General features: G+C 34.8%; 57 protein-coding genes and 1 pseudogene (1 of these 58 running past the window's edge). 25 read left to right on the forward strand and 33 right to left on the reverse strand.

Features of this window, described 5'->3' with window-relative positions; all coding sequences use genetic code 11:
- Positions 1 to 638: 638 nt before the first annotated feature.
- On the forward strand, positions 639 to 839 hold the full coding sequence (locus tag U8521_RS10605) for a hypothetical protein (protein WP_334352704.1): 201 nt from the start codon (positions 639 to 641) through the stop codon (positions 837 to 839).
- A gap of 361 nt (positions 840 to 1,200) precedes the next feature.
- A pseudogene (locus U8521_RS12775) lies at positions 1,201 to 1,506 on the forward strand (transposase); the annotation flags it as partial.
- Positions 1,507 to 2,094: 588 nt separating this feature from the next.
- Here U8521_RS12775 and U8521_RS10615 read toward each other — a convergent pair.
- On the reverse strand, positions 2,095 to 2,277 hold the full coding sequence (locus tag U8521_RS10615; protein ID WP_334352705.1) for a bacteriocin immunity family protein: 183 nt from the start codon (positions 2,275 to 2,277) through the stop codon (positions 2,095 to 2,097).
- A 171-nt stretch (positions 2,278 to 2,448) separates the two neighbouring features.
- Between U8521_RS10615 and U8521_RS10620 the strand changes: the two genes are divergently transcribed.
- Positions 2,449 to 2,688: a hypothetical protein gene (locus tag U8521_RS10620; protein ID WP_135374190.1), complete on the forward strand. Its 240-nt coding sequence runs from the start codon at positions 2,449 to 2,451 to the stop codon at positions 2,686 to 2,688.
- A 28-nt stretch (positions 2,689 to 2,716) separates the two neighbouring features.
- Here U8521_RS10620 and U8521_RS10625 read toward each other — a convergent pair whose 3' ends face one another.
- Together U8521_RS10625 and U8521_RS10630 are read right to left on the reverse strand one after the other, a co-directional pair.
- Entirely contained in the window at positions 2,717 to 3,274 is a 558-nt protein-coding gene (locus U8521_RS10625) for a CPBP family intramembrane glutamic endopeptidase (protein ID WP_334352706.1), read from the reverse strand.
- 146 nt (positions 3,275 to 3,420) lie between these two features.
- Positions 3,421 to 3,567, reverse strand: coding sequence for a hypothetical protein (locus U8521_RS10630; protein ID WP_334352707.1), 147 nt, complete (start codon positions 3,565 to 3,567; stop codon positions 3,421 to 3,423).
- An 887-nt stretch (positions 3,568 to 4,454) separates the two neighbouring features.
- Between U8521_RS10630 and U8521_RS10635 the strand changes: the two genes are divergently transcribed.
- The 4 genes from U8521_RS10635 to U8521_RS10650 all read left to right on the forward strand — a co-directional run bounded on the left by U8521_RS10635 (position 4,455) and on the right by U8521_RS10650 (position 5,585).
- Positions 4,455 to 4,628: a hypothetical protein gene (locus U8521_RS10635; RefSeq protein ID WP_334352708.1), complete on the forward strand. Its 174-nt coding sequence runs from the start codon at positions 4,455 to 4,457 to the stop codon at positions 4,626 to 4,628.
- 18 nt (positions 4,629 to 4,646) lie between these two features.
- Positions 4,647 to 4,808: a hypothetical protein gene (locus tag U8521_RS10640; protein ID WP_334352709.1), complete on the forward strand. Its 162-nt coding sequence runs from the start codon at positions 4,647 to 4,649 to the stop codon at positions 4,806 to 4,808.
- Between the two features lie 293 nt (positions 4,809 to 5,101).
- Positions 5,102 to 5,302 (forward strand): lactococcin family bacteriocin, encoded by a 201-nt coding sequence (locus U8521_RS10645; protein WP_334352710.1) that lies wholly within the window; start codon positions 5,102 to 5,104, stop codon positions 5,300 to 5,302.
- Positions 5,303 to 5,318: 16 nt separating this feature from the next.
- A complete protein-coding gene (locus U8521_RS10650; protein WP_334352711.1) occupies positions 5,319 to 5,585 on the forward strand; it encodes a bacteriocin immunity family protein in 267 nt (88 codons plus the stop codon).
- A 103-nt stretch (positions 5,586 to 5,688) separates the two neighbouring features.
- Here the strand turns inward: U8521_RS10650 and U8521_RS10655 are convergent, their stop codons facing one another.
- Positions 5,689 to 6,156: a hypothetical protein gene (locus U8521_RS10655; RefSeq protein WP_135374192.1), complete on the reverse strand. Its 468-nt coding sequence runs from the start codon at positions 6,154 to 6,156 to the stop codon at positions 5,689 to 5,691.
- A 316-nt stretch (positions 6,157 to 6,472) separates the two neighbouring features.
- Between U8521_RS10655 and U8521_RS10660 the strand changes: the two genes are divergently transcribed.
- Entirely contained in the window at positions 6,473 to 7,837 is a 1,365-nt protein-coding gene (locus U8521_RS10660) for an Nramp family divalent metal transporter (RefSeq protein WP_334331930.1), read from the forward strand.
- Positions 7,838 to 8,037: 200 nt separating this feature from the next.
- Positions 8,038 to 8,802 carry a TerC family protein gene (locus tag U8521_RS10665; protein WP_334352746.1) on the forward strand — a complete coding sequence of 255 codons (765 nt, stop codon included), beginning with the start codon at positions 8,038 to 8,040 and terminating at the stop codon, positions 8,800 to 8,802.
- Positions 8,803 to 9,032: 230 nt separating this feature from the next.
- On the opposite strand, the gene U8521_RS10670 is transcribed toward U8521_RS10665, so the two are convergent.
- The 3 genes from U8521_RS10670 to U8521_RS10680 form a co-directional block, all read right to left on the reverse strand.
- Positions 9,033 to 10,439, reverse strand: coding sequence for an APC family permease (locus U8521_RS10670; RefSeq protein WP_334331931.1), 1,407 nt, complete (start codon positions 10,437 to 10,439; stop codon positions 9,033 to 9,035).
- A 116-nt stretch (positions 10,440 to 10,555) separates the two neighbouring features.
- Entirely contained in the window at positions 10,556 to 11,398 is an 843-nt protein-coding gene (locus U8521_RS10675) for a helix-turn-helix transcriptional regulator (RefSeq protein WP_334331932.1), read from the reverse strand.
- Positions 11,399 to 11,432: 34 nt separating this feature from the next.
- On the reverse strand, positions 11,433 to 11,792 hold the full coding sequence (locus tag U8521_RS10680; RefSeq protein ID WP_334331933.1) for a DUF488 domain-containing protein: 360 nt from the start codon (positions 11,790 to 11,792) through the stop codon (positions 11,433 to 11,435).
- Between the two features lie 169 nt (positions 11,793 to 11,961).
- Between U8521_RS10680 and U8521_RS10685 the strand changes: the two genes are divergently transcribed.
- A complete protein-coding gene (locus tag U8521_RS10685) occupies positions 11,962 to 12,396 on the forward strand; it encodes an Hsp20/alpha crystallin family protein (RefSeq protein ID WP_334331934.1) in 435 nt (144 codons plus the stop codon).
- A gap of 90 nt (positions 12,397 to 12,486) precedes the next feature.
- Entirely contained in the window at positions 12,487 to 12,921 is a 435-nt protein-coding gene (locus U8521_RS10690; RefSeq protein WP_334331935.1) for an Hsp20/alpha crystallin family protein, read from the forward strand.
- A gap of 541 nt (positions 12,922 to 13,462) precedes the next feature.
- Here U8521_RS10690 and U8521_RS10695 read toward each other — a convergent pair.
- From U8521_RS10695 to U8521_RS10705, 3 genes are all read right to left on the reverse strand, one after another.
- Positions 13,463 to 14,413 (reverse strand): LacI family DNA-binding transcriptional regulator, encoded by a 951-nt coding sequence (locus U8521_RS10695; RefSeq protein ID WP_334352712.1) that lies wholly within the window; start codon positions 14,411 to 14,413, stop codon positions 13,463 to 13,465.
- Positions 14,414 to 14,639: 226 nt separating this feature from the next.
- Positions 14,640 to 15,350, reverse strand: coding sequence for a bifunctional demethylmenaquinone methyltransferase/2-methoxy-6-polyprenyl-1,4-benzoquinol methylase UbiE (ubiE, locus tag U8521_RS10700; protein WP_334352713.1), 711 nt, complete (start codon positions 15,348 to 15,350; stop codon positions 14,640 to 14,642).
- 10 nt (positions 15,351 to 15,360) lie between these two features.
- Positions 15,361 to 15,969 (reverse strand): histidine phosphatase family protein, encoded by a 609-nt coding sequence (locus U8521_RS10705; protein WP_334352714.1) that lies wholly within the window; start codon positions 15,967 to 15,969, stop codon positions 15,361 to 15,363.
- Between the two features lie 208 nt (positions 15,970 to 16,177).
- Between U8521_RS10705 and U8521_RS10710 the strand changes: the two genes are divergently transcribed.
- The gene (locus U8521_RS10710) at positions 16,178 to 17,506 is read left to right on the forward strand and encodes a uracil-xanthine permease family protein (protein ID WP_334331939.1); all 1,329 of its coding nucleotides are present in this window, start codon (positions 16,178 to 16,180) and stop codon (positions 17,504 to 17,506) included.
- Positions 17,507 to 17,693: 187 nt separating this feature from the next.
- On the opposite strand, the gene U8521_RS10715 is transcribed toward U8521_RS10710, so the two are convergent.
- Positions 17,694 to 19,604 carry a fructose-bisphosphatase class III gene (locus U8521_RS10715; RefSeq protein ID WP_334352715.1) on the reverse strand — a complete coding sequence of 637 codons (1,911 nt, stop codon included), beginning with the start codon at positions 19,602 to 19,604 and terminating at the stop codon, positions 17,694 to 17,696.
- A 136-nt stretch (positions 19,605 to 19,740) separates the two neighbouring features.
- Between U8521_RS10715 and U8521_RS10720 the strand changes: the two genes are divergently transcribed.
- A complete protein-coding gene (locus U8521_RS10720) occupies positions 19,741 to 20,625 on the forward strand; it encodes an aldo/keto reductase (protein WP_334331941.1) in 885 nt (294 codons plus the stop codon).
- Between the two features lie 46 nt (positions 20,626 to 20,671).
- Here the strand turns inward: U8521_RS10720 and U8521_RS10725 are convergent, their stop codons facing one another.
- The 10 genes from U8521_RS10725 to U8521_RS10770 form a co-directional block, all read right to left on the reverse strand.
- Positions 20,672 to 21,250 (reverse strand): hypothetical protein, encoded by a 579-nt coding sequence (locus U8521_RS10725; RefSeq protein WP_334352716.1) that lies wholly within the window; start codon positions 21,248 to 21,250, stop codon positions 20,672 to 20,674.
- An 18-nt stretch (positions 21,251 to 21,268) separates the two neighbouring features.
- Complete coding sequence (gene dgoD / locus U8521_RS10730) at positions 21,269 to 22,414, reverse strand: galactonate dehydratase (RefSeq protein ID WP_334352717.1); 1,146 nt, start codon at positions 22,412 to 22,414, stop codon at positions 21,269 to 21,271.
- A gap of 23 nt (positions 22,415 to 22,437) precedes the next feature.
- On the reverse strand, positions 22,438 to 23,808 hold the full coding sequence (locus tag U8521_RS10735; RefSeq protein WP_334352718.1) for a PTS galactitol transporter subunit IIC: 1,371 nt from the start codon (positions 23,806 to 23,808) through the stop codon (positions 22,438 to 22,440).
- A gap of 20 nt (positions 23,809 to 23,828) precedes the next feature.
- The gene (locus U8521_RS10740) at positions 23,829 to 24,122 is read right to left on the reverse strand and encodes a PTS sugar transporter subunit IIB (RefSeq protein ID WP_334352719.1); all 294 of its coding nucleotides are present in this window, start codon (positions 24,120 to 24,122) and stop codon (positions 23,829 to 23,831) included.
- Between the two features lie 16 nt (positions 24,123 to 24,138).
- The gene (locus U8521_RS10745) at positions 24,139 to 24,615 is read right to left on the reverse strand and encodes a PTS sugar transporter subunit IIA (protein WP_334352720.1); all 477 of its coding nucleotides are present in this window, start codon (positions 24,613 to 24,615) and stop codon (positions 24,139 to 24,141) included.
- Positions 24,612 to 25,250 (reverse strand): bifunctional 4-hydroxy-2-oxoglutarate aldolase/2-dehydro-3-deoxy-phosphogluconate aldolase, encoded by a 639-nt coding sequence (locus U8521_RS10750; RefSeq protein ID WP_334352721.1) that lies wholly within the window; start codon positions 25,248 to 25,250, stop codon positions 24,612 to 24,614. Before U8521_RS10750 ends, U8521_RS10745 begins: the two co-directional genes overlap by 4 nt.
- A gap of 4 nt (positions 25,251 to 25,254) precedes the next feature.
- The gene (locus U8521_RS10755; RefSeq protein ID WP_334352722.1) at positions 25,255 to 27,282 is read right to left on the reverse strand and encodes a BglG family transcription antiterminator; all 2,028 of its coding nucleotides are present in this window, start codon (positions 27,280 to 27,282) and stop codon (positions 25,255 to 25,257) included.
- 225 nt (positions 27,283 to 27,507) lie between these two features.
- A complete protein-coding gene (locus U8521_RS10760; RefSeq protein WP_334352723.1) occupies positions 27,508 to 28,299 on the reverse strand; it encodes a hypothetical protein in 792 nt (263 codons plus the stop codon).
- Positions 28,300 to 28,408: 109 nt separating this feature from the next.
- A complete protein-coding gene (locus tag U8521_RS10765) occupies positions 28,409 to 29,188 on the reverse strand; it encodes an FAD:protein FMN transferase (RefSeq protein WP_334331943.1) in 780 nt (259 codons plus the stop codon).
- 100 nt (positions 29,189 to 29,288) lie between these two features.
- Positions 29,289 to 30,575 carry a nucleobase:cation symporter-2 family protein gene (locus U8521_RS10770; RefSeq protein ID WP_334331944.1) on the reverse strand — a complete coding sequence of 429 codons (1,287 nt, stop codon included), beginning with the start codon at positions 30,573 to 30,575 and terminating at the stop codon, positions 29,289 to 29,291.
- A gap of 128 nt (positions 30,576 to 30,703) precedes the next feature.
- On the opposite strand from U8521_RS10770, the gene U8521_RS10775 reads away from it, so the two are divergent.
- The 5 genes from U8521_RS10775 (at position 30,704) to U8521_RS10795 (ending at position 38,086) form a co-directional block, all read left to right on the forward strand.
- Positions 30,704 to 32,140: a C69 family dipeptidase gene (locus U8521_RS10775; RefSeq protein ID WP_334352724.1), complete on the forward strand. Its 1,437-nt coding sequence runs from the start codon at positions 30,704 to 30,706 to the stop codon at positions 32,138 to 32,140.
- 53 nt (positions 32,141 to 32,193) lie between these two features.
- Positions 32,194 to 32,667, forward strand: a complete 474-nt coding sequence (gene greA / locus U8521_RS10780) for a transcription elongation factor GreA (RefSeq protein ID WP_334352725.1) — start codon at positions 32,194 to 32,196, stop codon at positions 32,665 to 32,667.
- Between the two features lie 192 nt (positions 32,668 to 32,859).
- Complete coding sequence (locus U8521_RS10785) at positions 32,860 to 33,777, forward strand: DMT family transporter (RefSeq protein ID WP_334331947.1); 918 nt, start codon at positions 32,860 to 32,862, stop codon at positions 33,775 to 33,777.
- Positions 33,778 to 34,250: 473 nt separating this feature from the next.
- Positions 34,251 to 35,255, forward strand: a complete 1,005-nt coding sequence (locus U8521_RS10790) for a D-2-hydroxyacid dehydrogenase (RefSeq protein ID WP_334331948.1) — start codon at positions 34,251 to 34,253, stop codon at positions 35,253 to 35,255.
- Positions 35,256 to 35,587: 332 nt separating this feature from the next.
- A complete protein-coding gene (locus U8521_RS10795) occupies positions 35,588 to 38,086 on the forward strand; it encodes a hypothetical protein (protein WP_334352726.1) in 2,499 nt (832 codons plus the stop codon).
- Here the strand turns inward: U8521_RS10795 and U8521_RS10800 are convergent.
- The gene (locus U8521_RS10800) at positions 38,083 to 38,424 is read right to left on the reverse strand and encodes a hypothetical protein (protein WP_334352727.1); all 342 of its coding nucleotides are present in this window, start codon (positions 38,422 to 38,424) and stop codon (positions 38,083 to 38,085) included. The genes U8521_RS10795 and U8521_RS10800 overlap by 4 nt on opposite strands.
- 567 nt (positions 38,425 to 38,991) lie before the next feature.
- Here U8521_RS10800 and U8521_RS10805 point away from each other — a divergent pair.
- The 5 genes from U8521_RS10805 to U8521_RS10825 all read left to right on the forward strand — a co-directional run bounded on the left by U8521_RS10805 (position 38,992) and on the right by U8521_RS10825 (position 43,848).
- The gene (locus U8521_RS10805) at positions 38,992 to 40,113 is read left to right on the forward strand and encodes a 5-methyltetrahydropteroyltriglutamate--homocysteine S-methyltransferase (RefSeq protein WP_334352728.1); all 1,122 of its coding nucleotides are present in this window, start codon (positions 38,992 to 38,994) and stop codon (positions 40,111 to 40,113) included.
- 235 nt (positions 40,114 to 40,348) lie between these two features.
- The gene (locus U8521_RS10810; RefSeq protein WP_334352729.1) at positions 40,349 to 40,735 is read left to right on the forward strand and encodes a YxeA family protein; all 387 of its coding nucleotides are present in this window, start codon (positions 40,349 to 40,351) and stop codon (positions 40,733 to 40,735) included.
- 20 nt (positions 40,736 to 40,755) lie between these two features.
- Positions 40,756 to 41,136, forward strand: coding sequence for a YxeA family protein (locus U8521_RS10815; RefSeq protein WP_334352730.1), 381 nt, complete (start codon positions 40,756 to 40,758; stop codon positions 41,134 to 41,136).
- Positions 41,137 to 41,283: 147 nt separating this feature from the next.
- Complete coding sequence (locus tag U8521_RS10820) at positions 41,284 to 42,654, forward strand: DHA2 family efflux MFS transporter permease subunit (RefSeq protein WP_334352731.1); 1,371 nt, start codon at positions 41,284 to 41,286, stop codon at positions 42,652 to 42,654.
- Positions 42,655 to 42,717: 63 nt separating this feature from the next.
- Positions 42,718 to 43,848, forward strand: coding sequence for a GGDEF domain-containing protein (locus U8521_RS10825; protein ID WP_334352732.1), 1,131 nt, complete (start codon positions 42,718 to 42,720; stop codon positions 43,846 to 43,848).
- A gap of 48 nt (positions 43,849 to 43,896) precedes the next feature.
- On the opposite strand, the gene U8521_RS10830 is transcribed toward U8521_RS10825, so the two are convergent.
- The 11 genes from U8521_RS10830 to U8521_RS10880 form a co-directional block, all read right to left on the reverse strand.
- A complete protein-coding gene (locus U8521_RS10830; RefSeq protein ID WP_334331956.1) occupies positions 43,897 to 44,031 on the reverse strand; it encodes a hypothetical protein in 135 nt (44 codons plus the stop codon).
- A 320-nt stretch (positions 44,032 to 44,351) separates the two neighbouring features.
- Complete coding sequence (locus tag U8521_RS10835) at positions 44,352 to 45,821, reverse strand: MDR family MFS transporter (RefSeq protein ID WP_334331957.1); 1,470 nt, start codon at positions 45,819 to 45,821, stop codon at positions 44,352 to 44,354.
- Positions 45,822 to 46,065: 244 nt separating this feature from the next.
- Positions 46,066 to 48,027: a BglG family transcription antiterminator gene (locus U8521_RS10840; protein WP_334352733.1), complete on the reverse strand. Its 1,962-nt coding sequence runs from the start codon at positions 48,025 to 48,027 to the stop codon at positions 46,066 to 46,068.
- Between the two features lie 113 nt (positions 48,028 to 48,140).
- Entirely contained in the window at positions 48,141 to 50,810 is a 2,670-nt protein-coding gene (locus tag U8521_RS10845; RefSeq protein ID WP_334352734.1) for a glycoside hydrolase family 38 N-terminal domain-containing protein, read from the reverse strand.
- Between the two features lie 27 nt (positions 50,811 to 50,837).
- A complete protein-coding gene (locus U8521_RS10850) occupies positions 50,838 to 51,938 on the reverse strand; it encodes a PTS fructose transporter subunit IIC (RefSeq protein ID WP_334352735.1) in 1,101 nt (366 codons plus the stop codon).
- Between the two features lie 4 nt (positions 51,939 to 51,942).
- Positions 51,943 to 52,260 carry a PTS fructose transporter subunit IIB gene (locus tag U8521_RS10855; RefSeq protein WP_334352736.1) on the reverse strand — a complete coding sequence of 106 codons (318 nt, stop codon included), beginning with the start codon at positions 52,258 to 52,260 and terminating at the stop codon, positions 51,943 to 51,945.
- The gene (locus U8521_RS10860; RefSeq protein WP_334352737.1) at positions 52,257 to 52,715 is read right to left on the reverse strand and encodes a PTS sugar transporter subunit IIA; all 459 of its coding nucleotides are present in this window, start codon (positions 52,713 to 52,715) and stop codon (positions 52,257 to 52,259) included. The genes U8521_RS10855 and U8521_RS10860 overlap by 4 nt, the downstream gene beginning before the upstream one ends.
- A gap of 270 nt (positions 52,716 to 52,985) precedes the next feature.
- On the reverse strand, positions 52,986 to 53,171 hold the full coding sequence (locus U8521_RS10865; protein WP_334331958.1) for a hypothetical protein: 186 nt from the start codon (positions 53,169 to 53,171) through the stop codon (positions 52,986 to 52,988).
- A 391-nt stretch (positions 53,172 to 53,562) separates the two neighbouring features.
- Positions 53,563 to 54,492, reverse strand: a complete 930-nt coding sequence (locus U8521_RS10870; RefSeq protein ID WP_334352738.1) for a DUF7916 family protein — start codon at positions 54,490 to 54,492, stop codon at positions 53,563 to 53,565.
- A gap of 20 nt (positions 54,493 to 54,512) precedes the next feature.
- Positions 54,513 to 55,859: a PTS sugar transporter subunit IIC gene (locus U8521_RS10875; protein WP_334331960.1), complete on the reverse strand. Its 1,347-nt coding sequence runs from the start codon at positions 55,857 to 55,859 to the stop codon at positions 54,513 to 54,515.
- Positions 55,860 to 56,151: 292 nt separating this feature from the next.
- Positions 56,152 to 56,799: an SDR family oxidoreductase gene (locus tag U8521_RS10880; RefSeq protein WP_334331961.1), complete on the reverse strand. Its 648-nt coding sequence runs from the start codon at positions 56,797 to 56,799 to the stop codon at positions 56,152 to 56,154.
- Positions 56,800 to 56,922: 123 nt separating this feature from the next.
- Here U8521_RS10880 and U8521_RS10885 point away from each other — a divergent pair, with 123 nt between their 5' ends.
- Both U8521_RS10885 and U8521_RS10890 read left to right on the forward strand, forming a co-directional pair.
- Positions 56,923 to 57,342, forward strand: a complete 420-nt coding sequence (locus tag U8521_RS10885) for a MarR family winged helix-turn-helix transcriptional regulator (RefSeq protein ID WP_334352739.1) — start codon at positions 56,923 to 56,925, stop codon at positions 57,340 to 57,342.
- Between the two features lie 13 nt (positions 57,343 to 57,355).
- Positions 57,356 to 57,671: the start of a nucleoside hydrolase gene (locus U8521_RS10890; protein WP_334352740.1), read on the forward strand. Its footprint extends 623 nt past the window's final position; 316 of the gene's 939 nt are visible here — the first part of the coding sequence; the start codon lies at positions 57,356 to 57,358; its stop codon lies off the right edge, out of view.

Genomic DNA, 57,671 nt, shown 5'->3' on the forward strand with positions numbered 1-57,671 from the left:
GTGAGAACTCCAATGATACCTGATTTTTACGTCTTGGTGTTTTTATTTTGTCATTTTTCTAAAGTGGCTAACTTGATTATAAAATTCGCCAAAATTTTCTATTGGTAAAGCAACAAAACTAAAAAACAAATTAATATCAAATATAGATTAAACGTAAGTAATAAACAAAAAGATGTATTGTTATCTGACTTATTTCAAAACACAGAAAGCTAAAGTTTTTTTGCTTGCAAATATTTTTTACAAGAAAAACCTAGTCGTGGACATGATATTGAAAACTGCCCCTATTCTCCCGGTCCATAACAAAGGGTTATAATCACCTCGTCAAAATAAATGGTGAGGTATTTTTAATCATCGAATCCCTCATTTTTGATAAAATCCACCGTAGCAAATCATATATTTTTCTATGATTCTTCGTTTGAAATTTCATACTAACTCATAATTTTGATTCTCTTTATATATACAATTAGCCAATGATTAATACGTATAAAATCTTGACAACTGGTTATTATTATCTTGAATTAATAAAAAGAAATTAATTATCGATAAAGATATAAAGCAACGATACTCATGACATTCTTCTCTAAGTTGCAATATTACCTGATAAAATAAAACTATAAAACAAAAAGGGGGACAAGATAATGTCTAATGGTATTAAAAAACTTTCTCAAGAAGAAATAAAGTTAGTAAAAGGAGGGTCATCTAAATCCTCTCCATATTACGAACCATGGAGAACCCCAGGAAAAGTGACTGATAACCCTAAGAAGGCCTTAGTATGTGCCATAGGTATTACACAAGCAATTTTTAAAAAAGATCCATCAGGATTCGTTAACTGTATCTAAATCCTAAATAATTCATAAGAACAGCCTTAGACTTTACAATCGCTTTTGCGATTGGCAGTCTAAGGCTGTTCTTTTACACCCAATGGGTGCAAAAAGAACTCCACCTATGATATTGTGAAGTTACACCTAACAAAAAAATAATCAAAGAGAGAGCTCCTAATGGTAGTTTTACATAAAATCAAACTACATAACAACCATAATATACAAATTATTAATAATGGTAAATTTAATCAACATTCTAATTCTGATATACTTCTACAAATATTACTTCAGTTAATTGCTGGATATAAAAATGATTCATCTGCTAATTTTTTACAGAATGATCCAGCTTTAAAATTGCTTTTAAACAAAAAAGCTTGCATCGCAATCGACAGTGTCACGTTTTTTAAAACGTGTGACACAGGACAACATAACTGAATTTAGTAATGTTATTCAACATTTAGTTGATCTTTTCTTAGAAAAAAACAATCAACAGGAAATGATAATGGATGTAGATTCAACTCACACCGATACTTATGGTTATCAAGAAAATGCCAATTATAATGCTCATTATCAAACCAATGGTTATCATCCTTTCATTACATTTAATGGAATTACGGGTATGCTTTTAGCAACAAAGCTACGTCCAGAGATGTTTACACCTCTAATGGAATTGTCGATTTTATAAATCCAATTCTTTCGCATTACAGCAATCATAGTTGCGACACGAATATCCCTGTTAGAGGAGATAGCGGATTTTCATCAGGAAAATTATATCAAGGAAATCCAAGTTGTATTCTTTATGAATAAAACTGATGGCCACAGTTTTAGAGTGAACACTGTCAGAACCATATTGAGTTCCTTAGCATTTAATATCTTTCAGAGTCAGAGCATGAAGTGTTTAGTTTTGCCAGCAACTGAAAGTTGCAAGTAAATCAACACTTTAAGATTTCAATTGTCTAGAATACCAGCAAAAATAATACGGCATTCACGTTCTAAATTTATTCAATTAGGTCGATTCAATGTTTACGATCGACTGTTTTGGGAAGTCTTGAAACAGATTGAAATGATATAAGACTTAACTTTTTAAAAAATCAGCTCTTCCAAGGGGGTGCCCTGCTCTAAAATCGTATCAGATATCTTTGGACACAATACTGTTTTTATTATTCTATGAATAGATTGGGTTAAAGTATCGTTTTTTTAAATTAAGTTGTTAGATCATAAAATGAAATTGATATTATCACACAGACCGTATCCTAAATATAATCTAGATAATTCAGTAAAAACAGAGTACAACAGTTGCAGATAATGATCCCTTGATAGACAAGATTGATAAGCGTGACCTCAATTGAACAGCTACTTTTTCATCGTCCACATTATTGTTTAATTGCGTTTTGGCATCAGAAAGTATTTTCTTTTCTTCTGCTGATAGTTCTTCGGATCTAATTAATTCGTTCATTTTAGATGCCTCCATAAAAATTAGTTACTCATCAATTAAGATATCAAATCATATCATTCAGGATATTCTTTCCAAAACTAAAGCAACAGTTGATAAAATAAGCTTATAAGTGTAATGAAGAAGGGATATCTATACTTTTAAAATAATTACGGACTGAACGGAGATGCGACTATGATTGATAAGATTAAACAAATTAATATACCAATGAAAGACTGGATTTCAATTAACATCGTGATTTTGGTTGAATTAGTTGCTGAGATGCTTTTCAACTTGATTGATGGTCTACCTATCTTTAATTTAGATTACGTACAATTATTTAAAGTTACCTATGCATGTTTACTAATTGCCCCACTATTACAAGGATTTAGAAAGCGTGTATATCCTAAAGTTAGAAAAATAAAGGATTTATAAAAAATCCAACATTAAAGGATGGCTTTTTTTACAAGAAAACCATAATCGTGGACATGATATTGAGTAGTTGGTGTGAAAGAATGTTGCTATAAATATTTTTAGTTTTAACAAAAATGATTGTCAAAATGATGCTTGTGATGAAATAACTAATCGACAGGATTATTCCTTGACCATGCAAAAAGGAAAAGATGAGGGATGATAAAATAGCGCCGACGTATTGAGAATGGAAAATCTTGCTAGAATACTGAAAAATAATGCCACGGGTAGTCAATTCTTCCAGTATTGGGCCGGTAATATTGACCGTCAACATGGCAACAATCAGAATCCAAGTAGATTTGTTAGTTAGACGAGATATTATCATCGATGAATCTGAAGAACTACTACTTGTCGATTGAGCTAGATAATCAAACAGAATTGAAATAGCTTCACAAATAATAGTTAGTGTGACAGTAAATAAGATAGCTTTTCCATCAAATTTTTTTTGGATCAGCGGTAAATTATGCTTTTTGATTATTCGGAGTAAGGCATACAAAAGTGCGGAAAAGATAATTATCGCCAGAATTAGATTGTTAGGTTTGTAAATCATTGGAAGTGCATTTACTTGAATCAATATTAGTAATGGTAAAAAGATTATTAGTTGTAGAACTTTTTTATCATTGAAATCCCTCCTCGTCTAATTTGTTGACCATTAAAAAAAGTCGTCAAGTCTCACTTGACAACCTTTTTTAGTGATTAACAATGCTTATTATTCTTTGATCCACTTAACCCATCAAAGAACCCACAGGCACTACTAATTAATTGGTTCCAAGTTGGTAACACTGGCAATGATATTTTACCTCCACTAATATTTTTTAATTGACCATTTGATAAATTTTTCATAATTTTTATCTCCTTTGAAATTTAATATACTTTTGTGGGAATAATCCCAGCATCTTTTAACCTTGCTCTAACCCATTTACCGAATTTATAAAACCCATTATATGAGGTGTTTCCACCCTTTATCGATACTAATTCTGAATTACTTAAAATAGAAAATTTCATTTTCCCCCTTTTTTGAACTCAAACTATTATCGAAAAATATAATTCTTGGATATTCATGTGTATAAAATATCAAAGTAATCAATATTTACGTTAGAAATATCCTGTCTCTAAGTTATATATATACTGAATAGGATTGAAAAGAAATAATTTAATTCAAGAAATATTGCACAGGCATTTGGGAAGTATGTTATATGATAACATGACAAAATTGCACGCAATCTGAATTAAATATAGATAAATCGTCAATTAATTCTCAATAATTGCATTCAAAATTTCTTTATCTGTACATAATGTTTTTTTAAGCTTCTATTCGGATATAATTGACAACCTTGATAGATTATTGCTCAAAAATTACTTGTATACTCACCCGTAGTACAACATACCATTCATTTTCCTAGAGAGTAATATAGCGTTCAGAAAAGACATCATGAGTATCATATTTTAATACCTTCATAGTTAATTATTTTTTTCCGAATTAATTTTTTTATTCCAAGACGGTAAGAATTAGCTGCAAAAAAGTATTTAACAATCCAGCTTCATGCTTTATTCATTAATTAATGAATAAATAACATAAACCACACTATTTATTATCTTGAAAGTTATTTTTGATAAAAATGACATCTCAAGAAACTTAAGTCTAGAAATAAAGACTTATTCTACTATTCTTTTTTTATTACTGCTATATTCTTTTTAGATATTCAAAAAAAGACCGGAGGTATAAAAACATGAGGGAATTCATCTATTCACAAAAAATCGATATCGATGATGAGACTTTAAAGAATATCGTTGGAGGTTCTATTGTTGGAACACTCATAGGAAAGGCTTTGTATCATGCATCTAAATCATATGGGAATTTGGTAAGTAGCCAGAATTTATATAAATCACCAATAAACGGATAAACGAACGGGGGAAAAAGTATGAGAATTAATAGCAAGTACGAAATTTTAAATGAAGAGTCACAAAAGAATATATCTGGTGGACTAAGCGTTGGTGGATTTTATGGATGGCTCTTATCAGAAGCTGGGGACATCTGGAAAGGATTTGTTTCTGAGGCTAAGAAAGATAATAAAAAAAAGTAATCATGAAATTGAACACTAAATTCTATAAGGAAATTTCATTTTGGTTAGCTATTCTAGTTCTATCATCAATCATTAATGATTTAATAAACAAAAACTTTTCCATTTGGTTCTGGATATCAATTATAGTAATGATGATATTATTCTACGAAGGATTAATCTTGAAAAAAAAAGGCTAATTCTCATGTAACCAACAACCTGATAATTTAATTTTCAACTTTTAGATATACAATTATTTATCGTTACGATAATGAAGAGCATTAACAAATAATATATAAAAAACAGGAGGTACTATTATGATTAAAAAGAAATTAGTATTATATAATAATTTAAAAAATATATCAGGCGGAAAAATTGTTCGCTGGGGTTCGGCTGGTCCTTTCACTCTTTACAAAAATACTAAAACTGGGAATATTACTTATCGTCAAACCTCAAGTACTTCTGCATGGACGCAGAAAACTGTCGCAGACGGATGGGCAAAGTCGTTCCATCTTTAATTTGGAGGCATCTAAAATGAACAAAAGAGCATCACTCTGGTCCCAAATGGACGAATTAATTAAATCCGAAGAACTATCAGCGGAAGAAAAGAAAATACTTTCTGATGCCCAAACCCAATTAAACAATAATGTGGACGATGAAAAAGTCGCTGCTCAATTGAAGTCACGCTTATCATTTTTATCTATCAAGGGCTCATTATCCGCAACCGTTGTACCCTTCTTTACTGAATTATCTAGATTATATTTAGGATATGGTCGGCGTGGTAATATCTCTATTAACTAATTTTTAAATTTTGGGACGTAGAAAACAAATAGGCCAGGATAATCGAAGTTACCCTAGCCTATTTATCTTTATGTTCGAGAGCTGAACGCTCTTGTTCCACTCTCTATATTTGTCCAACTTCAACTGATACTTCATTCGACAATTTTTTATCTAAGAATTTTTGCATCTCTTTATATGAAACATTGAAATTCATTTCTACTTGTTGTGGTCTCTTCGTATTAAAAATTACTGCCACTTTTGGTTTTTGGCCTTGCAACTCGATTGGAATCAAGGTTACATGGCTAACTTGAGAGTAGTCCAGTACTCCTGAGTAGAATCCGTTTAGGACAATTTTCTTAGTACCAATGCCTCCAACACCATTCATAATATTAAGTAACATGAATAAAGCAACCATGATGATGTATGATAATTGATTAGTTGGTGAAAATAGTAACCATGCCCCAATAAAAGCCGCAAAAATCAACGATGAAACTTTGTAGATCGACTTAATTTCAATCTGGGACTGCCAATAAACATTAAAGGCTGCACCAAGGAAAAAGATGATATCAACTATTATTAAAAGTACATTCATTTTGACTTTATCCCTTTTCTAAAAAATTTTGATTCAGTAACTATTTCATTTTCCATTACACCTATATTGTATCGTATCTATGTGACGAATACATGAAGATGAACCCTTTGTTTTCGAAATTAAAGCATTTACATATAAATAATTGTTAAAAAGTACCATTTTGGCACATAAAAAAGATGGCTCTAAGCCCCATCCGACATAGAAAAGAGGACTTTTTACATTCTTTTGTTAAGTTGTCCTAATTATTAAGTTTACCATCTTTAATTACACTGTCTAACATGATATTATATGTTGAGAAGAAATAGGGGGAAGAACATTGAGCTCAAAAAACAAAAAACACGAAAGCTTAATCCACTACGCTAATGGCCCTTCTTTGGAAGAAATTAATGATACTGTTGAGGTACCTACTGATGCAGGTTTCTTCAAAACTCTGTTAGCTTATAGTGGACCCGGTGCTTTAGTTGCCGTAGGTTATATGGATCCTGGTAATTGGGTTACATCCATCGCCGGTGGTGCCCAATTCAAATACAAATTGCTATCCGTTATCTTGATTTCTAGTTTAATTGCGATGCTTTTACAATACATGTCAGCTAAACTAGGTATCGTGACCGGAAGAGATTTGGCCCAATTGACCAGAGATAGAACTAGCCGCGTTGGTGGCTTTATCCTTTGGATAATTACTGAGTTAGCCATCATGGCGACTGATATTGCGGAAATCATTGGTTCCGCGATTGCCTTAAAACTACTATTTAACATCCCAGTCCTCTGGGGTGTCATCATCACTGCCTTTGACGTTTTACTACTCTTAGTCTTGATGAAATTAGGTTTCAGAAAAATCGAAGCCATCGTTGCTGCCTTGATTATGGTTATCTTATTCGTTTTCTTATACGAAGTTATTTTAGCCAAACCAGATATGGGGCAAATGATTGTCGGTTTCGTTCCTGAACCAAAGATTTTACAAAATCAAAGTATGCTTTACTTATCTCTTGGTATCGTTGGTGCAACAGTTATGCCACATAATTTGTACTTGCACTCCTCGATTTCACAAGCTAGAAAATACGACCGTGATGATCCTAAGAGTGTTCATCAAGCCGTTAGATTCTCAACTTGGGATTCAAACATTCAGTTAACACTAGCTTTTGTTGTTAACACACTCTTGTTACTACTTGGTGCCGCACTTTTCTATGGTACTAATAGTGACTTAGGACGTTTCGTCGACTTGTTCAACGCCCTTCAAGATCCAAAAGTGGCTGGTGCAGTTGCCAGTCCTGTCTTGAGTATATTATTTGCCGTTGCCTTATTGGCATCAGGTCAAAACTCAACTATTACTGGTACTTTGTCAGGTCAAATCGTTATGGAAGGTTTCATCCACATGAAGATGAAACTTTGGGCAAGACGTGTTATTACTCGTCTAATGTCCATCATCCCAGTTATCACCTTCGCAATCATTTATCATGGTAACGAAGCTAAAATCGAATCACTCTTGACATTCTCACAAGTATTCTTGAGTGTCGCCTTACCATTCTCGATTTTCCCATTGATCAAATTTACAAGTAACAAAGAACTAATGGGTGAATTCACCAACAACAAAGTAATTGAATATACCGGTTATTTAGTCGCAATAATCTTAACAATTCTAAATATTTGGTTGATCTACACAACATTTGTACCAACCGCTTAAAACAAAAAGTTCACTTCATAATGAGGTGAACTTTTTTAATATATTTTAAAAAATGGAAGTATACTTCCATTTTTAAAGGATTTCCCAAAATTTGGAACTACACTTCCATTTTCAAATATAAAATAATCACTAATTGTAAATACAGGGAATTATCTGGTATGATTTACCCAACAAAACAAATAGAAAGCAAGGAATCGGGATTGAATGCATTAGTTAATATGTATGGGCCATTCTTCGACCTCAATAACTGGGCCACCGTTATTGAATCCGGTGAAGATTGGTTAGTTATTTTATCTTTGGTAGTTATGGAGTGTATGTTGTCAGTCGACAATGCGGTCGTTTTAGCGGCTCAGACTCAATCACTACCAAACAAAGTGGAACAGGAAAAATCCTTGTTCTACGGACTTTTCGGGGCATATATTTTTAGATTCCTAGTTATCGGGGTCGGCGTCTACTTGATCAATTTCTGGTTGATCAAAGTTTTTGGTGCCGCTTACCTATTCTATCTTTTCTTAAAACATTTCTTCTTCGACCGCAACAAAAGTGTCGACGTTCCCAAGGGACCACAAAAAGAAAACAAGTTAGAAAAACATTTACACATCTCAAGATTTTGGCAAGTTGTTATTTCAATTGAATTGATGGATATTGTCTTCTCAATCGATTCAGTTTTAGCATCCCTAGCCGTTTCAAGCAACCCAGTTATCGTCTTGATTGGTGGTATGATCGGTATCTTAGCCATGAGAGGAATCGCCGAATTAATCATGGGCTTGATGAGCAAGATTCCAGAACTAAACGGAATGGCCTACTTCTTGATCCTCTTCATCTCGATCAAGTTGTTCCTATCCATCCCCGCAATCGACATCGAAATTCCCAACCTAGTCTTCGTTGGCGTCTTAGTAGGTGCAATTATCTTGACGCTAGTCATCCATATGATTAATAACAACAAAGCACCTAAAAATAAGTAATTTTTTAATTGCCATCTTCTACAACATAATAGAAATTAGAAAGAACTAAAATAAGCGATACTAATGAGAAAGTTATCATTAGTATCGCTTATTTAATTTGAAGTATACCACCGTAATTTTTGTAATATCCTAATTTTTTATCCATAAGATTCAAATCATATTCAGAATAGATATTCTTCCTAATTATCAATCACTTAAATAAAACATTAGAAACGTCATTTAGTCTGCTTCTATCCTTTTTTGTTTTGCAGTCTAGAATGCTTCAATCCATAAGTAAAGTAAACCACAACACCAATCGTAATCCAAAGTCCAACACTGATCTTAGAAATAGTTGGCAACATCAATAAGAAATACAAGCTCGCTACACCACCAAAAATTGGTAATACTGGATACCATGGCATCTTGAACCCATCATTTTTAATATCCTTGCGTTTTCGTAAAGGAATAATTCCAAATGAAATGAAGATGAAAGCCAACAAAGTCCCGGCATTGATCAAAGAAGTTAACTCGGTTAACGGAACTAATCCAGCAAAGAAAGCTTGGACGACTGTCGCTACCAAGATAGCATTCTTTGGTACCGAATATTTGAAATCAACTTGGCCCATTTTTTTAGGCAATAATCCATCACGTCCTAAGGCGTAAACCAAACGTGAGCCGCCAAAGAACATTGTCAACAACGACGTAAAAATCCCCACCAATGCTCCAAGTGTGATTAGTTTATTCCAAGTATCCAGGTGAATTGCTTTCAACGCATAGGCTGCTGGGTCGTCAACGTTTAGTTCCTTATAGTTAACGATTCCGGTCAAAACTAGTGAGAACGAGACGTACAAAATTACCGCCACGATAACTGTTCCCAGAATTCCTTTGACCATGTCCTTTTTGGGATTGATAGTTTCCGCCGAGTTAGCCGCCAACGCATCAAAACCGACAAAGGCGAAGAAAACCGTGGCACAGGCTGTTGAGATGCCGCCCAAGCCGAATGGTTCCGTGTGAAATTCCTTAGGGTAAAATGGCACGTAGTTGCTCGACTTAATATAGAAGAATCCGACCACGACGAACAACACGATGATGGCCACTTTGATAATAACGGCCACATTTTCAACTTTTTTAGAAAGACTGGCTCCATGTGAAATGATAATAGCTATCACCAACACGATCAAAGTAGCAGAAATGTTAACCATGCCACCTTCCAATGGTCCAGCTAACAGGGCTTTTGGCAAGTGAATGCCAATTGCTCCTAAAATATTATTGTTAAAATATGATGCAAAACCAACTGCTTCCGCAGAAACAGTCAAGAAATATTCTAAAATCAAAGCCCAACCGAGAATCCAGCCGACAATCTCTCCATAGATAACCGCACCAAATGAATAAGCTGATCCAGCAACTGGCATTGCTGAAGAAAACTCCGCATAAGCCATTCCTACTAAACCAGAAACCAAGGCCGCAATCAAAAACGCGACTGCCACTGCAGGTCCAGCATGTAGAGCTGCTTCATGTCCTGGCAAAATGAAAATACCAGTACCAATAACTGCTCCGATTCCTAATGACAAAAGATCTTTTGCCCCTAAACTCTTGGTTAATCTCGAATCAGCTTTAATATAGTTGGCAACTGATTCTTTTTTAAAGATATTTTTCATGAAAATTCTCCTATGTTTACATAAAACACATTAAGTCTAAATTTTACTACAACTTTTTTTATAAAAAAAGACAATCTTCACCATAGAAGATTGCCCTCAATATTTATTATTTACTATTAATCTTTACCCTCAACGCGAAATTTGGTTGGTGCATAACCAGTGTATTTCTTAAAAGTTTGGCTGAAGTAACTCAATCGCGTGAATCCTAAATCATCAGATATCTCATTAATACTTTTGTCTGATTCTTTCAATAAAATCATGGCCTTTTGAATTTTCCTAGCATTCAAGTAAACTGAAAAGCTCAAGCCGGTCTCACGTTTAAATAACTTACTGAAATAATAATCTGATAAGTAAACCTTGCCTGAAACTTGATCCAGGGTCAGACGTTTATCCAAATTATTATCAATAAACTCGATTGCTGAAATAATTGAAGCATTCGAAGTCGACAAATGCTTGATATGTTTTAAAGCACCACTCTCATTTTTATCAAGATCATCGATTGCCTCATCAACATCCAATGAATATTTTATAATAAAATCATCAATTCCTCGATTTTTAATAATTAAATTGGAAACGCTTTCTGCCATACGACGTAAAAATTCAGCATGTTGTTGTAATTTCTGTAGAATAATCAACCGATTATTATCTCTTTGAGGAACATCCTGAGCAGCACAAACTTTACCGACCCTCTGGTTAAGTGCGGTAATGCGTAAAGGTGCATCGGCATATTCGATACCATATTTATATTTATTAACACTCAATTCAGATAAATTTCTTACCTGGTCTACTTGAGCTAAAGCACTGCTTTTCCTTAATTCTCCAAAGATACCTGCCTGCAGATTATCGTCGTTATTTAAAACAAAGACTGCTATTTCATTAGTTTGAGCATACGATTGCAGCAGATGGATAAGCAATTTATCATTACTTGATAACAAAGATTGTAAATCAAATTCCTCCATGATTTTAGCCAACCATTCTACAATTTTTTAATACTTAAATGTTTGAATTCAGATAGTCCATTAGAACCACAGCATCATTATGTTCAGTATCCTTCGCACTGAACAAAATTAGTACATCTTGTGTTTGAAGAGCTTCTCTAATACTCTTCAAAAATTCTTTTGTATATGGATTATTATTAATTTCATCCAAATATTTAGTTTTGAACTCTAAAAATTTTTCTGGATCATGACCGAACCACTTTCGTAATTCGGGTGATGGGGCAATTTCTTTAGCCCACAAATCTAAATTTGCTCTAACTTTGGACATTCCCCGTGGCCAAAGACGATCTACTAAAATGCGATAGCCATCTGGCAACTCTTTATCGTAAATTCGTTTCAAAATTAGTTGGGTCATTTTAACATCCTCTTTTTAATCAATTTAATTGTATCATATCTAATACATTTATAATTTAATTAATTATTGCAATTTTTAGCACTCTCAAAGTTTGAGTGCTAAATTCTTGAACTTCATAATTTCTGGTTTTATACTGTATTTGTAATGAAGGGAAAGGAAGTAACGAAGTATGGCAAACGAAATTATGGATCGTAATAACTTACTAAGAAACTGGTTTAATCATGATTCATGGATGAATGATTTTCCATCATTATTTGACAACAATTCTTGGGAAGTTTCAAATTTAAAGACTGATATTAAGGAAACTGACAACGATTATCAAGTCAGTGTCGATCTTCCCGCTGTTGACAAGAAAAACCTTGATATCACTTATGACAATAACACTTTAACTATCAGTGGTCATCGTGACAGTTTTAATGATCATAATGACAAAGATGGCGACATGATTATGTCTGAACGTCAAAGTGGCCGCTTCATGAGACAATATAATTTACCACAAGTTGACGCCGAAAATATCCAAGCAAATTACAATAACGGTGTTCTAAAAGTTACTCTTCCTAAACAAACTAAAGAAGTATCTGGACACCACATCGATATCGAATAATGTTCCAAGCTTATTTTTTTGGAGATTCATTAGCACTCAAATAGTTCGAGTGCTAAAAGAGAGATTTTTATAATAAGGAAGTAATTATTTATGACAAACGAAGTTATGAACAGAAATGATTTAATGAGAAACTTTTTTAATAATGATAACTGGATGAATTTCCCAGCAATTTTTGAAGACAATTTTATGACTGATTCAGCTTTAAAGACTGACATTAAAGAAAATGATCATCAATATGAAGTTCACGTCGATATGCCTGATTTTGACAAGAAGAATATCGACATCAATTATCAAGATAACGTTTTGACAGTCAGTGGTCGTCGTGATAGCTTCAATGATCACAATGACAAAGATGGCGACATGATTATGTCCGAACGTCAAAGCGGCCGCTTCATGAGACAATACCATTTGCCAGCAGTTGATTCTGACAATATCACTGCAACTTACAACAACGGTGTTTTGCAAATAACATTACCAAAATTGGCAAAAGAAACTGAAACTGGCCATCATATTGAGATTAACTAATAATTTGGTTAGTGGTTAGATGCCGTCTTCCGCAACAGCTCATCACAGGGATTGTGTGGAAGACGACAATTCCAGCAATTTTTTACAAATTCACATAATCTTCACAATTTACAAATATTTAATTCATAAAGATTAAGTATTATATATCTTGTAGATGAGAGATACAGATAATCCCTTTTCTCACCCCCCTATAACATATATATATTTAATCCCCTAAGAAAAAGTACCTTTCCCCGAGGTACTTTTTTATTGTCTTTTGAGTCCTAGTCGGTAGTAGTTGACCGGAAAATAGGATATACTATATTGTGCAGAGTGGAATAAATCTACTCGCATGGGATGTGACTTTGAGTCACAAAAGGACTAAGAATTTATAATTAAAAATCAGACTTATCAATAACTGGGCTATCCAAATTACAATTTACTATTTTAAAAATGATAAGCCTATTAAAATAAACTTTAGATTAGAGGCAAAACTCTTTTCTCATCCCCCCTATAAAAACAATCCCCTATAAAAACACCCTCATGGGTGTTTTTATTTTGTCTATTTTTTCAATGATCCACGAACGATAAATTCAGAAGGTATCATTTTTTTAACAATTTTCTTTTCAAACAGAGCACAAAAAGCATATTCTCCAATTTCGGACAATTTGTGATCAATCGTTGAAAAATTCATCAAAAAACTATAATCCATATTTTCTTGACCAATCACCGGAATATCAATCTGTTTTTTTTTCAATTGATAAATTATTCCTGCCGCTACTTGGTCGCCGTTAGCAAAAACAGCATCCAATTGAGGATTATTCTTAGTCAATAACTTGGCCGCTTCGATACCATCTTGGAAAAATTGCATATTTCTAACTAATAAAGAATCAGGAATTTCTTTTTGAAACACATCGTAATACGAATCAACTGTTAGCTTAGCACTACGGCTAGTTTGTTCGTTACGGCTGATCGTAACGCCGATATGTTGAAAATTTAATTTTTTCAAATATTTGAATCCATTAATATAGGAAATCTTCCGATTGGTATAAGCACAAGAAATTGGGTATTCTAATGTATCTTCGCAACAAGTTATGGGTCCATAGATTTGATACTCTTGAATTTTTTTAAATGAAATAGCTCTGGAAGTGAAAATCAGACCATCAAATGCTTGGTGTTTTAACATTTCCAAACAACGAATCTCACTGTTAACATCATAGTGCGATGGCAATAAAGTTACTTGATAATCTTCTTTAAAGGCCGCTTGGGTAATGGCTGACACTAGCTTTTGAAAATATGGGTGATTACTATAAGGCATAACGACACCAACACGGTAAGTTTTCCCGGTACTAAGGGCCCGAGCGATGTCATTAGGATGATAATTCAATTCTTTCATAGCAGACAATATTTCTTGTTTAGTTTGTTCTGCCACGTAACTTTTATGATTAATAACTCTAGAAACAGTTGAAACCGAATGACCAGATAATTTAGCCACATCACGAATATTTGACATATGCTCGCTCCTTCTTAATTGTTAGCTTGCTACAAATGATATATTTGCTTAAATTTCAAAAAAATTAGAAATTCACACTTTCTTCACATTTTCAATATAATTGGTTCACACTTATTAGTTATAGTATTAATTGTAGATGAGAGATAGATATCTCATCTCATCCCCCCTATAACATATATATTTAATCCCCTAAAAATAAAAGAACACCTTCCCCGGGTGTTCTTTTTTATTGCCTTTTTTCAGCCGAGTGGATCGCACTAGCTTTCATCATCAAGGTATCGACGGAAATATTGATAAAACCGGCGTTTTGCATTATTTGGCAAAGCTGTTTAATGCTGACAAACTTGTTGACTGAGTCGTCTAAATACTGATAATCAGCATGATTCTTAGCAAAAACTTTGCCCATCAGTGGGACTAATTTGTCAAAATACAAATGCCAACCGATTTTAATAATTGGTGTTTCAACCTTAAAGGCTTCTAAACAAATTATTTGACCACCCGGTTTTAAAACCCGATAGATTTCACGCAGAACTTGGTTAGCATCTGGGACATTTCGCAGTCCAAAACCAATCGTTACCACGTCAAAACTATTATCCGAAAAATTTAATTGCATGGCGTCACCCGTCTTTAAATTGATGTTAGTCAATTTGGACTGAGCGACTTTTTGTTGCGCCAACTTTAACATTTCGGGGCTGAAATCTAATCCGATTACTTGGCTATGTGGGAAGCAATCTGCTAACATGATGGTCCAATCTGCTGTTCCACAGCACAAATCTAGGATATCATTTGGGCGATTGGTAATTTTAGAAGTAGCCTGTTTTCGCCATTGGTGATGGGTTCCTAAACTCATAATGGAATTTAATTTATCATAACTTCCGGCAATATTGTCGAAGGTTTTTTGAACGTCTTTTTCGGGTACTTTATTAGTGAGACTCATAAGTCCACCTCTAGTCGATATTTTCGATGCGAGCGTAATATTTCACATATTTGTTGCCGGTCTTGGAAATTTTATACTTTGAAACGCCGCCATTTTTTGGTTGGATAATATTAGAAATATTGGTGGCTCCAGTCGTTACCTTCATGAAAGCTCGACTGACAAATCCATGGCAAACCACCAAAATTTTCTCGTCACCTTTTTGACCCATTTCATCCATGAAATTTTCGATTCGTTGGTAAACATGACTGTATTCTTCAGCATTTTTAGCGTATTTAGTATAAGTTGGCAACAAAAAGCCATTTTCGTCGAAGGCATCAGGATACTTAACGATCAATTCTTCTTCTTTGAGTCCATCCCATGATCCATAATCAGCTTCGAAAAGTCGGTCATCTTGTTTAATTTCATGAACGCCATTATTCAAAATTTCTGCTGTTTGTAAAGCTCGCTTCATTGGACTTGAATAAACTTCATCGAATTGATTGATATCGATATTTTTAGCCAGGGTTTCGATTTGCTTGATTCCCTTGGTATTCAAAGGCATATTGGTAGACATACCGTTGATTCTGACTTCTGAATTTGTGTCAGTTTCACCGTGTCTGACAATGTATAATTCAACCATAATTTCTCCTCTTTGTTAGCGCTTAGAATCTCCTTTTAGTATTTCATTATTGACTTTGCAATGCAACTCAATTATAGTTAATACAATTAAATAATCCTTTAAATATTGGTCCCGTGAGGCTAATAAGGAAACACGTTCGTCTTTTATTTCGCATACACGGGATAGAGGGCTATTTTTTTGCAAAAAAATAATTTGGGGAGATGTTTTTTTGAGTAAGAATAACGAACAGTACCGCAATCCTGATGCGGTTTTAGATGTTTACGAAAAGCCACCGTTAGCTAGTTGGCCGCTTTTATCACTACAGCACTTATTCTCAATGTTTGGGGCGACAGTTTTAGTTCCATTGCTAGTTGGACTTGATCCTAGTATCGCCTTATTCAGTTCTGGTGTCGGAACTATCATTCATATTTTAATTACTCATCGTAAGATTCCGGCTTACATGAGTTCATCATTTTCATTCATTGTCCCGATGGTTTCATTAATGAAGACAGTCGGATATCCAGGCGTTGCTCAAGGTACGATCGCCGTTGGATTAGTTTATTTGATTGTTTCCTTAATCGTCGGTTTTGCCGGTTCAGACTGGATCGACAAAGCTTTACCACCTATCGTTGTTGGTCCAATTATTATCGTTATTGGTATGTCCGTTGCCGGAAGTGCCGCTAACAACGCTATGATGAATGGTTCTCATTATGACCTCAAATACTTTGGTGTCGCTATGTTTACCCTCTTCTTGACCGTTATTTTAAATATGGTTTTACGTGGTTTCTGGAGTAATATTGCTATTTTACTAGGTATCGTCGGTGGATACTTATTGTCACTAGCTTTAGGAATTGTTGATTTTTCAAAAGTTATTTCTACACCTTGGTTTAAATTTCCAGCTTTTGATTTGATGTTTGTCAATTATATGCCTAAACAAATTTATTGGGGAGCGATACTGAGTTTTGCCCCAATTGCCTTTGTCACCATGGCTGAACACTTGGGTCACATCATGGTATTGGATGAATTGACAAATCGTGATTTCTTCAAAGACCCTGGCCTTCACAAGACACTTGCTGGTGATGGTACAGCTTCGATCGTAGCTGCCTTTCTAGGTGGCCCTCCTATCACATCTTACGGTGAAAATATTGGCGTGATGGCTGTCAACAAAATTTTCAGTGTCTACGTTGTTATTGGTGCCGCGGTCTTCGCTGCTTTGTTTGGATTCGTTGGTAAACTTAGTGCCTTGATTCAAACTGTACCTGGTCCTGTTATCGGTGGTATCAGTTTCGTCTTGTTCGGTGTTATCTCTTCAAGTGGTTTAAGAATTTTGGTCGAAAATAAAGTCGACTTCAATGAAAAACGTAATTTGATGATTGCTTCTGTTATCTTGGTTATCGGTATCGGTAATGCTTATCTTCAAATTGGTAATTTCCAATTTACTGGTGTCGGTGTAGCTACTGTCGTTGGTATTTTGTTAAATCTAATTTTGCCTAAGCACGCTTTGTCCGAAAACTGGGACGAAGATAAGGAAGATTGGAAGAGTCGTCAGAATAAATAACTAGTTAATAACCTACTTCTTTAATATAGAAGTAATAATAAAAAAAGAGAATCTTATCTGAGATAGCAATTCACTGCTATTCTAGTAAGATTCTCTTTTTTTATATTAGTTTAAATTAATATCTTAATTTCGAATAAAAACTATATCCTACTCAGAATTCATTAAACCAACCACTCTCCAAAAAGATTTACTCCTCTACATCATCTTCTCTATTGTCTTGTAATTCCGCAACTAGATCATCAATATGCTGTTGAATCTTTTTGCCGAAGTCGGTATCGTAAACCATCTTTCGTTCATCAAATCTTTCAATTGTTTTTCGTGAAGCGGCCACGTCTTCCATTGAATTGATAGCATGATTCATCGAAATAAAAGGATTCAATTTTATCAGCTGCATATCAAAAGAATCATACAACAATGTATAGCCGCCTTCGTTTTCAGTCTTTGGACGGCCAGCATTTATCATGATCAAATTTCCCTTAGCTTTCAATGGACTCTCATTAGTCGGTGGTGTGTGTCCGATTACTATGTGACCATTTTCGGGTATTTCAAATTCATCTTTTATCTTCTTAATGAAATCTTCGTCATCACAAAATTGATAGAAGGGATTAGACTTTTCGGAGGTTAAATCGGTTCCTTGGAGAAAATAACTTTCAAACGTAGCCATTTTATTTTTTCCAAACAATGGTGAATTTTGGCCACACCACAAATACCAAATAACATCGGAATTGAAGCAATCACCCGTTGTTGGATGGTGCATCGCATCTAATAATACTTCATTAAAGTAATCAAATAATTCTTTGCCAGCATATTCATGGCCATCAATCTCCCATTTAGTGAAATCGCCTTTTTCATCGACGGGAACACACCCATGAAATAATAAATTGCCATTGTGTTTGAGGTACATTGAACCGTGGTCAGCCATAAACCACATGTGTTCGTTAAGTTTACTTGAGTGCGTGAATTGATTTATCAAGTCGATCAATACTACTTGTTCTGGGTGAGCTATTTGATAAGGGTCAGCCGGATTGATCAATTGAAAACAGCCATTGTCGATCTCATATTCTTTTCCATTCACTTCAATTAAATCCTTACCTTGGCTCAATTTATCAAGTAAGAGTCGATCTTCCATGTGAAATTCTGGACGGCGTTTGATAGCTTGACCTTCCAATTTAAATTGCATGATAGCCGCTGCCTGCTGAACACAGTTATCTGTAATTCTTTCTTCTTCAGGAATTTTGGGAGCATTCTCAAGATTCTCTTCAAAATTTGGTAACGGACGATAAAAATGTCGAGCAAATGTAATCAGTGAAGTTAAATCAATATCATATGCATCTTTCAATAGTTCTAGGTTGTGATAGCGAGCACACAAACGAAGTAAATTAGCCATACACAATTTAGAGCCTGCCATCGTTCCCATCCAGAGAATATCGTGATTCCCCCACTGAATATCAAAATTCTGCCAGTGATCAACCAAATAATTCAACACTAAATTAGGATGAGCTCCACGATCATAAATATCTCCAACAATGTGAATCCGTTCAATCGATAAACGTTGAATAGCATGACAAGTTGCGACGATAAAGTCATCAGCCATTCCCAATTTAACAATACTATTCAACATCCCTTGCGAATATTCATTTTTAGTTTTATATTTTCCATCAATCAATAACATATTCTCGATTGTCGTCCAATAATTCGGTTCAACTGACTTTTTTACGAGATTCTTGGGATACTTGTTAGTCGCATATCGCAGTATTTCAATTAGGTGATTGAAAGAGTCCATATACCACTGATCTAATTCTTGCCGATTAGTGATTTTGAACTTCATTCCACGAATAACTTGTGAAGGGTAATAAATTAAACATGATAATTTCTTCTGATTCAGTGTCGTTAAGCGGCCTTCAAATAGATCTTCAACCTTGCGGCTAATATTACCAGCACCGCTACGCATAATGTGTGAGAAGCGGCCAAAATCACCGTGAACGTCACTGATAAATGTTTCCGTTCCTTTCGGTAATTCTAATTCCGCTGACAAATTGATAATTTCTGTTTGTAACTCACTCTTACTCAAAAATTTTTCTTTAAACTTATCTTCCAAGACTCTTCCCCCAAAAATTATGGTCTCACTTATATGATAGCGCATTCAATTTGAACTATACCAAACGAAAAGTAATATTCCAAGTATGAAAATTGTATTTGAGTTAAAATTATAGTTATAGGAGGTCAGAATAAATATGAATTTAAAATTGGATTCTACTGTAACTTTGAATAACGGCGTAAAAATGCCTCAACTAGGAATGGGTGTTTGGAAGGTTAATAATTCCGGTGCTTCCCAAGCTGTACAATGGGCATTGAAACACGGCTATAAAGCTATTGATACTGCTAAACAATATGGTAACGAAGCCGGGGTCGGTGAAGGATTACAAAAAGGTTTCGCAGATAATGGTCTCAAACGTGAAGATATCTTTTTAACAACAAAGATTTTCAATGGTGACCAAGGCTATCAATCAACACTCGACAACTTCGAAGGTCAATTGAAGAGATTACAAACAGACTATGTAGATCTACTCTTGATTCACTGGCCAGTTAATGGAACATATCTTGATACATGGCGTGCACTAGAAAAGATTTATCAAGAAGGTAAAGCTCGTGCCATCGGTGTTTCAAACTTCGATATTACTAGATTGAAAGATATTTTAAAGAATTGTTCAGTTAAACCTGCTGTCAATCAGATGGAATATCACCCACTCTGTCAAGAAGGTGACATCAAGAACTTCTGTGATGAAAACAATATTCATCTTGAAGCATGGTCTCCACTTGGCGGTGGTACTGTTCTAGGTGACAGTAGATTGAAGAAAATCGCTGACAAGTACAATAAGTCAGTTGCCCAAGTTATCTTACGCTGGGATCTTCAAAATGGTGTCATCACAATTCCTAAGTCAGTTCATGAAGAAAGAATCGTTCAAAACGCTGACGTTTATGACTTTGAATTGAGCGACGCTGACATGAAAGAAATCGACGGTTTTGATCAAGACAAGAGAAGTCTTTGGTATGGTGGTTTCTATTGGAGTGGTAATCCTGATGGATACAAGGATGAAGTTGAACAATGGGACGACTAAATCATTAATATAAAAAAAGGTGTTGAAAAAATTTCAACACCTTTTTTTATTTCTTTTTAACAATTGGCTTAACAAATTTATTTCGTTGAGGTCGATTTCGAATCATTTCTAGTTGTTTAGCTCTCAAATCCTCTTGCTTTTTATTTCTAATTGCTAATTTACGATCAAACTCTTCACCTGATAATACTTTCACTTTCTTAGATACATGCTTTTTAATAAATTTATTAATCAATTCTACATTATCATCAAAGATTAAAGAATAACTACCACCTTTTTTTGAACCAAAGGTCACCATCGTGCCATTCTTAATTCCTTCAACAACAATTTGATCATATCTATCATAGGTAGAAGCATTTGAAATAGAACCATAAGTAATAACCTTATTATCACTTAAACCTTGATTTATAAATGCAACACTAGCAAATAATACAGCTATCATTATCAATTTAAAATTGACTACTGGTGATTCAGTCCAGAAAAGAGTTACGATTGCAATTGCAGCTACAAAGGCAATAATATATTTAATTTTTGAAGATCTAGCCTTAATCTTTATAGTTCTTTGTTGTTGAAATTCAAAAATTAATAAAGAACCAAGAAGAAAAACAATTATCAGTGATTCAGCCATCAACCTTACCTCCATTCATTACCATTCAGCAATTGTTCCATCATAATTCTTCCATGATGGATTACTCCAAACTAGTCCTTGTTGAGCAACATCTTTAATCATATCCTCATCCATTTCAATTCCCAAACCTGGTTTAGTTGGCAATTGAACATATGAGTCTTTATATTGGAAAATTTCCTTATTTTTAACAAAGTCCAACAAATCAAACCCTTGGTTATAATGAATACCTAAACTTTGTTCCTGGATGAAGACATTTGGTGTACATGCATCCACTTGTAATGTGGCTGCCAATGATACAGGTCCGTATGGTGCATGAGGTGCACAGGCCATATCAAATGATTCAGCTTCAGCTGCAATCTTACGAGTCTCTAGGATACCACCACATAGAGCAACATCAGGTTGAACAATGTCAACTGCACCTTGTCTAAATAAGTTCTTGAAGCCCCAACGAGTGTATAGTCTTTCACCTGTTGCTAAAGGAATTGAAACTTCTCTAGCAATATCATCAAATGAATCCCAATTTTCTGGCAAAACGACTTCTTCTAAGAACATTGGATGATATGGTTCCAATGCTTTAGCCAACACTTTTGCCATTGGTCTATGTACACGTCCATGGAAATCAATCCCTATTTCCAAATCATCACCGACTTCATCGCGGATTGAAGCAACACGATCAACAACCGCTTGGATTTTTTTATATGAGTCAACATAATGTAATTCAGATGTAGCGTTCATTTTAATTGCTGTGAATCCTTTATCAACTCTAGCACGTGCTTGTTCTGCTACATCACTAGGACGGTCGCCCCCAATCCAAGAATAAACTCTAATTTTATCTCTAGCTGCTCCACCTAGTAGTTCATATACAGGAACATTCAAAGCTTTACCTTTGATATCCCACAAAGCCATTTCAATACCAGAAATGATTGTTCCATTGATTGGACCACCTCTAAAGAATGAGCGATGTAATTCTTGCCACAAACGTTCAATCTCAAATGGGTTTCTGCCAATTATTTTCTTACCCATTTCTTCAGCTCCGGCTACAACTGTTTCTGTTTTTGTTCCAGAAATCATTTCACCCCAGCCAGTAATACCTTCATCGGTTAAAATTTTAATAAAAATCCAACGTGGTTTTACTTTATAAACTTTAATATCAGAAATTTTCAAAACTTATTACTCCCTTTTAAAAATTAATTTGTTTGTGCATCACTAATTTCCATATTCTTATTAACGTGTTTAATTCCATCAAAGAAGTACCAGATTCCAGCAAAGGCCAGAATTAAAACGGGTACGGAAATAAGTGGATGCCAAGTAAATGCAAAGTAAACAATGAAACTTTGAATCATTGATGTTGCGGCAAATGAACTAATAAATAATGAATTTGCTCCCAATTTAATACCAACGGATTTAGCAATTGATGTTAATACTGGTGCAGTCGCTGATCCACACCATAGAAGTGAAGCCGTAACGACAAGTCCAATAATAATATTTTTAATTAAATTACCATTTGTTAAGGCTACAACCAATGCAACTCTAAATGGAACGACAGCTAAATCTGCAAATGGTAGAACTGAATTTCCTGGTAAAATTAATGCCATAGCAATTGTTAATGGAATAATAATCAAAGCTGTTGTAATAACATCTTGGTTACCAACAACAACAGCAGCATCCAAACCAATAAATAGCTTTCTACCCTTAAATCTCTTCTGAGACCATGTTTGTGCTGCTTCAGAAATTGGCATTAAACCTTCCATGAATAGTGATGTCATTTTTGGAATCAAAACCAATACAGCTGACATTGACACACCTAATTGCATAACTTTCATTAAACTGTAACCAGCTAAACCACCGATTGCCATACCAATGATTAGTCCCATGATCATTGAATCACCGAAAAATCCTAAATATTTTTGAGCATCCTTAATTGAAAATTTATTCTTTCTCATAAAAGGAATACGGTCTAACAGCCAATTTAATGGCCATGCAATAACTAGTGATGACAAAGCTGAAACTGTTGGTAAAGACACTCCAGGGATACCAAAGAATGACTCAACTACTGGTTGTGACCAATCAGCTAACTTGAAGGTAATTAGAGCCATCAACAATGATGAACCTATTCCTAACCAAATATTTTTAGTAACGAAATAGACCATTACACCTACGATTGCCATATGATGATAATTCCAAATATCAACATCTAGCGTATGTGTCTTCTTTAAAACTAATAAAACAATATTTACTAACAAAATACCAAAAATCAAAATTGCAATGATTGGAGATGCCCAAGTAACAGCGGCAATAGAACCCCAACCTACATCCAAAGCAGTTAAATGAACACCAGTTCTATCTACCATTGCTTTGGCAGCTGGTCCAATATTTGTTGTCATGAAATCAAGAATTAACTTAATACCGGCAAATCCAATACCAAGTGTTAAACCTGATTTAAATGATCTCGTAATCTTCAATCCAAATATAAGACCAATAATTGTGATAATCACGGGCAATAGAACTGTAGGTCCAGCATCTATTAACCAATTAAAGACATCCATTATTACATGCATGTGAATTCACCCCTGTTTTTTTAACCTTCTTTTTCTTTAACTAATTCATAAATCTCCTCAAATGTCTTATCAGCACCAATACCTGTTAGGATTGGCATTCCTTTGACATAAGGAACTCCTTTAGTTTGTCCATCGAATTCACCTGTTGTTACTAGTAAATCAAATCCTTCAACTTTTCCTGGTACTTCCATTAATTTTGTTTGAGTAGTTTCAACTGGTAATCCTTTATCCTCCATATAACTTCTAATCTTTGATGCTACAACTGTTGAAGTTGCAATTCCGTTTCCACAAGCTACTAAAATATGTGCTGTCATAATAAAAATCCTCCAATTAATTTAAAATTCCTAATAATGATGGTTCTATCAATTTCATAAGTTCTTCCTGTGAATTGACTTTTAAAAGTTCTTTTCGTAAATCCTCATCTTGAATAATTCCAACAACTCGCTGCAACATTTCAACCTGACCATGTGGTTCACCTATTGCAAGCATAATTACAATTTGAATTGGTATAGTTTTTTTAACATCTTCCATATCATGAAAATCAACTGGCTTTTTTAATGTTGCAACTGCCACTGTTGTCTCATTTACTTTTGTATAATCTGCATGTGGAATAGCAACTGCAGGCTCTGTTGAAGGCAAACCTGTTGGATATTCTTTTTCACGGCTTCTAATAGCCTCTATATAATCCTTTTTTACATAGCCATTCTCATAAAGACGCGTTGCCAATTGTAAAATTGTATCGTCACAACTGTCCGACTTCAAATGCGGGACAAATAAATTCTTATCTAGTTTTAAATCTACTTTCAAACCAATGCCCCTCTTTCTTTGAAATCTTTTACAAATGTAGCCAATGATTTTGATAAACCTTTAATGTCTTTATTTTGAATATCTTCCTTTTTGAAAAGCTTTGATCCCATTCCTAAATAATCGCAACCATTGTCCAAAAATTCCCCAGCATTTTGAATAGATACTCCACCAACTGCCATTAAAGGTAGCTTTCCAAGTGGTGCTTGAATTGCTTTAAAATAATCTGGTTTTACTGTAGATGCAGGAAATACCTTTACAATATCGGCACCATTGTTAAAGAGTCTGGTTACCTCAGTTGGTGTCATAGCAGCTGGTACAGTAATAACACCTTTATCATGAGCATAATCAATCATTTCTTTTGTAAATTCTTGAGGTCCTAATAAGAATTTTGCTCCTGCATCAATTGCTTCCTTTTCTTCATCAATATTCATTACGGTCCCTGCACCAATAAGATATTTATTACCAAAACGGTTATAGCCATTCTTAATAATATCTATACAATGGTCAGTATTCATTGTTACTTCAATTCCAAAATCTTTTTCAAATCCATCCATAGCTTCCATTATTGCCATAGCTTGATCTGTTGTATAACCACGCATAATGATTGTAAATTTAGGATAATCTTCTACTTTCATATTATTAATCTCCTATTTCCTCTTTAATTTCTTTAATGATTGCTTCATTTGAATTAGAATTGATAATTCTCTTCATCACTTTTTCATTCGAAGCCAAATTGGCTAATTGTTCTACTGCTTTGAAATGAGCTGTAGTATCACTTATAGCGAGTGGAGCAATAATATGAATTTCATCATTATTAGGAAACTTTATTGGTTCTCTAGATATAAGAAATCCAAAGCCATTGTTCTTAACTCCCATGTCAGGAGTCGTATGTGGTATTGCCATATTCTTACCAAAATAACTGTAATTATTTTTTGAAGAACAATTTTTTTTAATTTGCTTTAAGAATTTTGTATTTACCACTTTATTTTCAATCAATGGTTCAGTTGCAAGCTCAAGAGCTTGTATCCAAGTCATTTTTTTATTTATTATTTTTATATATTTGGGATTGATGTAATCTAAAAGAGTTGGCATATCTCGTTTTTCTTGTCGAGTATCTACTTTTCCACTCAATAAAAAGAGTTGCAATTCTTTTCTAAGTTTTTCACTATTATCAATATCCGCATGTCGATCAATAATAGTCATTAATCCACTTAACATCTCATCCGTATTACCAAAGCCGATATCTCTTAAAACTCTATGTCTTAAGTTCAACGATTCGTCCAATGTCATTATCGGATGAATAATATACTGCTTTGATTTTGTTTGTAGAGGAACGGTTGTAAAAACTATGTCGAAGTCATTTTTATACTTTTGAAATTCTCTAACTGATGAGGCAGAAACAAAACTTATTTCAGGTAACATTTCTCTCAATTTTTTAAACATCAATCTAGAAACAATAACACCGTTTCCACAAACAACTGCTGCTCTTTTCTTTTCATCTGGTTTCCAATTTTCTAATTCCGAACCAAAATAAAAAGATAATAATTCTATTTCATCTTCCGGTAATTTAGATCCAATTTCTTTTTCTAATGGCTTAACAATTTGTCTAACTGTATCTATAAACATCTGATGATTATTAACATTATTTACTACTTGCTTAATGCCGGATTGCTTTAAATGTAGTCCATATCTAACACGGAGAATCATTGGTTGTGTGTGTGCAACAAGCCTACGCTCAAAATCCGCTTTATTCTTTATGTTTACATACGTCAAGGATTCAAATTGTTGAACCATCTCATCAACAACTTTTAGTAAATCATTATCATGAAATTTAATATTTCCTTCCACTGTATTTGCAGAAATGAATAATATTAAAATCCATTTATAATCATCTTTGTTAGCAATCCATTGATCTGGAATCAACTTAGAAATAAAATCATATTCTTTTGTATCTTCTATATCCGCTTTAAAATAAGATTTAGACGATACCTGTTCTGAACAACTTCTGGAAATTAAAATTACTAACGAATAAACGAGCTGATTGAATGATTGATCTGAGTAAGTAATACCTAAAAATTCTTCTATTTTATGTGTGTAATGTATAACTGATCCTACTGAAACATTAGCTATTTCAACAATTAGTTCCATACCATCTTCAAATTGAAGTGTTGTAGCAACTGATTCATTTATCAACTGTTTTATTCTTAATTCAGGTCCCGTTATACGATAACCATTTTTTCTTGAGTACTTTAAATTTAAGCCAAAATCTTGAACAAACTGTTTAACGTTTTTTAAATCAGAAATAGCAGTTGTTTTACTGATTGCCAAGTATTCATAAATATGTACCAGAGAAATATCTTCTTTGCTCGTCAGTAAATATAAGATTATCAAGTACATTCTCTGATCTTCGTTAAAATATCTATTTCTTTCCGGAACGTTCTGCAATTGACTCAATAGATATTCTTTTGATCCCTCAGGAACAAAAATCTGACCAGAATTTGACCTTGAAATACTTGGCAAACCATCCAAATCCAATTCATCATTTATTTTTTTTAATGAATATGATAATTGTCTTGGAGTTAAATTTAGCTTACGTTCTAAATCAAAACTCTTATCAATTTTAAATTGAATAATTTGTTTTAAAATAGTGACTTCTCTGTCGTCCAATATTTCACCTCCGCTCTACATTTACAGGATAAGACATAATCGACCGTTTTGGAATGCGCTTTCATTTCAACTTTTGTCTGACAAATTCAATTCCAATTGTCAAAATTTAACTGTATGTTAGTAAAAAAATGATCAAAAATGCCTCCAAAACTCGCTATTATCATATTTTATGACAAAAAAATAGTCTTCCAAATCCATTAGATTTGAAAGACTACTTTTATATATTTATGCCTTCACTTGTTTATTATCAATAATACTTCCAAAGTTAAAGTTCAATAGCTGATCATTCTTCTCCGCCACGATTCCTGTCAAATTGTAGTGCTCAATAAAGGTTTTAAACATCTCAGTATCTGAAGATGTGGCCACCAGTGACCAAATTGCTGCTTCAACTAAGCTACTTCGAATTACTGTTGCTTGTTTAATATCACTTTGCGTACGTTTCAAGGCATTGCCAACAAAATTGCTAGCTTCGGATGTTGAAATAGCACCGTTTTTCAAGTAATAAATTGCTATTGAATTATCATCTGAATCGATGGTGATAGTCCAGTTAAAGTCAATGTCTTGTTTGGTCGCAAATTTCTTTGAGTCACTGCCTTCCAAGTAAACTCCGACTATTTCAGGATTCTTTAATAGTGGTTTCAATTCTTGATTGAATGCTTGTTCAATCGCCCAGTTAATTACAATAACCTTAGGATCGAACTTTCCTGCAAAGTAAGGACTATAAATACCGTTGGTCATTTGCTCCGATAGCATAGCGGCGTTATAAACCGCTTTAAAATCTGCTGAATTAGCTAATGGTCGCTGATTTCCTCTTTGAAACTGGGATACTAACGAGTCATAGCGAAAAGCTGAAAATTCACGATCAATTTTGGCCAAATGAGCATTGATTCTTTCAGTTGTAATTTTAAGAAGTTCCATAACGGCAATACTATTAGAAATTGTTGCTAATTTAATTAAAAAGTTTGTATTCATTTGATTGATTTTATTCGTTTTAATAAAGTATTTTTGGTTTTTCATAATTGATACCTCTGTTTCTTTTACTTTATAAAACAAAGTATAGAGAAAAATCTTGAATTATTTATGATGAAAAAGCGAATAAACTCGTATAGTTATAACGGCGTTATGTCTATTTTTTCACTGCTATCTTATTTGAGATGCCATCTCTAAAATTGATTAAGCCTTCATTTTTATCAACTAACATCCCTGTTAAATGGTATTTTGTTACAAATTCAGGAAATTTATTTGTCCCCGCTGAAATGCCAGCATTTGACCAAATATTAGCATCTAATGCATTATTATTAACAATCGTCACTTGTTCAACGTTGCTCTTCTCACTTCTCAAACTCCGCATACTTTTAGATGTTGAAACAGAACCATTTTGTAAGAAATATGTTGCTAATAAATTATCTTCATTATTTGGATTTTTGATTTCAACTCGCCAACGAAAATCGATGTCAGGTCGACTTGCTAACCGAACGTCTTCACCGCAACGTAATGACACACCATCGATTCCATTAACTTTTAACAATCCCAATAGATATTTATTGAAAAGATTATCAATCATCCAACCGTCCAATAAACCAACTGGGTCATATTTGCCATTGTAATAGGAACTAAAGTAATGTTGAGTCATTTGTTCTGCAGTGATTGTTTGTTCATAGACTTCTCGAAAGGCTTTTGAAATCATCAAAGGCCCTTCTTCTCCATCTTGAAATCTTGCTAATAGTGAATCCTTATTTTCTAAAGAAAACATGCCCGCATATTCACTAATTTTTTTAGTCATTTCATCTACCGCTTGATCAACGGCATTTTGTTCAATCGTTGAGTTTTTGGGAGTAGCCAATTTCATTTCAAATGGTTCATCAAATTTATTTAAAGTTACGTTTAAGTATTTATATTCAGTCATATTATCACTCCTTGCATAAAAAAATACGTATGCTTATCTAATTATCGATAAGTATACGTACCAAATGTGATAAAAATATGACCAAAGTTTGTGAAAAAAATTAAGCCTTATTATGATTTAAAAGAAGATTCAAAATAATTGCTGAAAAACTTCCGACTACTAAACCATTGTTTAAAATAGTTTGTAACGTTGATGGCAAGAATTGTAACAATGTAGGTTGAACCGTAACACCAAGGCCTAAGCCGATAGACACAGCCATAATCATAATGTTGTTATTATTCATTTCGACCTTTGACAACATTTTAATACCTTCAATACCAACAGTACCAAACATGATCAACATGGCACCACCTAAAACAGCGTTGGGAATTAATTCTGCAACTGCTCCAACCTTAGGGATTAAGCCCAGTATGATCAGTAGGAATGCTGAGAAATACACAGGTTTATTCTTCTTGATTCCCGACAATTGAACGACCGCTACGTTCTGTGAAAAAGTCGAATATGGGAATGTATTGAAGATTCCACCTAAAATAGCAGCTAAACCTTCTGAAGCATATCCACGTTGTAAATCATTTTCATCTAGTTTACGTTCTGTCAATTCTGACAAAGCATAATACACACCAGTAGATTCAATCATGCAAGTCAAAGCAGCCAAAAGCATAACGATGATCGATGACCATTCAAATTTTGGTGTAGCAAAGTAAAAAGGTTTTGGAATTTGGAACCAATGAGCAGCGCCAACACTGGAAAATCCAATCTGTCCCATACCGATTCCTAACAAATATCCAGCGACGATTCCAATCAATACAGCAATCTGTTGAATGAAGCCACGACCCCAAATACTAACAACAATAATAATTAGAGCCGTTGTAAAACCTAAAATCAAGTTGGTAAAATTACCAAAATCTTTAGCAGAGGCATCGCCACCACCAATATTTTGGAACGCTACCGGTATCAAAGTAAAACCAATCAAAGTAATCAATGAGCCAGTTACTACTGGTGGAAAGAATCTCTTTAGTTTGGCAAATACTTTTGAAATTAACATGATAAAAATACCAGCTACGATAATAGCGCCATACATATAGGCTATACCAAAGTGGTGTCCAATATTTTGTAACGGCGTTACATACTCAACAGCTGAGCCTAAAACTACTGGTAAACCAATACCAGTAAGCGGTGTACGCTTGATCTGGAGCAGTGTGGCAACCCCACACATAAAAATGTCGACTGAGATCAAGTAAGTCATTTCCTTAGCGTTAAAGCCCAAAGATGTACCAATCAAAATTGGTATTAGTATATCTCCTGAGTACATGGCTAATAAATGTTGAAACCCTAAAAGTAAATTCTTTAAAAAAGAATCACCCTTTTCGTTCATTTTGAGATCCATTATTGCCCCTCCTATATTTAGAAAATTATAGCATGTTTTCAGAAAGTTATTAATGGTGAAGTTTGGATTAATTACTAGTCCATCTATGATAAAATGAAGTCAATATACAATAGGAGGAATTCTAAGAGATGAAGAAAAATCATTTGGATGACGCTTGTACTACTATTTTAGTTGGTAAAAACGCCAGTATAGACGGATCAACAATGATTGCCAGAAATGATGATACATTTTTTGCGGTCGCTCCACACAGTTTTGTACTCAACCCTGCTGTTAAAGGTGAAAAAGGCCGTAAGGTTAAATCATGGTTGAACGGTTTTGAATCAGAAGTACCCGAAAATGGCTACAAATGGCCTGCAGTTCCAAACGTTGATTATAAGAAGTTTGGTTACTACGACGAAAGTGGTATCAACGGAGCTAATGTTGCCATGTCAGCTACTGAAAGTACTTATGGTAACGAACGTGCTTTGGCTTTTGATCCATTAGTAAAAGATGGTATGGACGAAGACGTTATCGTTCGTATGGTTCTTCCTTATGTTGATTCAGCTAAGGGTGCTGTAGAACGTACCGGTGAACTTATTAAGAAGTTTGGTTCACCTGCTGGTAATTCTGTTCTATTTAGTGACAAAGATGACGTTTGGTACATGGAAATCGTTACTGGACATCACTGGGTAGCTCAAAGAATCCCTGATGACAGTTACGCTGTATGTGCTAACCGTGTATCAATTCAACAAGTCGACTTTAACAAGCCTGATGAATTCATGTGGTCCGAGGGAATCCAAGAATTCGTTGAAGAAAATCATTTGAATACTGACAAGACTGGCTGGAACTTCAGACATATCTTCGGTACTGATAATTTAAAGGATCGTCATTACAACACACCACGTGTTTGGTTCGGTCAAAAATACTTCAATCCTGAAATAAAACAAGATCCAGAAGATGGTGAATTACCATTCATCATGAAAACTGATCACAAGATTTCTGTCGATGACATCGAGTATGTTTTAGGTTCACACTATAATGAAACACCATTCGATCCATTTAGCCCATACGCTGATGATGATGACAAGCACCGTTACCGTCCAATTGGCTTGAACAGAACACAAAATTCACACGTACTACAAATTAGAAATGATGTTCCTGAAGAATACGCTGCTATCATGTGGCTATGTATCGGTTACCCAACATTTACACCATACATCCCATTCTACACAAACATGAACGAAACAGATCCGTCATATAACGACGCTTCACTCAAGTTCAACTTCAAAGATGCTTACTGGATGTACAAAGCATTGTCCGTCTTAGTTGAATCAAACTACACAGAATTTATCCAAGATGACATCGACTTCTTAACAGATGCTCGTCAAACATTCCGTGCTTACGTTGCCGAGACTGACAAATTGGCTAAGAACTATTCTGGCGATGAATTAACAGAATTCTTAACGAATAGAAATCAAAAGATCGTTAAAGAAATGCAAGAAAAGACTCATGAATTCTTCGGTGAACTTTATACTAAAGGGATCAATCTTTCAAAACTTACATTTAATATGGATGCAAATCTATAAAAAAAATACGGTGTCCTAAGCGGGACGCCTATTTTTTTTGGAGGGAACTTAATATGGAACCTTATTTTAACAAAATGACTCCAGCTGGATATAAAGAAATTGAAGCAGAGATTAAGCATTTAAAAGAAATCCGTCCTGAAAAAATTAAAATACTTGCTGCAGCGGCTGCCTTAGGTGACCGTTCGGAAAATACTGAATACTCAACTGCAAAACGTGATTTAGGGCATTTGAACGGTCGCTTGCACTATTTAGAAAAGCAATTACAATACGCGGACGTTGTTAAGCCCTCAAATAGCAACAAATTAGATATCGGGAAATTCGTCACACTTGAATTCTTAGACGATCATAGTCGCGTGACTTACCAATTAGTTGGTAAACAAGAGGCTAATTTGACTAAAAATAAGATTTCCTTTGACTCACCGATTGGTAAAGCTGTGGATGGTAAAAAAATCAATGATGTCGTTTCAGTCAGCGCTCCGGCAGGTTCATATCAAGTCAAAATTGTTAAAATTAGTCTTGAGAAATGAACTAATTGTAGTGAAAACTAATTCACAATTAATTAAATATGGTATATCCCAATCAGAAGAAACGCCCGACTAGCATAAGATTCTTAGCATACCGATTCAACCTAACTTCATGATATAAAAAAAACAATAGTCAAAATCAAAATTTCACGGTTATAATAGTGCTATTAGTTTTTTTCAGGAGGAAATGTTTTAATGGACGAAAGTAAGAAGTTAGCCAAGAGAACACTCGATAGAGGTTTTTGGTTAGCATTTTGTGCTTCCGCTCTCTGGGGAGTTTCAGGTACCGTTTTACAAGTCGTCGCTAAGGATCTAGATATTCCAGCAATGTGGTTTATCGCAACGAGAACTACAGTTGCTGGAATTTTACTGTTAGCGGTTGGCCTAGTCGTTTTACCTAAAAACGAATTTTTTGCTGTTTTTAGAAATAAAAGAGATTTACTAACTTTGCTAAGTTTTTCAGTTTTTGGTTTGCTGGCAAATATGTTTACCTTCTTTCACGCTATCAAGACAGGTAACTCATCAACAGCAACGATTTTACAATATCTTTCACCACTCTTCATCATGATTGGTGCCATCATCTTCACAAAGAAAAAGACTTCACGTGTCGATGTTATCTCATTTGTTTTAGCTTTGATCGGGGTCGTTTTAATGATTACTCGGGGAAATCTGAGTCACCTTTCAATTCCTTTAGTTTCAGTCCTTTGGGGAATCGGCAGTGGTATCACAGCTGCACTTTACATTACCATTCCACAAAAATTAATTGCTAAATATCACGGAATCTTGATTACCGGCTGGGGTATGTTGATTGCTGGTGTAATTTCAAATATCTTCAGTCCTATTTGGGTCAATCCACCTAAGATGACGACAACTAGTATTTTAGGAATCGGTACTGTTATCTTGATTGGTACTGTCCTAGCCTTCTTATTGATGGTTATCAGTACTAAATACACAACTGCTGCGATTGTCAGTATCACTGATGCCGTGCAACCTTTCACTACTTTAGTTTTAAGTGTGATTTTCTTGCATTATGCAGTAAACTTTGCCGAAGTTATTGGTGCGATAATTGTTATTTTAGCGATTTATGTTTTGAATCGTTACGATACTGAATAATGCGCTTCTTTAGTTTGGATGGTGGTTAGTTGCGGAAGACTAGATTTCAGTTCTTTGCAGTTATTTTCGTGAATTCTGAATTGGATACAAATCTATTCAGAGTCGTCATTAAACTGTTTTATAGTCTGGATGCGTTATAACGCTTAATTACTTTAATTGATTTAATTAATATAAAAAATAGAGGATATTACTAATACTGCAAGATTCTACAATATAGTAATATCCTCTTTCTTTATACATTAGTTCTTACTTTGACGTACGAGACACAATAGACTATTTAAGATACAGGTTCTAACTCAGAATAGAATTAGTATTCCTAAAAGAACGGAACATAAATACAAAATAGATCCGTTATTCAGCCCGGAATACTACCACCCACTACCCAAAACGAAGAAAGACAATCCTCCACACTTCTTTTTTCAACTCAATTTTGTTTTAATAGAGTTGTTAGTTAATGAAGGAGGATTTTGTTAATGAAAATTTTTGCATATGGAATTCGTAAGGACGAAGAACCTTCTCTAAAGAAATGGGAACAAGCTAATCCTAACGTTGAAGTTGGTTTCACAGAATACACTTTGACAGCTGATTCAGCTCGTTTAGCCGAAGGATCTGATGGGGTCGTTACTTTACAAACTTCCCCATACACTCGTGAGGCGCTAGAAGTCTTGAAGAGTCTAGGCATCCATTACATCTCAATTCGTAACGTTGGTGTTGACAACTTTGAATTCAAAGATCTAAACGATTTAGGTTTCACACTAACAAATGTACCAGTATATTCACCTAACGCAATCGCTGAACATACTGTTCTATTGATGGGTCGCTTGTTACGCCGTGTTCCTGAATTCGATGATAAATTTGACCATGGTGATTTCACTTGGGCTCCAACTATTGGTAAAGAATATCGTGAACAAACTGTTGGTGTCGTTGGTACTGGTCACATCGGCCGCGTTGTTATCAAGATTTTGCAAGGCTTCGGCTGCAAGGTTGTTGCTTATGATGTCTACCACAATGATGACATTGAAAAACAAGGACTTTATGTTGATTCTCTTGAAGAACTCTACAAGCAATCTGATATTATCACTTTGCACGTTCCATTATTCGATTCCAACAAGTACATGATCAATGACAAAGCCATTTCACAAATGAAAGATGGTGTTTACATCATTAATTGTGCCCGTGGTGAATTGATTGATACTGATGCTTTGATCAAAGGCTTAGATAGTGGCAAAATTGCTGGTGCCGGACTCGATGTTTTGGACGATGAAAATTCTGTCTTTGGTAAAGTTTGGAGTAGTCCTGACAATATTCCTAATGAAAAAATCAGAAATCTTGCTCACAGATTAAATGTGATCATTACACCACATAGTGCTTTCTATACTGAAACTGCTATTCACAATATGATTACTACTTCATTTGATTCAAACAAAGCTTTAATTGAAGGATTAAAACCAAATAATATTGTTGATACAACTAAATAATTTAAAAAGCTCGATTAATTGTTGCTAATTAGTCGAGTTTTTGATATCTTATTGATTGTTTAGCTTTTTTGTATCGTTATAACGATAAATAATTAATTTTATTGTTTTATACATATTGTAAATATAATATTCAAGTAAACATTTATATATAAGGATTTACATATTGTATTATTTAAATTAAAAATTAAATAAATTTATATTGCTGCATCATTACTCACTGTTGATTTCATAACGGTGAGTATTTTTTATTATCTATTATTTTAATAAATAGTTGCTATAATATGTGCGATGAGCGTATATATTCATCATTTTCGCATAAGGGGGGATGCTTAATGAAAAAATATAGAGATGCTACTTTGATTTCCTTTTTAATTGCATTCTTATTTTCGAGTATACTCTTTTTACTCAGTTCTATTTCTGTTCTAGCAGATGATGCAGCCGACCAATCCGCTCTAGACAGTGCTCCTGAGGGTCTGAATATTAAATCCTATTTTGACATTTATGCTCCACAGGCTAATGGTGAAGACAATCCTTTTATTTATAATTCTGCTACCACTGAAAAAAATGATACTGTCTTACGTTTAGCAAAAGGTGCCGGAAAATACGGAGCTGCCTGGTCTGATCAGGCTAATGGTAATTATCTAGACATCAACAAAAAGCAGACAATTTCTGCTTGGCTATATTTTGGTAGTGGTTATGGTTCGGATAAGAAAAATGGCGAAGGAATGGCACTAGTTTTACAAAATGATCCTCGAGGTGCACATGCCTTAGGTGCTGGATATCAAGGACTTGGTGTCCTAGGATATGATAAAGCTACCACCAAATGGTACAACCCGATAGAAAATCGTCCTACAAATTCCAGTTCCGAATATATCGCTAGTACAGCTGTTCAGAACAGTATGGCTCTAGAATTTGATTCTCAAAAGGACGACGTCACTTCAGAATCTGATCAAGAACCAATAAGATTAAAATTTAATCCTGGTGACTTATTCAACGCTGGAACTTATTTTTACACCTTAAATGGCTTTGACACTTTCGATACTGTAGGTAATCTAAAAATCCCCGATAGCTATCCTGCTAACTCACGTTTTGGTGCCGGTGGAACGACTGGCCACATTGCTCTCGTCTATCCTAGTCTTGCAACAAGTTATGCCTTAACTCCAATTGGTAGTGCCAACGCAGCTAAAAACAGTTGGAAAGGCTTTACAATGGCCGATACACTGATCCACTCTGACCCCAAGTCTGCTCAATTAGTCAACGCAACTAATCCTGATGGTTCAGATATGTATTGGCACCATGTTACCTTCGAATGGATACCTGCTAAAGATGGCCAATCAGCTGAAATCCATTACGCTTTCAACGACAAATACTTAGATGGAACTACCAATACTAATTCAAGTTCTTTAAGTGGTTATCCCTTAGTGACTTCCACAATCAAAGTTAATCCTGATATTTTCGGGAAAGTGACGGATAACAAATTGTATTGGGGCTTTACCGGTGCTAATAGTGCTGGAGAAAAGGTTACTGACAGTACTGGTAAAACTACTTATGATGTCTATAGTAAATTGGCTGTCATGGAATCAATCCCAGCCTTAGTCAACGCCGAAGCTGATGCTTCAATTACTGATAACACCTTAGGGAAAGTTATTACTGATGATTCAACTGATCGTACAGTTGCTCATGGTGATAATTTAACACTTGATTACCATTTGAAATATGACACCGAAACTAGTCGTGTGAACTGGAATCAAATCATAGCTGATATTCATTTGCCCAAAAACTTAACTTATACTTCTGATTCAACTGGTTCTATTGCAACAATCAATTACAAAAATGATACGACTGGTAATTCTGCAACTGAATTAGTTTCTGGCTCTAATTTAACCGGTACTGAATTAAAATTCGCCATTAGTGAAGCTCTTCGTAATTACGATACAGCCGCATACACTAGTGCCAATATCATTATCAACGGTGTTGCTCAAAACACGACCGATAAAAATATTGATGTTGCCGCAGAGCCTGCTCAGTTCTCTGGTGATCACCAAATTTCCTCAACAAGTACACCTAGTTTTACAATTACATACAAAAAAGACTGGTCACTTTCCTTCAAGCAACCAGATCCAATCAACATTATTTATAATGATAAAAATGAAAAGGCAATCCTACCAACTGTCCTCAATTACGATAAAGAGCATAAGTTTGAGCCCAGTGACCCTATTCGTTATAGCGTTACAGTTGATGGAAAAACTTATACTGCCGAAACGCAAGCAAATTCAACCACTTCCACAGCAACCGGTGAAATTCCCCTAAAGGATCTGATTGGTACTGACTTTTGGAACATTTTCAAAGAGAACAGTACTAAAAATGTCACCGTTACAGCTACTGATAAAGATGGTAAATCTGCTACTACAACTTATGTTATTAAAGTTTTGCAAAATTTTGTAAATGTGGTGGCTTCTCCCAACTTAGATTTTCAAGATATTAATTATCTTTCTACCACAAAATTTTTAAAACGAAAAAATTCTTATCAAGTTAGCGTGACAAGCAGACACAGCGCTTGGAAATTGAATGTTGCGGCTTCTGAACTGACTAAAGATGGCAAAGTTTTCCAAGGAAATTTAGTCTATAAAAAAGCTAACGGCGTAATTTACAATTTAAGTAAAGATAATGTTCCAGTTGCTGAAAATGATGCCATTAGTGATGATTTAGTTACTGATATAATTTCCGATAAATGGACGAATGACACCGGTCTGCTCCTCAAGCAAGATGGTATCAGCGCTCCAGGAAAATATGGCGGAACCTTAACTTGGACAATCGAGAATTCAATCTAGTTATTTGGCACTTTCTGAGTCTTTTTGGTCACAACAAACTTCCAAATGACCGCAATCAAGTACAATGGATCATGAATCAAGCTCAACACAGCCAACACAATCAACCAGTTTTGGTTGTCACTATCCATTTTATAAATTACAAAGCCAAGTACGATTTGAAAAATCACTGTGACCGCAACCGTCAGAATCCAAATCACCATTTTAAAGACAGTATTTGGAATACTAGATTGATCAATCGGATTAATCCAATTATTAACAAACGAAAATAGAGTAATAAAACATTCAACGATAAATATCGCCCACGCGAGTAACTGTGGATTTGACATCTTCTTCCCCACAAGAACATCCCCTTTTACCCTAATATTAATATTAGAATTTCCAATAAACCATTAAAATTATGTTACATTTTAACTGCAAATTAAATTTGACAAACCCTTGTTTCAGGTGTAATTTATTCATCAATCAAATAATTAAAAGTTATTTAATCTGATTAGACAATGAAGAGAAGAGTAGATTTAACGAGTACTTTGAAGAGTGACCACCGGTTAGTGAAAAAGTGGAGGAAAAGTTAAATTGAAGATGAACTTGGAGTCTTACTAAGGTGAAAGCCAGAAGTACGCAAGGATGCGATATCATCCCGGACATGAAAGTGTCGTTGAGGTGTTTTGTGCAAGCAGAACATGAATTAGGGTGGTAACACGGAGATCGTCCCTACAAATGCATTGAGATAAGTGCGTTTGTGGGGATGGTCTTTTTTAGTGGCCCTTAACGCCTATGGCGCTTAGGGCCACTTATAGGGTCGACTAACTGTCGACCCCATTCCTCGAACCTTACCAATAGTTTTTCTTCCTTTTTACTTTTCCCTTCCAAGTCAACATCAGATTAAACCCGAGGAGGACCCAAAAATGACCACAACAAAAAACAAAATCGGCTTCCAACACGTAGGAAGTTTCCTAAGACCAGACGTACTAAAACAAGCTAGAAAAGATTACTTCAACAACGAAATAACCCAACAAGAATTAACAACCATCGAAAATGAATCCATCAAAGACTTAGTCCAAAAAGAAGCCGCCGTTGGCTTAGATTACGCAACTGACGGAGAATTCCGCCGCTCATATTGGCACCTAGACTTCTTCTGGGGACTAGACGGAGTCGACCACGTTCATTACGGTGAAGGCTATCAATTTGCTCATGAAGAAACCCGCGACGATACAGCAATCTTATCTGGAAAAGTAAAATTCAATCCCAACCATCCCTTCATCAAAGATTTCGAATTTCTTAAATCAGTAACTGACGAACTCGACCTTCAGCCTAAACAAACCATCCCCGCTCCTTCACAGCTTTACATTGAATTAATCAGAGGAGTGAACGCGGACAAGGTCAAAAACTATTATCCAAACTTGGAAGATCTATATCTGGACATCGAAAAAGCTTACCACGATGCCATTCTGGCTTTTTACGATAAGGGTGCCCGTGTCATCCAATTGGATGACTGTTCTTGGGGATTATTCCTCGACGAAAAATTCCTCAATACACCTGATGGCAAAGCTTATGCTGATTCTGGTATCCAGGATATTTTGCTTAATCTCAACAACAAAGCTATCGAGAATTTACCCGACGATTTAACAATCAACACACACGTTTGCCGTGGCAACTACCACTCTGATTTTGCTTTCTCTGGCGGTTACGGACCGGTTGCAGATACGTTATTTGCTAAAGAAAATGTCGACAGTTATTTTCTTGAATATGATTCAAGTCGTGCTGGTAACTTTGAGCCACTAGCTAAAGTTTCTGGTGATAAAAACGTCGTTTTAGGTTTATTGACGACTAAATCCGGTGAATTGGAAGACCGTCAAACTATCATTGACCGTATTAAAGAAGCAAGTAATTACTTACCCCTCGATCGACTCTGGCTCTCAACCCAATGTGGCTTTGCTTCAACTGAAGAAGGCAATGTTCTAACTGAACAACAAGAGTGGGACAAGTTGAAATTAGTTAAATCTATCCAAGATGAAGTTTGGAATTAAAATTATTGATAGCGCTTTCAAACGGAACTATAATATAGATAGGAACTAAAGTTTATAGAGTTGGAGGCGCTAATTATGATGAAATTGTTAGCAGCATTATTCAACAAGATTGTAGACTACACGCTTAACTTTAATTGGTGGTAAACCAGCTTACAAATCTGTAAGAATAATGTAAGTAGAACAAATGTAAAAAATATTCAAAAGCCCTTAGTATATTTCTCAGGAGGTAAGTCAAATGAGAAGTTATCTAAGGGTTTTTCTTTTTGGAATTTTTTTATTAGGAATGGGCTATTTAGGCCTTTGTGCATATGCTAAAGACAATCCTGGTCAAAATGCCCAAACTTTCAACCGATACAATATTTTAGTCAGACGTGAAGCTAAATACGTCAAAATCGACAACAAAAAAGCCACAGACAATGATGGCTTTGGCAATTACGATTACACTTTAACCAGTTACGACCAGTCAGGTAATAAAAAGAAAATTAATTTCACTGGCATGAAGAAGTTAAAACAAGGACGCTATTTAAAATTAGATACCAAGGGCAATTACGTTTATTCATATAAAGAAGTTTTCAAAAAGGACATCCCCAGCGATGTCTTCACAAAACTGAACTTACAATAATATTTTAGGAGAAATCACCTATGAGAAGCATTCTTAAATTCCTAGTTTCAGCAGTTGTTTTTTTAGGCGCAGGTTTTTTAATTCTTTGTTTTACTATGAAAGATAACACTAGTGAACTAGGACAGGCCGTCAACAAGATCAACATCTTGGTTCGAGAAGAGCCGCGTTATGTCAAAATTGACAATAGCAACGCCAAAGATGAAGCCGGTTTTGGAAATTATGAATATAACTTGACCAGTTATGATCAAAATGGCAATGCCCACCCCATCAAATTCACTGGCATGGGTAAATTAAAGCAAGGCCATTACCTAGAAATCACTGCCAAAGGTACCTATGTAGAAACATACAAGGAAACATTTAAGGACAAAATGCCACAGGTAGTAGCGGATAAAATCAATTAAAAATCATCTAAAAGGTATCACAAGAATTGAAGTGTAATTCTTGTGATACCTTTTTAGTTTTAAAGTTTATAGTTAAATCTATTCTTTCGTAATTAATCACATATGCTAGAATAATCAAGTTACAATTTTTCTTCTAGGGGTACAAAAATGTCCAAACAAATCAAAAAATCACTTTACATCATGGTCTTCGGAACCTTTTTTGGGGTTCTTTGTTCAACACTGATGAACACTGCTCTACCAACATTCATGCGCGTTTTCCAAGTTAATTCTTCAACCGTTCAGTGGCTGACTAATGGATATACATTAGTGAATGCTATTATGATTCCAACTAGTGCCTACTTTATTAAAAAATTCTCGTTTCGACATTTATTTATTGCCTTTTCAACTATCTTTTTAATTGGTACATTACTTGGTGCCGTTGCCAACTCATTTATCCTCGTCATTATTGGTCGCATGATTCAAGCTATTGGTACAGGAATGATGATGCCTTTAGTTAACGTTCTTGCTATGCAATATACCGATAGAAGCAAACAAGGAGCTGTTATGGGGATTATTGGCTTAGCCTTTAACTTCTCCCCTATTATCGGTCCAACCTTGTCTGGAGTGATTTTAGAGTACTTTGCTTGGCAATATCTCTTCATTTTAATTCTGCCATTCATCATTGTCGTCGTTTTACTATCATTTTTCTTTTTGCCTCAAATTGAGACTGATGAAAATCCTAAATTTGACACTCTAAGTTTGATTACAATCAGTTTTGGCTTGCTATTCTTATTAACCGGATTTTCAAATATCGGTCAAGCTAATTTCATATCTTTCAACGTCCTTGGATATACTGCCATTGGTCTAGTTTTAATTGTTATTTTTTCAATCATGGAAAATAAATCTGACAAACCAATTATTAACTTTGAAATTTTTCACCATTCTCAATTCACATTCGCCACAATTATCAATATGTTGATTGTCTTGACCATGTACGGTAATACAATTTTACTTCCATTAATGATTCAGACAATCTTACACAAAAGTCCACTAATTTCAGGTCTAGCTCTCTTACCCGGCGCTACCTTGACTGGTTTTATGTCGCCTATTAGTGGCCGTCTATTCGATAAATATCCAATCAAACGAATCGTTGTTACTGGTGTTTTGATCGACTGTTTCGGTACATTCATGCAAGCAATCATTGACGTTAATGCTTCTGTTTTAATGTTAACGGTAGGTCAAACTATCCGACAATTAGGATTAGTTTTGATTTTGATTCCAATTCAGACTCATGCTCTAAGTGCCTTACCGAAAAAATATCTGTCTGATGGCGTGGCAACGTTCAACACTCTCAGACAAATTGCTGCCTCATTTGGAACAGCTATCATTATTGCCGTGATCACTATGGCTGACAAGATACTTACTGGTAGTTCAACCAATCAATCCGTCGGCATTCAAGCTGGTTTCTTAGCTTGCCTAGGCTTCTTAATCATTGCATTGATCACAACTCATGAATTACACCGTCCTGATATAAATTAATTTTAAATTTATTATTAATTTATTGGTATACTTAACAGTGAGAACCTTCAAGGAGGAAACATTTTGTTAACAGGATTTTTTGTAAGCCAAGCACCCCTAGTAACTAGTTTATTTTTTATTATGGGTGCTTTTATCGTCTTTCAAATTCTTTTTTCTGGGGCAAAGAGGATTGCAGTTAGAATTAATGGAAGTATCGACATATATCATTTGCGAGCAATTTTAGGAATAATCTATATTTTGCTGATCCTCATCATCATGCAAAGTTTCGTGCGTGATGCTACACGTCCTTGGGTTTATGTCAATTTTCAAATGGTATCACTCATTTTTTATACGACGATTTTAAGTGTACCTTCTAAATCACAGTTCATCGCACCAATAATTTTAATCTTCATGCTGTTCAATTCAGCTTTAACTAGTTGGCAATCATGGATTTTAATGTTTATCTTGATTATTTTCTACTATTCTTTAAATTACGTAAAAAATCATACTAAGAATAAATTTCCTTTTTTGAGATACTTTATAACTGGAACGATTTACGGTACTGCTTATTGGATTGTTACAAGCTGGAAATTTCCTTTTGATACTAGAGTCTTGATTCAACAGATCATCTATTACATTATTTTAGAATTGTTCACATTGGGATATATCGCTATGCTTTTCTCCGATTTGGAATCCCGAGCTGCACTATTTAAAGAAGCTACCCACGATAAACTTACTAAAGCTTATAATTACGATGCTTTTGATATTGATTTGCGGCTCTTATTTAAAAAACACATTGCTGATCATCAAAAATTTACTATGATGATGTTTGACATCGACCATTTTAAACATGTTAACGACACTTATGGTCACTTGACGGGTGATAGAGTCTTACAAGAAGTAGTCGATACGGTTAAAACTGTTTTGAACAATAATGACAAAAACTTAAAGCTTTACCGAACTGGTGGCGAAGAATTCAATGTTCTTTTTCCTAATTATGAGCTTTCAGATACTCAACCAATTATTGATGAAATTTTTCAGGCCGTTAACCATTCCGACATTATTTCTAATCAAAATCATATAAAAATAACTATTTCAGTAGGTGTTTCTGAAGCCAACCGTGAAGATGTTTCAACTAATGATTTTTATTCACGAGTAGATAAAGCTTTATATAAATCAAAGCGCAACGGCCGCATGGACATTACAATAATTTAAGTTAAAAAAAAAGCTGATGGATTAATTTCCATCAGCTTTTTTAAGTAATTACTTACTTTCTTTGTTATCGCGACTCTTTAAAAAGTTTAGAACTTCTTGTGTTTTGGCACGTTTTTCTGCACCATTTTTTTGGTTTACAGGACGGCGGTGGCCAGTCATACCTTTATGTGTATTTTGTGACATCTAAAAACCCTCCTTCCCGTTACAATTTATCTTATTTCATTAACCCTATCATTGTAAAGGAATTGTCTGTATTTTTCAACACATAATTTAATTTGTTCATAAGAAAAACTTGGATAGAATTATTTTTCTCCTAAACTTGCAGCACAAGCGGGCTTGTTTCACTCTCTAACCGAAACCAACTCCCTACGAGATAGCAAAACTTCCCAAACCGCCCGCAAAGTGCACGAGCAATTTGGGAAGTTCAGCTATCTTCCGGGAGCTAAGCTCTCTTGCTCCGCTCTCTGTTTTCGTATCAATTGTTTTCAAATATTTAATGCAAATTAATTCATATCTGTAGCAGCTTCCTTGTCTGGAGAAGTTGCTTTTTCACTAGCTTCGGCCTTTACAGTTTCCTTACTCTTATTATGAACACGGAAAGCTAAAATGAAACCAAAGGCAGCTAAAATCAATGTAAACATAAATCCATAATGAGCACCGTTAGTAAAGGCTAACTTAGCTGAATGTCCACCATTAGCGAAGTAGTTGCTTTGACCTGTACTCAATAAAATTGTGGCAATACCAGTTGCTACGGCACCAATAACTTGTTGGAAAGTATTGATAATGGCAGAACCATCAGCGGATTGATATGCATCCAAAGAATTTAAACCATAAGTTTGTGATGGTGACATAGCCAATGGAACACCGATCATCAAAACAATATGGGCGGCAATGATATAACCTAGTGAACTGTTTGAGTTACTAAATAAGAACATTGCTGAACCGATGATTGAAATCAAGAAGCCTAATCTTGACATCAACTTAGCACCGATTTTATCGTAAGCACGACCAGCACCGAATGAAACAACAGCGTTGATCACACCACCTGGTAACATGATAATACCAGTTAAAGCAACAGCTACTCCTAAACCATTTTGTAAGTACATTGGTAATAAGTACATAGCTGATAAAGTAATACCAAAGTTAATCATAACTAAAACCGAACCAGTTAAGAATTCAGGAGTTTTCAAAACTGAGAAATCCAAAGTAGGAGTTTTAGCGTGTAATTGCTGTCTAATATAGACAACTAAGAAAATAATTCCGATAACTAAAGCAATCAAAGCGATAGTCAAATTTTTGCTGAGGAAACTAATTCCAAAGACAATTAAACCAAAGCTGATTGTTGATAAAGCAATTGCCAACCAGTCGACTTTTGGCTTCGTAACTTCGAAAACATTAGTCAAATTCTTTTCCATAATGATCCAACCGATCAAAAGGAAAACGATAAATGACGCAAAGATAAATCTCCATGACAAAGCGCCTAGAATAATTCCGGAAATTGTAGGCCCAATAGCTGGAGCAAACATAATAACTAGAGCAGCCATACCTAAGGCAGCACCAAGTTTATTAGGTGGAAAAATTCTCATAGCAATAGAAAACATCAAAGGTAAGATAATACCTGTTGCGATACCTTGAATCATTCTACCTGCTAATAGTACTGGGAAATTCGTAGCAAGTGCAGAGATTGCTGAACCAACGATAAAGTCTAATAGTCCAAATCTAACTAATCCACGAGTTGAAAAGTGTTTTGTTAGTAAACTTGAAAGTGGTAAAACAATTGCGATTACTAGCATATATCCAGTAACTAGCCACTGTGCGGTACCAGTTTCGATACCAAAAGCTTTCATGATTGATGGAAGGGCAATATTTAGCGAAGTTTCACTGAACATACCTACAAATCCACCGATTAAGACACCCAAAAGTGACAAGATTGGATGTTCGGGTCTTGTATTAATTTGTTGAGTTTTACTCATATTTACCTCCAAATAGTTGCAACAGTGGATTAATATAACAGAAATCTGGAGTTTTCGTAAGTTTTTTTTCAGAAATTTTATAAATTTTTTCAGATTAAAATGTAACCGTTTTCTTTTGCTATATATCATTTGATAGCTTATTTTTGCAATGTAAGTAATAAAATTTCCAAATAAAAAACAGGTCATATCAGTTTGAAATCAATCCATTCTAATACGACCTGATTAAATAATGTAAAATTATCGACTATGATGTTTTATTAATATTATTTTGAATAAATGAATCGATAACCTTTATAGCCTCACTTGGACCTTTACATTTACTAATTGCATTATAAAAACGTGTATCATCTTGTAGATCTACCAGAAAACTAAATAAAGTCTGAATTTTGGGATACTCTTCTTCATTAATTGCTAAAAGGAAAACTAATTGAATTTTATTTTTCTTATCATCCCAATATATGGGATTTTTTAATTGCAAAAAAGCAACATTAGATTTATTTGCTGCAAATTTAATGGGATGTGGAATTGCTATTCCTCCACCTATCGCCGTTGAATACATTTTTTCACGTTCAAACATTTTTGATCTAAAATCTTCTTTTACCACGTTTTCCTCTTCTAATTTATCACAAAGAAAATTTAATACCTCTTTCCTAGTTTTCAGTTTACTATTTACAAATATTAATTCTGGTTTGAATAAACTATATAAAACCTGTTGATCATCAGATGTGGAAGTTATAAAGTCATAAAGCTCCTTACTATCATTTGCATAATTAGATAAATCAACCTCTACAACTGGCAGAGTACTATTTAGAATTGGTACCGTTGAAATCAAAAAATCTACATCACTTGGATAAGTCTCATTACAATAGTCAGCATAAGAATATACCCCCATGATATTCAAATAATTACTAAATCTACTTTCCAATTTTATTTTTAAAAGATTAGCGGTTGCTGTTCCAGATCCACATATTATAGCTACATTACGCTTTTTCCATTTATTATTATAATTTCTCTCCATTGATGCACCAACATGCAGTGTTATAAATGATAATTCATCTTTTGATAAATGCAGTTTTAATTGATGTTCTAAAATATTTATTGATGTTACTGTCATTTCATATGCCAGAGGGAAAGTTGATAGGATAACATCCAATAATGGATTCTTTCTAGAACTATCTAAATCATTGATTTTCATAACTGATTTAATATGCTCAGTTAGATTGGAAATTAATAATTTATCATTTAATAAATTAAATGTATAGTTATCTCTAATTTTATCCAAAAACAGTATCACGCTTTTATGTATTAATTCAGATTGAGGTTCATTATTATTCTCAACAATCTGAGGATTATTCAAACCAATATGATATTTAACATACTCTCTTTCTGAATAATCCACTTTTTCTTTGATGCTTTCTGATAAATCATCAAATAATGCATCGAAATCTTTTTGAAATTCTGGAGAAACCTTCAATTCACTATTAAAATTTGTTAAAGAATGACCTGCTTTTATTCTAGACAATGACAAGGCAAAATGTACTACAATATTTTTACGATTATAATCTGGAATATCATGCATCTGTTTATCTATAAAGATATTTACTTTTTTATTCACCAAATCAATATCTATATTACTAAACAATCTTCTCTCATTATTTGAAAATCCCAAAACATATTCTTTATAGTTTTTATTCTCTAGTTGATCTATGAAACAATATCTTTTATTACCCTCAGTACCCTCTAATAAAATACCATTATGTTGATGTGTCACCTTTAAATTATATTTATCTGTAATCTTTTTGATTTCAATAATGTAATTATTTAAAGTATTAATACTTATATAAAGATTATCAAGAATCTGATCGATTGAAATAGGTTTATCATTAATTAAAAGTTCATTTAAAAGATATCGGATTCTTTCACTGGTTGTATCCAAGGTATTTTTTTTGTCTAAACTATCTAGATCTACTTTCAACTTATCAAGATTGTTATCTTGGTTCAATTCAAAGGAATACCCTTTACCTCTGTGGTTAATTATTGAAAGACCATATTCTTCAATATCTGTATTCAATTTAGTAATATCACTCCGAATTGTTCTTGTGCTAACTTCCAATCTTTTAGCAAGTTCACTTCCGGGCACTTCAACCTTAGACATAGTTATAATCAGCAAAATCTCTTTTAATCTCGGATAGGATAGTTTTAGCATTATTATCACCCCTCATTTTAAAAATGAAACAATTCAATGGAGATTCTCCAAGAATAAAATAACCAGTCCTCAATTACCTTGAAGATTGGTTATTTAATATTCAGATACTAAAATTAATATTCAAAATAGATGGTCTTAATCTTGGCATGTGTTACATCATTTAATTTAACTGTATTATTAACAACTGGGAGTTTTTCAATTGTATCCTCTTTTAAATCTACCAATTCTACTCTAGTTGGCTTTTTATCGAAAACAATCTCATCATTAGTTGATTTATTACCATAACCATTATAGAAACGTGCAATGTACCCACTACGATGATCAGCTTTCTTTAAAGTACTCAATATCAAATTACCTTTCGTTCTTAAAATACTATCTTGCTCATCTAAGACACGATCTACTGAGTCCATGTTAAAGATTAAACGTCCATTCAAGAAATCTGCATATTCATAGAATTGTTCTGGTGTATCATAATCTTTTGCCAAAGATGCTACTTCACTATCATCGAAATCTGAACCACTAATTGCCAATCCAAATTCAAAGTCTAACTTTGTTTGTAATTCAGCATTTGGTGTTGCAATTACTTTTTCACCAGAAGCTCTACCTGGACGATACAGCAGATCTACTTTTCCCATCATTCCGTAAGTTCTAAATAGAGTTAATCTTATTGTTGAATAATTATCACCAATAATTTCATATTCACGGACACCTTTTGGAAATACTGAGACAGTATTTTCATCATTTGCCAATGAAACAAATGATTGACATGTTTCAATAGAAATTGGTTTCTCATTCCAATTTTCCTTATTAGATTCCCAAGATTTCATTTCTTTCTCACGGTAAACCGGTCTTTGAATAGTTCCAAATTGTTGATCAGCATATGAAACCTTTGAGCTGATTCCAGTTGCAAAATCAACGCACAATCTATGATCCAAGGGCTCACGATTATCAATCTTTACATCAAACTTAATTACTGGTGAATCCTTCTCCAATCTAACTTCAACAGTAACTGGCATTTTTACATTACAATCCTTATCAGCTCTATCATCCAATGTCCGTGGAACATTAAATTCATAGTTGATAGTTGCAATAGACAATAATTTAGATTTAGATACTGAAATTTCATTTGATTGATTTGTAGAGTAAACAATTAAATCTTTTTTAGCAGGTGAATAGTTGAATGAATCTCCATCATCACCATTTTCCTCCAAAATAGCTTGATTTTCATAAACTTTTCCAGAAGTCTTATCTGTAATGGTTAAAGAACCATTGTCCTGAATAGCTATCTTAAAGTTTTCATTTTCAATAATCCTATCTTCAGAATTTTCAAGTGGCAGGTTCTTTTCATCACTTTCACTTAAGTACAATTGCTTGTAGCCCATCGCAGGAACGTCTTTTGCAAATACTGAAGCGACAATTTTATATATCTTTTCTGGCTTATATATTTTTTCTCCTGGATTTAATTGAATAGTTTGACCAGAAATATACTCTGTTTGATCGTCACATGACTCAATTGTAAAATCTACTGAATCACCATTTGTATCAACGATGTCAAAATTCTTAGATGGAGCATAGAATGAGATTTTTGAAATTTCTGTTCTATTAACTGGCAAAGTATTGAAGGCAGAAATTGTAATCTCATACTTTTTATCTTTCTTAATTTGAGTTGCAATCTCACGTAATGTCACTTCAACCAAGTTAGTACTAATATCGCGGACTTGTTTATAACGCATATAAACGTCTTCATTAGTAGTATCCGAAACACAGGAACCTATAGAATCATGTGCCGCATTTTCAAACATCAATTTCCAAATATCATTAACTGCAGCACGTGGATAATCCACGCCATAATGTTCACCCATTGTTAAAACAGGCTCCATAACATTTACAAGATAATATTGAATTTTAGTATTTAGTTTCTTTAAATCGGAACGTGAAGAATAAATAGATTTATGAATTCTCATATTCTTACCATTAGTGAACTCACCACTTACTTCTTCAAGTTTGGGATTTTCACTCTTTACTGCATCTACATATTCTTGAATAGAACTAACTTCAAAATGAAAATCTTTATTTACCGCATTAAGTTTTTTAATCATTTGAGGTAAATCTTTTCTAGCTGGTGCTTGATCAAATCCATTTGGAAAGGCAATATGACTTGTCGTTGCTCGTTTTACAATAGATGCAAATGGTTCTTGTTGCATAATTTTATCTAATTGGGTTTCGTCGACAACTCCACCAATATAGTATCCAGAAGGAATTTGATATACATTTACCTTTGATCCATCTTCACCCTTCCAAACAAATTCAGTATGGTCAACGTTTTCTTCAGAAACTCCACGCCAAAACATCGTGTCCGGAATTCCAAAGCCTTTATAAATTTGTGGCATACTTGATTCCTGTCCAAATGAATCAGGAACATATCCGACGTTCATATATGAACCCAATTTATTACATACGTCCATACCGTACTGTAGATTACGAACAATACTTTCACCAGAGATAACAAACTGATCTGTTTGTGTGTACCATGGTCCAATAATCAATTTCTTATCTGCCACCAATTGTTTAATTACATTTTTATCTTGTGGACGCCATTCTAAATAATCCTCAATTAGTGATGCTTGTCCATCAAGAATAAAACGATCATATCCAGTGTTGTGTTGCAAATTATCAATCACATGCATTAAATCCTTGAGTAAATAAACTTTTGATCGTGAAGTAGTGAAATACCACTCTCTATCCCAATGAGTATGTGGAAATACATGAACTGTCTTAACCATTATATAAATACAACCTCTCTTTTAAACTTATTCAATGTCAATTTTAATATCGTCTTCACTAACATCATTTTCTTCTTCATCAGAAGATACGTTGAAGTTAACAACTAATGGGGCAACTAATCCAATGAATAATGCTCCTGCTGCAATACCGGCAATATATGCAAACTTATTATCAGCTGTGATAATCCCTGGTAAACCACCCAGTGGAGGAATATGTGATTTCATACCTAATAATTCACCTGTGACGGCACCTAAAGCACCACCAATCATGTTAACTGGTAATAGTTTCAAAGGACTAATCAAGAAGAATGGAATTGCACCTTCAGTAATACCAAAGGAACCCATAATTAAGTTGTTACGTCCAGCCATAAACATTTCATCTGAGAAGCGTTTACGTGGATAAATAAATGTAGCGAGTGCATAGCCTAGTGGAATACAGCAAATGGCAATATTTGTCATCAATGCAGGGCCATAAATACCTTCAATGAACAGAATGTTACCAACCATCCATGCAGCTTTATTAATAGGCCCACCTAAATCGGTACCAATCATACCGCCAAGTACAAGAGCAACAATAGCACCATTTGTATGATTGTTAATCATTGCTTTAACCCAAGCTACTAAGGTTGTATTCAACCATGATAATGGTCCAGCTAAAATAACACCCTCAACTAATGCTACTGCACCAGTTGTTAATAATGGCACAATCAATAGTGGAACGGCAGATTTCCAAGCTTCGCCCACTTTAATTCTTCTACAATACCGTGCAACATAACCAGCAACGAATCCAGCTACCAATGCTCCTAAAAATCCAGCATTGATATTGGATGCGAGTTGACCACCAATAAATCCAGCACCCAGCGCAGGTTTATCACCAATTGCATAAGCAACATATCCGGCAATAACTAAGTTAACTAATCCAATTCCTATCCAACCTACTTGATTTATTTGATAAAGAATATGGAAAAAGCCTTCGGCACTTTTATATTTTGTTAGGTCATTGACCCCAAAAATCATACCAATAAGTTGTGGAATACCAACAATCATCGCACCACCAATTACGGTAGGAATCATGTAGGAAATACCACTCATCAAATATCCTTTCCAATCAGATAAAAGCTTTTTCATGAGCTTATGCCCCCTCTACAGTAGAAACACATTTTTTGAGTACTGCTTTTGGTGCTTTAATACATACATTGATATCAACACGTAAGACTTTCTTGCCTTTAAAACGATCCATCCCTGTAATTTTTTGATCAGATGCAATTAAAACAAAATCAGCAGCATCCGCTTCATCTTGTGTGATGGCATTAACAGGGCCCATTGAACCTTGTTGTTCCATTTTTACGTTATATCCTAATTCTTTACCAGCTTTTTCCAATGCCTTTGCTGCCATTGGTGTATGTGCTAATCCAGCTGGACAAGCTGAAATTCCTACAATATTTGTCATAATACGTTTACCCCAATCTTTTTTGTAATATAATCTGAAATCTTTTGAGAATCATTTAATTCTCTAATTTCCTTTTTAAAATCATCTTCCAAAAGTGCCGTAGCTAAGTTGGATAGCATTTGTAAATGCGTTGTCCCAACACCACTTTCTGGAACCATAAGTGCAAAAATATCCGTAACTGGTTTATCGTCGTAAGTTTTCCAATCGATAGGATTTGTTGTTCTTACATACACAATCTGTGCGGACTTAACAGCATCAGTTTTGGCATGAGGAATTGCAAATCCTTCTTGTAACCCTGTAGAATAATCAGCCTCTCGTTTAAGAAACGAATCATACAATTCTTTAGAAGAATCTGTATATCCTAAATCTTGACATTTGCTCGAAATGAATTTTAGTAAATCATCACGATCTGAAACATTAACATCTAATAATATATTTTGTGATGGAATTTCCATTTATTTTCCTCCTTCCTTTTCTTCTCTTGTAACCCCTTACATTTACTATTTTAGCGAGTTTATATATTTTGTAACCCTAACCAATTTCCAACAAAGTTGGAAATCATCTTCTCAGCTACTATTTGTTGGAAAAATGAATAATCAATCTTTTAAAGTATTCATTTTATTTGACTATATATCATTCAATAGATTATTATTACCTTATAAGAAGGCATGAAAAAAGCCACTGAGTGCTACCTCAATGGCTAAAAACTCAATGTCATCGCCTACTTAATGTGAAACTATATTGCTATTCGGGTCGGACATCATCAGTGTCCGACCCTCTGTTTTATCTACTTCTTTAATTCTTTTATCAGCAGCAACAAAACTACTAATATCGAGAATACTAAGGTTAGATATCCCAAAGTTAACTCCTACTTTTACTAGGATGACGTGCCTTACGAATGTATCATTCATCAGCACCACCTCCAGTCTTCCATAGGTGATGGAAACACACTAAGTTTTTATGTTTTTAGTATAAAAAAGATTTAACTTATTTTCACTTAATTACCATTATGTTTTTCAATCTATAAAAATAGGCAGTCACTCCGGGATTTGGAGTGGCTGCCTATTTATTTTCTTGTTTTTTATAAAGGGTTTTTATTGTCTGTGTTGAGTGTTTTTAGTTTGGTTGTTCCGCCCCTTTTTTAGAGGGGAATAACCATGGTTCTATGCGATATAGCTAAAACGCGTTCCGCAGGGGCAACTCCCTACAAGATAGTGAAACTTCCCAAATCACCCGCAAAGGACGCGTGCAATTCGTGAAGTTCCACTATCCTTCGGGAGCTAACCGCCCCTGCTCCACGCTCTATCTATTAATCGATCGTGCCATTCTTACAATAGCATGTCTATCTCCACGGATAGCTCGGCTGACGGCGAAGATGTTTTCAAATGGTGATTGGATTCCCCAGGCTGCATCCCCGACGTGTTGAATATCTACTCCATCGATCTTATTTCTGATGGCAATATTTTCCATGTAACTGTGGCCTGAACCTTCTTGGCTAGTTCCAATTGTACTCATAACTAATGCGCCTTTAGCGTGAGCCAATTTAACTACTTCTTTCAATTCATCATCATCAAAGCCAGGTACTGTTCCGACTGCTGGTACTAAGATAACGTCAGCTCCAGCTTCTAGAAAGGCTGTGACTGATTCTTTACTTACTACCGCTTCGTCAACGCCTGCTCCGTGCATCTTACCGGCAATTATTAATCCAGTGAAATTCTTCTTTGCCACAGTGATGTTAGCGGCAATTTGGGCGTTTGTGACACCAGTTCCAGGGTTACCAGTTAAGACTACAAAGTTGAAACCTAATTTTTCAGCTTCCTTGAGTGTCTTTTCACTGGCCATACGTCCTTCTGGAATTACTAGTCGATCTTCAGCCATTTTGGCATCTGGATCAACGGGTTCAAGATTGACTCCAATTGGGCGACCGACTAATTTTTGCAAACGATGAATACTTTCACCGTCATGGTGTGGTTTAGCGGTTGCTAAAGTTTCCTCACCGGGATAAAGTCCTAGAATGATTGGATTCAAGACGTCTAATCCGTTCAGCAAAATCAAATCAGCACCAAAGGCTGCAGCAACCTCAGACGTTGTAATTCCATTCCCAGGTTCGTGCATTACAACATTTTCACTTAAAACAACACGTCCCTCACTAGCTTTGATGCTTTGTTTTAACTGGGCACCATCCATAGCTAGCATGTCGCTAGTATCAGCACTAATTAATCGTTTAACCATATTGAAATCTCTCCTTTAAATTAAGCTTCTTTGAGTTGACCTGTTTCTTCTTCAACTTGTTTCTTGTTTAGAGTCATCATAAATGGCAAGTAAATCAAGACATCAAGTACAACGTTGATCAATTGAATGAATGAACCAGTCCAACTATTAGTAGCTAAGAATCCTGAAATAACAGGTGGCATTGTCCAAGGAACAACCGCCCCATTACATAATGGCACAAAACCGATCTTCATTGCAATATATGTAGTGATAGCGTTTACCATAGGTGCAATGATGAATGGAATAATCAAAGTTGTATTCAAAACAACAGGTAGACCAAACATTGTTGGTTCGTTAATGTTGAAAATACCTGGTGTGATCGTCAAAGGTCCCATGATCTTAGATTGTTCACTGGCACGTTTCATCATGATCAAAATACCAATACTGAAAACAAGTCCGATAGTGGCACCGCCACCACCCATGTAAACAAAGTTATCAATGAATGGTTGAGCAATAATGTGACCACCATGTGCTAAATCAAGGTTACCTGCTTGGAACAAAACACGGTTAGCATCAGTATTCATCAACCAAATAGGTGAAATGATTGGATTGATAACATTTCCACCGTGAATACCAACAAACCAGAATAAACTATTAAGCAAGATGGCAACTAAAGTACCACCCAAAGTGTCACCCAATAGACCAAGTGGTTTAGATAAAATGTGGAGTAATAGTTCGTGAATATTTCCTAATCCGGACCATGTCATGATGGCATAGATAGCACCGAAAATTGTGATAATTACAGCACCAGGAATTAAAGCACTGAAACTCTTAGCAACTGCAGGTGGAACTGTGTCAGGCAACTTAATTTGGATATCCTTGTTAATGAACCATTGGAAAATGTATCCAGTAAGAAGACCTAGCAAAATGGCAACGAATAAACCTTGACTACCTAAGAATCCGTAAGGCATTCCTTCTAGAGGAACCTTGTCACCACTCATAATACTTGGTGTTACAACAAAGAATGATGCAACAGCGATAACACCAGCTGATTTACCATCAGTCTTATATTGTTCGGCATAACTTGATGCGATACCGAAGGCAGAAATCAAACCAATCAGTCCAAATGAACCGTTAGTGATCTTAGCGAAAATTGCGGAAATTGTTACTTTATTGATAGCAGTTGTAGCTAACCAATTCGTCCATGCAGGAATTGGAAAACTGTTTGCAATCATAAAGATAGAACCAATAATGATAAGTGGCATTGCAATTGCAATACCGTCACGAATCGCAATCAATGGTTTCATTTGTCCCATTTTAATTGCGACTGGCATTAAGTGTTTCTCAACGGCAGCTGCGAAGCCCCCGCTATTATTCTTATTAGCCATAATATTTTGCTCCCTCAAAGTTATTGCAACCGGTTACAGGAAGAACCATAACACGTTGGTATAGTCCAAACAACGTTTTTTTGTTTTTTTGAAAAAAATATATTTTTCACAAGTTAAATATTTTTATATAAAACAATTAGTTTGAGGTATAAAAAAAGAAGTGTCCCATCACGCTGACACTTCTTTGATATGTAAGGCTTTTGACCGCCTCATGTGGTAACCGTTATAACGCATGTAACATGTTTTTTATTACGTAACATCAGCCGAAAATAAATTGCCATTTCACAAGGCTTTAATACCACGAAGGCTTGTCCCCGTTGGTATTTGGCTTGTTTACACCGATTGATTGACCCTTAAACTTATCTGGATCTTGAGCAATATCGACCACAATTTGGGCAATTGATCTTCTTGAGACCTCAGTACCCTTAAATTCTTCACCTTTTTGAGTGATTTCATAGTCAACTTCTGGTTTATCCGTCAACCAAGCTGGACGAATAATCGTATAATCCAAATCAGAATCTTCGATTACCTTAGCAGCTGCTGCGTAATTTGTAATATAGTCACCTAAAGTCTTCTTATTCCAATCACCAAACTTGCCAGGTACTTCATCATAAATCCCTAATGTCGAAATCCAGACCAAACGAGTCTTGCCAGCTTCATGCATTGCTTCAACAACCGCTTTAGCTTGAGCAGTGATGTTGTCACCAGCTAAATTAGCGTAAACCAAATCAACGTCTTTAAGAGATTCAACCATATTTTCTACGTCAGTTGCATCACCTTCGATAGCTTCAGTCAGTTTATCGTGTGAATTGACGAAATCTTCCAAGCGATTGGCGTTTCTCAAATACAATTTCAAACTATCGTCAGTCGTATCAACAAAAATATGTTCTGCTAAACGAGCAATTTTTCCATTAGCACCTAAAATTAATACTTTAGACATTTATTTTTCCCCCTGTTTTAGTTTCTATATCCAATATAGGATTCTTTTGGGATTATTACAAAAAATGTTTCTCGAGGAAGATGTTATAATTATGGGGTAACAACTAAATAAGGAGGATTTTTCATGGCGAGTGATGTAGCTCATCTAATCAAGGTTGCTTCAAACGAAATTTCGCGCGGTATCAATACTTTTGCCCACCAATATGGCCTGACGGGGACACAAGTTCAGATCATTTTCTTCCTATCTAATAGGGACAAAAATACGTACCAAAAAGATATCGAAAAAGAATTCAATATCAGGCGTCCAACCGCAACCAACATTTTAAAAACCATGGAAAAAGATAAATTGATCACCCGCGTAGCAGTTGAAGAAGATTCACGCTTGAAGAAAATCGTTTTGTCTGCTAAATCGCAAATCTTAGAGCCAAAGATCAATCAGTTCATGGATGACAACAACCAAAAGATTTTATCCACTCTTGGCACCCTTGAACGCCACAGCTTCGTGCGCGCCTTGAAAAAAATCCCCCAAAAATTAAAAAAGTGAGGTACATATATTAATGACAAAAGTAATTATGGATTGTGACCCCGGTATTGATGACGCAATCGCTTTGACAGTTTTACTTGCCCATCCCGAAAAAGCCGACCTAGTTGGTGTAACTACCGTTGGTGGTAACGTAAAACTAGATTACGTTACGCAAAATGCCAAGAAACTCTTAACATTCCTCGGTTCACATGCACAACTTGCATCTGGTCAAGCGACTCCACTAGTTAAAGAAATCGAAACTGCCGGCGAAATCCACGGAAAAACTGGAATGGACGGTTACGATTTCCCTAAAAATAGCCAAGATTATCCATTGACCAGCGATAATGCTG

Origin of the sequence: Companilactobacillus miaonis (assembly GCF_036913615.1) — a bacterium.
GTDB lineage: Bacteria > Bacillota > Bacilli > Lactobacillales > Lactobacillaceae > Companilactobacillus.

Coding starts and splice junctions, on each gene's coding strand:
- U8521_RS10605 (WP_334352704.1), top strand. CDS start 639: ATGTCTAATGGTATTAAAAAACTTTCTCAAGAAGAAATAAAGTTAGTA.
- U8521_RS10615 (WP_334352705.1), bottom strand. CDS start 2,277: ATGAACGAATTAATTAGATCCGAAGAACTATCAGCAGAAGAAAAGAAA.
- U8521_RS10620 (WP_135374190.1), top strand. CDS start 2,449: ATGATTGATAAGATTAAACAAATTAATATACCAATGAAAGACTGGATT.
- U8521_RS10625 (WP_334352706.1), bottom strand. CDS start 3,274: ATGATTTACAAACCTAACAATCTAATTCTGGCGATAATTATCTTTTCC.
- U8521_RS10630 (WP_334352707.1), bottom strand. CDS start 3,567: ATGAAAAATTTATCAAATGGTCAATTAAAAAATATTAGTGGAGGTAAA.
- U8521_RS10635 (WP_334352708.1), top strand. CDS start 4,455: ATGAGGGAATTCATCTATTCACAAAAAATCGATATCGATGATGAGACT.
- U8521_RS10640 (WP_334352709.1), top strand. CDS start 4,647: ATGAGAATTAATAGCAAGTACGAAATTTTAAATGAAGAGTCACAAAAG.
- U8521_RS10645 (WP_334352710.1), top strand. CDS start 5,102: ATGATTAAAAAGAAATTAGTATTATATAATAATTTAAAAAATATATCA.
- U8521_RS10650 (WP_334352711.1), top strand. CDS start 5,319: ATGAACAAAAGAGCATCACTCTGGTCCCAAATGGACGAATTAATTAAA.
- U8521_RS10655 (WP_135374192.1), bottom strand. CDS start 6,156: ATGAATGTACTTTTAATAATAGTTGATATCATCTTTTTCCTTGGTGCA.
- U8521_RS10670 (WP_334331931.1), bottom strand. CDS start 10,439: ATGAAAAATATCTTTAAAAAAGAATCAGTTGCCAACTATATTAAAGCT.
- U8521_RS10675 (WP_334331932.1), bottom strand. CDS start 11,398: ATGGAGGAATTTGATTTACAATCTTTGTTATCAAGTAATGATAAATTG.
- U8521_RS10680 (WP_334331933.1), bottom strand. CDS start 11,792: ATGACCCAACTAATTTTGAAACGAATTTACGATAAAGAGTTGCCAGAT.
- U8521_RS10685 (WP_334331934.1), top strand. CDS start 11,962: ATGGCAAACGAAATTATGGATCGTAATAACTTACTAAGAAACTGGTTT.
- U8521_RS10690 (WP_334331935.1), top strand. CDS start 12,487: ATGACAAACGAAGTTATGAACAGAAATGATTTAATGAGAAACTTTTTT.
- U8521_RS10695 (WP_334352712.1), bottom strand. CDS start 14,413: ATGTCAAATATTCGTGATGTGGCTAAATTATCTGGTCATTCGGTTTCA.
- ubiE (WP_334352713.1), bottom strand. CDS start 15,350: ATGAGTCTCACTAATAAAGTACCCGAAAAAGACGTTCAAAAAACCTTC.
- U8521_RS10705 (WP_334352714.1), bottom strand. CDS start 15,969: ATGGTTGAATTATACATTGTCAGACACGGTGAAACTGACACAAATTCA.
- U8521_RS10720 (WP_334331941.1), top strand. CDS start 19,741: ATGAATTTAAAATTGGATTCTACTGTAACTTTGAATAACGGCGTAAAA.
- U8521_RS10725 (WP_334352716.1), bottom strand. CDS start 21,250: ATGGCTGAATCACTGATAATTGTTTTTCTTCTTGGTTCTTTATTAATT.
- U8521_RS10735 (WP_334352718.1), bottom strand. CDS start 23,808: ATGCATGTAATAATGGATGTCTTTAATTGGTTAATAGATGCTGGACCT.
- U8521_RS10740 (WP_334352719.1), bottom strand. CDS start 24,122: ATGACAGCACATATTTTAGTAGCTTGTGGAAACGGAATTGCAACTTCA.
- U8521_RS10750 (WP_334352721.1), bottom strand. CDS start 25,250: ATGAAAGTAGAAGATTATCCTAAATTTACAATCATTATGCGTGGTTAT.
- U8521_RS10760 (WP_334352723.1), bottom strand. CDS start 28,299: ATGAAAAACCAAAAATACTTTATTAAAACGAATAAAATCAATCAAATG.
- U8521_RS10765 (WP_334331943.1), bottom strand. CDS start 29,188: ATGACTGAATATAAATACTTAAACGTAACTTTAAATAAATTTGATGAA.
- U8521_RS10770 (WP_334331944.1), bottom strand. CDS start 30,575: ATGGATCTCAAAATGAACGAAAAGGGTGATTCTTTTTTAAAGAATTTA.
- U8521_RS10775 (WP_334352724.1), top strand. CDS start 30,704: ATGAAGAAAAATCATTTGGATGACGCTTGTACTACTATTTTAGTTGGT.
- greA (WP_334352725.1), top strand. CDS start 32,194: ATGGAACCTTATTTTAACAAAATGACTCCAGCTGGATATAAAGAAATT.
- U8521_RS10785 (WP_334331947.1), top strand. CDS start 32,860: ATGGACGAAAGTAAGAAGTTAGCCAAGAGAACACTCGATAGAGGTTTT.
- U8521_RS10790 (WP_334331948.1), top strand. CDS start 34,251: ATGAAAATTTTTGCATATGGAATTCGTAAGGACGAAGAACCTTCTCTA.
- U8521_RS10795 (WP_334352726.1), top strand. CDS start 35,588: ATGAAAAAATATAGAGATGCTACTTTGATTTCCTTTTTAATTGCATTC.
- U8521_RS10805 (WP_334352728.1), top strand. CDS start 38,992: ATGACCACAACAAAAAACAAAATCGGCTTCCAACACGTAGGAAGTTTC.
- U8521_RS10810 (WP_334352729.1), top strand. CDS start 40,349: ATGAGAAGTTATCTAAGGGTTTTTCTTTTTGGAATTTTTTTATTAGGA.
- U8521_RS10815 (WP_334352730.1), top strand. CDS start 40,756: ATGAGAAGCATTCTTAAATTCCTAGTTTCAGCAGTTGTTTTTTTAGGC.
- U8521_RS10820 (WP_334352731.1), top strand. CDS start 41,284: ATGTCCAAACAAATCAAAAAATCACTTTACATCATGGTCTTCGGAACC.
- U8521_RS10830 (WP_334331956.1), bottom strand. CDS start 44,031: ATGTCACAAAATACACATAAAGGTATGACTGGCCACCGCCGTCCTGTA.
- U8521_RS10835 (WP_334331957.1), bottom strand. CDS start 45,821: ATGAGTAAAACTCAACAAATTAATACAAGACCCGAACATCCAATCTTG.
- U8521_RS10840 (WP_334352733.1), bottom strand. CDS start 48,027: ATGCTAAAACTATCCTATCCGAGATTAAAAGAGATTTTGCTGATTATA.
- U8521_RS10845 (WP_334352734.1), bottom strand. CDS start 50,810: ATGGTTAAGACAGTTCATGTATTTCCACATACTCATTGGGATAGAGAG.
- U8521_RS10850 (WP_334352735.1), bottom strand. CDS start 51,938: ATGAAAAAGCTTTTATCTGATTGGAAAGGATATTTGATGAGTGGTATT.
- U8521_RS10855 (WP_334352736.1), bottom strand. CDS start 52,260: ATGACAAATATTGTAGGAATTTCAGCTTGTCCAGCTGGATTAGCACAT.
- U8521_RS10860 (WP_334352737.1), bottom strand. CDS start 52,715: ATGGAAATTCCATCACAAAATATATTATTAGATGTTAATGTTTCAGAT.
- U8521_RS10865 (WP_334331958.1), bottom strand. CDS start 53,171: ATGAATGATACATTCGTAAGGCACGTCATCCTAGTAAAAGTAGGAGTT.
- U8521_RS10870 (WP_334352738.1), bottom strand. CDS start 54,492: ATGGTTAAACGATTAATTAGTGCTGATACTAGCGACATGCTAGCTATG.
- U8521_RS10875 (WP_334331960.1), bottom strand. CDS start 55,859: ATGGCTAATAAGAATAATAGCGGGGGCTTCGCAGCTGCCGTTGAGAAA.
- U8521_RS10880 (WP_334331961.1), bottom strand. CDS start 56,799: ATGTCTAAAGTATTAATTTTAGGTGCTAATGGAAAAATTGCTCGTTTA.
- U8521_RS10885 (WP_334352739.1), top strand. CDS start 56,923: ATGGCGAGTGATGTAGCTCATCTAATCAAGGTTGCTTCAAACGAAATT.